Source organism: Streptomyces sp. F001 (assembly GCF_004187715.1).
Classification (GTDB): Bacteria; Actinomycetota; Actinomycetes; order Streptomycetales; family Streptomycetaceae; genus Streptomyces; species Streptomyces flavusporus.
This window is the reverse complement of record NZ_QZWF01000002.1, coordinates 562568-620238: the sequence shown is the minus strand read 5'-3', so window position 1 is coordinate 620238 and position 57671 is coordinate 562568. Positions and strand designations below refer to the sequence as shown.

General features: G+C 70.4%; 44 protein-coding genes and 3 pseudogenes (1 of these 47 cut by a window edge). 26 read left to right on the top strand and 21 right to left on the bottom strand.

The features are described from left to right. Positions 1-112: 112 nt before the first annotated feature. The 3 genes and pseudogenes from StrepF001_RS10455 to StrepF001_RS10445 all read left to right on the top strand — a co-directional run bounded on the left by StrepF001_RS10455 (position 113) and on the right by StrepF001_RS10445 (position 4796). The gene (locus StrepF001_RS10455; RefSeq protein ID WP_276322816.1) at positions 113-1009 is read left to right on the top strand and encodes a DMT family transporter; all 897 of its coding nucleotides are present in this window, start codon (positions 113-115) and stop codon (positions 1007-1009) included. A 222-nt stretch (positions 1010-1231) separates the two neighbouring features. Next, positions 1232-2782 carry a VWA domain-containing protein gene (locus StrepF001_RS10450; RefSeq protein WP_129798416.1) on the top strand — a complete coding sequence of 517 codons (1551 nt, stop codon included), beginning with the start codon at positions 1232-1234 and terminating at the stop codon, positions 2780-2782. A gap of 99 nt (positions 2783-2881) precedes the next feature. Continuing rightward, positions 2882-4796 (top strand): annotated as a pseudogene (locus StrepF001_RS10445) (AMP-dependent synthetase/ligase). 25 nt (positions 4797-4821) lie between these two features. On the opposite strand, the gene menC reads toward StrepF001_RS10445, so the two are convergent. Both menC and StrepF001_RS10435 read right to left on the bottom strand, forming a co-directional pair. Continuing rightward, the gene (gene menC / locus StrepF001_RS10440) at positions 4822-5937 is read right to left on the bottom strand and encodes an o-succinylbenzoate synthase (protein WP_129798013.1); all 1116 of its coding nucleotides are present in this window, start codon (positions 5935-5937) and stop codon (positions 4822-4824) included. After that, positions 5934-6812, bottom strand: coding sequence for a chorismate synthase (locus StrepF001_RS10435; RefSeq protein WP_129798012.1), 879 nt, complete (start codon positions 6810-6812; stop codon positions 5934-5936). Before StrepF001_RS10435 ends, menC begins: the two co-directional genes overlap by 4 nt. Positions 6813-7869: 1057 nt before the next feature. On the opposite strand from StrepF001_RS10435, the gene StrepF001_RS47420 reads away from it, so the two are divergent. Beyond that, the gene (locus StrepF001_RS47420) at positions 7870-8547 is read left to right on the top strand and encodes a helix-turn-helix domain-containing protein (protein ID WP_240797365.1); all 678 of its coding nucleotides are present in this window, start codon (positions 7870-7872) and stop codon (positions 8545-8547) included. Between the two features lie 11 nt (positions 8548-8558). Here StrepF001_RS47420 and dapE read toward each other — a convergent pair whose 3' ends face one another. The 5 genes from dapE to StrepF001_RS10405 all read right to left on the bottom strand — a co-directional run bounded on the left by dapE (position 8559) and on the right by StrepF001_RS10405 (position 15412). Next, the gene (dapE, locus tag StrepF001_RS10425) at positions 8559-9701 is read right to left on the bottom strand and encodes a succinyl-diaminopimelate desuccinylase (protein ID WP_240797364.1); all 1143 of its coding nucleotides are present in this window, start codon (positions 9699-9701) and stop codon (positions 8559-8561) included. Between the two features lie 133 nt (positions 9702-9834). Next, the gene (locus StrepF001_RS10420; RefSeq protein WP_129798011.1) at positions 9835-10614 is read right to left on the bottom strand and encodes an SDR family oxidoreductase; all 780 of its coding nucleotides are present in this window, start codon (positions 10612-10614) and stop codon (positions 9835-9837) included. 39 nt (positions 10615-10653) lie between these two features. Further along, positions 10654-12546, bottom strand: a complete 1893-nt coding sequence (nhaA, locus tag StrepF001_RS10415) for a Na+/H+ antiporter NhaA (protein WP_129798010.1) — start codon at positions 12544-12546, stop codon at positions 10654-10656. A 490-nt stretch (positions 12547-13036) separates the two neighbouring features. Then, a complete protein-coding gene (locus StrepF001_RS10410; RefSeq protein WP_129798009.1) occupies positions 13037-14434 on the bottom strand; it encodes an MFS transporter in 1398 nt (465 codons plus the stop codon). 384 nt (positions 14435-14818) lie between these two features. After that, on the bottom strand, positions 14819-15412 hold the full coding sequence (locus tag StrepF001_RS10405; protein ID WP_129798008.1) for an NAD(P)H-dependent oxidoreductase: 594 nt from the start codon (positions 15410-15412) through the stop codon (positions 14819-14821). A 112-nt stretch (positions 15413-15524) separates the two neighbouring features. Between StrepF001_RS10405 and StrepF001_RS10400 the strand changes: the two genes are divergently transcribed. Next, complete coding sequence (locus tag StrepF001_RS10400; RefSeq protein ID WP_129798007.1) at positions 15525-16361, top strand: helix-turn-helix transcriptional regulator; 837 nt, start codon at positions 15525-15527, stop codon at positions 16359-16361. Positions 16362-17039: 678 nt separating this feature from the next. Here the strand turns inward: StrepF001_RS10400 and StrepF001_RS10395 are convergent. After that, positions 17040-17447, bottom strand: coding sequence for a hypothetical protein (locus StrepF001_RS10395; RefSeq protein WP_129798006.1), 408 nt, complete (start codon positions 17445-17447; stop codon positions 17040-17042). A 274-nt stretch (positions 17448-17721) separates the two neighbouring features. Next, positions 17722-18192 (bottom strand): MarR family transcriptional regulator, encoded by a 471-nt coding sequence (locus StrepF001_RS10390; protein WP_129798414.1) that lies wholly within the window; start codon positions 18190-18192, stop codon positions 17722-17724. A gap of 144 nt (positions 18193-18336) precedes the next feature. Between StrepF001_RS10390 and StrepF001_RS10385 the strand changes: the two genes are divergently transcribed. After that, on the top strand, positions 18337-19422 hold the full coding sequence (locus StrepF001_RS10385; RefSeq protein ID WP_240797363.1) for a LuxR family transcriptional regulator: 1086 nt from the start codon (positions 18337-18339) through the stop codon (positions 19420-19422). Positions 19423-19497: 75 nt separating this feature from the next. Here StrepF001_RS10385 and StrepF001_RS10380 read toward each other — a convergent pair whose 3' ends face one another. Together StrepF001_RS10380 and StrepF001_RS10375 are read right to left on the bottom strand one after the other, a co-directional pair. Next, entirely contained in the window at positions 19498-23271 is a 3774-nt protein-coding gene (locus StrepF001_RS10380; RefSeq protein WP_129798005.1) for a S8 family serine peptidase, read from the bottom strand. A gap of 132 nt (positions 23272-23403) precedes the next feature. Then, positions 23404-23664 carry a CGNR zinc finger domain-containing protein gene (locus tag StrepF001_RS10375; protein ID WP_129798004.1) on the bottom strand — a complete coding sequence of 87 codons (261 nt, stop codon included), beginning with the start codon at positions 23662-23664 and terminating at the stop codon, positions 23404-23406. Between the two features lie 374 nt (positions 23665-24038). Between StrepF001_RS10375 and StrepF001_RS10370 the strand changes: the two genes are divergently transcribed. Next, a complete protein-coding gene (locus StrepF001_RS10370) occupies positions 24039-24401 on the top strand; it encodes a hypothetical protein (protein ID WP_240797362.1) in 363 nt (120 codons plus the stop codon). A 123-nt stretch (positions 24402-24524) separates the two neighbouring features. Here the strand turns inward: StrepF001_RS10370 and StrepF001_RS10365 are convergent, their stop codons facing one another. After that, on the bottom strand, positions 24525-25160 hold the full coding sequence (locus StrepF001_RS10365; protein WP_129798003.1) for a TetR/AcrR family transcriptional regulator: 636 nt from the start codon (positions 25158-25160) through the stop codon (positions 24525-24527). A 137-nt stretch (positions 25161-25297) separates the two neighbouring features. On the opposite strand from StrepF001_RS10365, the gene StrepF001_RS10360 reads away from it, so the two are divergent. The 4 genes and pseudogenes from StrepF001_RS10360 to StrepF001_RS10345 all read left to right on the top strand — a co-directional run. Further along, positions 25298-26443 (top strand): VOC family protein, encoded by a 1146-nt coding sequence (locus tag StrepF001_RS10360; RefSeq protein ID WP_129798002.1) that lies wholly within the window; start codon positions 25298-25300, stop codon positions 26441-26443. Further along, complete coding sequence (locus tag StrepF001_RS10355; RefSeq protein ID WP_240797361.1) at positions 26440-27414, top strand: fumarylacetoacetate hydrolase family protein; 975 nt, start codon at positions 26440-26442, stop codon at positions 27412-27414. The genes StrepF001_RS10360 and StrepF001_RS10355 overlap by 4 nt, the downstream gene beginning before the upstream one ends. Continuing rightward, a complete protein-coding gene (locus StrepF001_RS10350; RefSeq protein WP_129798001.1) occupies positions 27411-29033 on the top strand; it encodes a bifunctional 3-(3-hydroxy-phenyl)propionate/3-hydroxycinnamic acid hydroxylase in 1623 nt (540 codons plus the stop codon). Before StrepF001_RS10355 ends, StrepF001_RS10350 begins: the two co-directional genes overlap by 4 nt. A gap of 21 nt (positions 29034-29054) precedes the next feature. Then, positions 29055-30065 (top strand): annotated as a pseudogene (locus tag StrepF001_RS10345) (AMP-binding protein); the annotation flags it as partial. A 304-nt stretch (positions 30066-30369) separates the two neighbouring features. On the opposite strand, the gene StrepF001_RS10340 reads toward StrepF001_RS10345, so the two are convergent. The 4 genes from StrepF001_RS10340 to StrepF001_RS10325 are packed head-to-tail and all read right to left on the bottom strand — an operon-like array spanning position 30370 to position 35498. Beyond that, positions 30370-32295, bottom strand: coding sequence for a glycogen debranching N-terminal domain-containing protein (locus tag StrepF001_RS10340; protein WP_129798000.1), 1926 nt, complete (start codon positions 32293-32295; stop codon positions 30370-30372). Further along, the gene (locus StrepF001_RS10335; protein ID WP_165396215.1) at positions 32292-33644 is read right to left on the bottom strand and encodes a trehalase family glycosidase; all 1353 of its coding nucleotides are present in this window, start codon (positions 33642-33644) and stop codon (positions 32292-32294) included. The genes StrepF001_RS10340 and StrepF001_RS10335 overlap by 4 nt, the downstream gene beginning before the upstream one ends. Beyond that, on the bottom strand, positions 33641-34441 hold the full coding sequence (locus tag StrepF001_RS10330) for a sugar phosphate isomerase/epimerase family protein (protein ID WP_129797998.1): 801 nt from the start codon (positions 34439-34441) through the stop codon (positions 33641-33643). The genes StrepF001_RS10335 and StrepF001_RS10330 overlap by 4 nt, the downstream gene beginning before the upstream one ends. Before the next feature lie 10 nt (positions 34442-34451). Then, entirely contained in the window at positions 34452-35498 is a 1047-nt protein-coding gene (locus StrepF001_RS10325; protein ID WP_129797997.1) for a zinc-binding alcohol dehydrogenase, read from the bottom strand. A gap of 138 nt (positions 35499-35636) precedes the next feature. Between StrepF001_RS10325 and StrepF001_RS10320 the strand changes: the two genes are divergently transcribed. From StrepF001_RS10320 to StrepF001_RS10300, 5 genes are read left to right on the top strand one after another with little or no spacing between them, the layout of a single operon-like run. Further along, positions 35637-37040, top strand: coding sequence for an extracellular solute-binding protein (locus StrepF001_RS10320; RefSeq protein WP_129797996.1), 1404 nt, complete (start codon positions 35637-35639; stop codon positions 37038-37040). A 31-nt stretch (positions 37041-37071) separates the two neighbouring features. Further along, on the top strand, positions 37072-38091 hold the full coding sequence (locus tag StrepF001_RS10315) for a sugar ABC transporter permease (protein ID WP_129797995.1): 1020 nt from the start codon (positions 37072-37074) through the stop codon (positions 38089-38091). Continuing rightward, positions 38088-38972 (top strand): carbohydrate ABC transporter permease, encoded by an 885-nt coding sequence (locus tag StrepF001_RS10310; protein WP_129797994.1) that lies wholly within the window; start codon positions 38088-38090, stop codon positions 38970-38972. Before StrepF001_RS10315 ends, StrepF001_RS10310 begins: the two co-directional genes overlap by 4 nt. A gap of 4 nt (positions 38973-38976) precedes the next feature. After that, positions 38977-40191 carry an ROK family protein gene (locus StrepF001_RS10305; RefSeq protein ID WP_129797993.1) on the top strand — a complete coding sequence of 405 codons (1215 nt, stop codon included), beginning with the start codon at positions 38977-38979 and terminating at the stop codon, positions 40189-40191. A gap of 33 nt (positions 40192-40224) precedes the next feature. Further along, the gene (locus tag StrepF001_RS10300; protein WP_165396214.1) at positions 40225-41121 is read left to right on the top strand and encodes a Gfo/Idh/MocA family oxidoreductase; all 897 of its coding nucleotides are present in this window, start codon (positions 40225-40227) and stop codon (positions 41119-41121) included. 24 nt (positions 41122-41145) lie between these two features. Here the strand turns inward: StrepF001_RS10300 and StrepF001_RS10295 are convergent, their stop codons facing one another. Beyond that, a complete protein-coding gene (locus tag StrepF001_RS10295; RefSeq protein ID WP_129797992.1) occupies positions 41146-41883 on the bottom strand; it encodes a flavodoxin family protein in 738 nt (245 codons plus the stop codon). Between the two features lie 269 nt (positions 41884-42152). On the opposite strand from StrepF001_RS10295, the gene StrepF001_RS10290 reads away from it, so the two are divergent. The 6 genes from StrepF001_RS10290 (at position 42153) to StrepF001_RS10270 (ending at position 47469) form a co-directional block, all read left to right on the top strand. After that, positions 42153-42761, top strand: a complete 609-nt coding sequence (locus tag StrepF001_RS10290) for a hypothetical protein (RefSeq protein WP_129797991.1) — start codon at positions 42153-42155, stop codon at positions 42759-42761. A 108-nt stretch (positions 42762-42869) separates the two neighbouring features. Next, positions 42870-43094 carry a ferredoxin gene (locus StrepF001_RS10285; protein WP_129797990.1) on the top strand — a complete coding sequence of 75 codons (225 nt, stop codon included), beginning with the start codon at positions 42870-42872 and terminating at the stop codon, positions 43092-43094. After that, on the top strand, positions 43084-44475 hold the full coding sequence (locus tag StrepF001_RS10280; RefSeq protein WP_129797989.1) for an FAD-dependent oxidoreductase: 1392 nt from the start codon (positions 43084-43086) through the stop codon (positions 44473-44475). The genes StrepF001_RS10285 and StrepF001_RS10280 overlap by 11 nt, the downstream gene beginning before the upstream one ends. Positions 44476-44509: 34 nt before the next feature. Continuing rightward, on the top strand, positions 44510-45724 hold the full coding sequence (locus StrepF001_RS10275) for a cytochrome P450 (RefSeq protein ID WP_129797988.1): 1215 nt from the start codon (positions 44510-44512) through the stop codon (positions 45722-45724). 243 nt (positions 45725-45967) lie between these two features. Continuing rightward, positions 45968-46135: a hypothetical protein gene (locus StrepF001_RS46310; protein ID WP_206306805.1), complete on the top strand. Its 168-nt coding sequence runs from the start codon at positions 45968-45970 to the stop codon at positions 46133-46135. Further along, a complete protein-coding gene (locus StrepF001_RS10270; protein WP_129797987.1) occupies positions 46135-47469 on the top strand; it encodes a GAF domain-containing SpoIIE family protein phosphatase in 1335 nt (444 codons plus the stop codon). The genes StrepF001_RS46310 and StrepF001_RS10270 overlap by 1 nt, the downstream gene beginning before the upstream one ends. A gap of 25 nt (positions 47470-47494) precedes the next feature. Here the strand turns inward: StrepF001_RS10270 and StrepF001_RS10265 are convergent. Then, positions 47495-48412, bottom strand: a pseudogene (locus StrepF001_RS10265) (hypothetical protein); the annotation flags it as partial. Between the two features lie 281 nt (positions 48413-48693). Between StrepF001_RS10265 and StrepF001_RS10260 the strand changes: the two are divergent. After that, positions 48694-49710 (top strand): MASE1 domain-containing protein, encoded by a 1017-nt coding sequence (locus tag StrepF001_RS10260; RefSeq protein ID WP_129797986.1) that lies wholly within the window; start codon positions 48694-48696, stop codon positions 49708-49710. A gap of 13 nt (positions 49711-49723) precedes the next feature. Here the strand turns inward: StrepF001_RS10260 and StrepF001_RS10255 are convergent, their stop codons facing one another. Together StrepF001_RS10255 and StrepF001_RS10250 are read right to left on the bottom strand one after the other, a co-directional pair. Then, positions 49724-50806, bottom strand: coding sequence for a substrate-binding domain-containing protein (locus StrepF001_RS10255; RefSeq protein WP_129797985.1), 1083 nt, complete (start codon positions 50804-50806; stop codon positions 49724-49726). Beyond that, on the bottom strand, positions 50803-53235 hold the full coding sequence (locus StrepF001_RS10250; RefSeq protein WP_346656913.1) for a SpoIIE family protein phosphatase: 2433 nt from the start codon (positions 53233-53235) through the stop codon (positions 50803-50805). Before StrepF001_RS10250 ends, StrepF001_RS10255 begins: the two co-directional genes overlap by 4 nt. 674 nt (positions 53236-53909) lie before the next feature. Here StrepF001_RS10250 and StrepF001_RS10245 point away from each other — a divergent pair. The 3 genes from StrepF001_RS10245 to StrepF001_RS10235 are packed head-to-tail and all read left to right on the top strand — an operon-like array spanning position 53910 to position 57089. Further along, the gene (locus StrepF001_RS10245) at positions 53910-54992 is read left to right on the top strand and encodes a substrate-binding domain-containing protein (protein ID WP_129797983.1); all 1083 of its coding nucleotides are present in this window, start codon (positions 53910-53912) and stop codon (positions 54990-54992) included. A 37-nt stretch (positions 54993-55029) separates the two neighbouring features. Continuing rightward, on the top strand, positions 55030-55812 hold the full coding sequence (locus StrepF001_RS10240; protein WP_129797982.1) for an ATP-binding cassette domain-containing protein: 783 nt from the start codon (positions 55030-55032) through the stop codon (positions 55810-55812). A gap of 14 nt (positions 55813-55826) precedes the next feature. Beyond that, complete coding sequence (locus StrepF001_RS10235) at positions 55827-57089, top strand: sugar ABC transporter permease (protein WP_129797981.1); 1263 nt, start codon at positions 55827-55829, stop codon at positions 57087-57089. 339 nt (positions 57090-57428) lie between these two features. Here the strand turns inward: StrepF001_RS10235 and StrepF001_RS10230 are convergent, their stop codons facing one another. Beyond that, positions 57429-57671: the final stretch of a DUF4360 domain-containing protein gene (locus StrepF001_RS10230; RefSeq protein WP_129797980.1), read on the bottom strand. It continues 408 nt past the right edge of the window; only the last 243 of its 651 coding nucleotides appear in the window; its start codon lies off the right edge, out of view — the gene reads right to left on this strand; the stop codon is at positions 57429-57431.

Below are 57671 nucleotides of genomic sequence, written 5' to 3'. Positions count from 1 at the left end.
AACGGTCCGCAGCCCCGGACGCTCCGATCGCGCTCGTGACCGCATCGAGGCGACCATGGCAGGAGAAGGCACAGCCGACGTCACAGGCCCGCCGATCCGGGAGGTGGCCACGCTGCACACCCTGCTCCCCATCGTCTTCGCGCTCTGCGCGGCCTTCAGCAACGCCGTCGCGACGGTGCTGCAGCGCAAGGCGGCGCTCACCGTGCCGCGCTCCCAAGGGTTCCGGGCCGGGCTGATGCTCGATCTGCTGCGGCGGCCCGTCTGGCTGTCCGGCATCCTCGCGGTGATCGCCGCCGGTGTCTGCCAGGCGCTGGCGCTGGCGACCGGGCCGCTGACGATCGTGCAGCCGCTGTTCGTGCTGGAGCTGCCGCTCACCCTCATCGTCGCCTCGTTCCTGATGCACCGGCATCTGCCGGGCACGGGCTGGCTGGCCGTGACGGTGGTGGTGGCCGGGCTGGCGGTCGCGCTCGCCGCCGCGTCCCCCACCGGCAATCGCACCCATGTGGCGCTGGACCGCTGGATTCCCGCCCTCGCCGTGTGCATGGGGACGGTCGTCGCTCTCGCTCTCGCGGCCCTCCGGCGCCCGGAGGGCCGCGCCCGGGCCGCCTGTCTGGGGGCCGCGACAGCAATCAGTTACGCGGTGACCGCGGCGCTGATGAAGGCCTCCACGCACATCCTCGACGAGCAAGGGCTCCTGGGCTTCTTCTCCGCCTGGCAGACCTACGCATTCGCCGCCACCGGCGTGTGCGCGCTGTTCCTCCTGGAGAATGCGATGCAGGCCGGTCCACTGGTCGCCTCGCAGCCCGCCCTCACCCTCGGGGACGCGATGGTGAGCCTCGCACTCGGCATCACCCTGTACGAGGAGGAGATCCGCTCCGGGTGGTGGCTGCTGCCCCAGCTGTTCGGTGTCGCGCTGATCGCTGCGGGAGTCCTCGCACTGTCACGGATTCCACTCACCCAGTCACTGGTGGCGCCGGACGAGGAGCGCCGGACCGCGGAGGCTCCCTGACGACGTCCCAGGTGGTACGGGCGCGGGAGGGCGGCGGCGAGTACGGCAACCGGCGGTCGGTGCATCGGGCCCGTGCCCCGGCGTACGACGGGCCGCCTCCGTGGCCGCTTCGAGACGCATCTGCAACACCCCGTGTCGCACGTTCCGGTGCCCTGTGCCGTCACAGTCACAGAAGGCCACGTCAACAGACGTCGACGTCAACGGACCGAGGGGGCACGGATGATGGAGTGGTACGAGCGCCACCGGACACGGCGGCTGCGCGGCACGCTGCTCGCGCTCACGGCGGCGGGCGGCCTGCTGCTCACCGGCTGCGGCGCGAGCGACACCGGCGACAAGAGCCGCACCTCGGACGCGAGCGAGCACAACTCCGGCTTCCCGCCCCACTGCCCGCCCCGACCGCAGCCAGGGGACCGGCGAGCAGCAGGACGACACCGACTCCCGCGAGGTCGCCCCCCCGACCACCTCTCCACCTTCGCCCTCGACGTGGACACCGCCTCCTACGGATACGCCCGCCGCGCCCTCGCCGAGGGCAGACTGCCCGACCCGTCGACGATTCGCCCCGAGGAGTTCGTCAACAGCTTCCGCCAGGATTACGAACGCCCCGACGGCGACGGCTTCACGGTCACCGTCGACGGCGCCCGCACCGACGAGGAGAACTGGTCCCTGATCCGCGTGGGCCTCGCCACGCGCCATGCCGAACAGGCCGGTGAACGCCCGCCCGCCGCCCTGACGTTCGTCATCGACATCTCGGGCTCCATGGCCGAACCGGGCCGCCTCGACCTCGCCCGGCAGTCCCTGTCCGTGATGACGGACCGGCTGCGCGACGACGACTCGGTCGCGATCGTCACCTTCAGCGACGAGGCCGAGACCGTGCTCCCCATGACGCGTCTGGACGGCCGTCGCGGCGAGATCCACGAGGTCATCGACAGTCTGGAGCCCGCCGAGTCCACCAACCTCGGCGCGGGCGTCGAGACCGGATACGCCACCGCGGTCGAGGGTCTGCGCGAGGGCGCCACCAACCGGGTCGTCCTGGTCTCCGACGCGCTCGCCAACACCGGCGACACCGACCCGGACGCGATCCTGGAGCGGATTGCCACGGAACGCCGCGAGCACGGCATCACCCTGTTCGGCGTCGGCGTCGGCAGCGACTACGGCGACGCCCTGATGGAACGCCTCGCCGACCGGGGAGACGGCCACACGGTCTATGTCTCGAACACCGAGGACGCCCGGGAGGTGTTCTGCGAACAGCTCCCGCAGAACATCGAACTGACGGCCCGTGAAGCCAAGGCCCAGGTCGCTTTCGACCCCGCGACGGTCACCGAGTTCCGCCTCGTCGGCTACGACAACCGCCATGTCGCCGACGACGACTTCCGCGACGACCGCGTCGACGGTGGCGAAGTCGGCCCCGGCCACACCGTCACCGCCCTGTACGCGGTGCGCACCGAGCCCGGCGCCGACGGCCACCTCGCCACCGCCACCGTCCGCTGGCTCGACCCCGACACCCGCGCCCCGCACGAGGAGTCCGGCGGCCTGGAGGCCGGCGACCTCGACGACTCCGTATGGAGCGCCGGCCGGGGCCTCCAGGTCACGGCCACGGCCGCCTACTTCGCCGACGCTCTCCGCCGCTCCTCCGACCATGGCTACGGCTCTCTGCCCGGCGCCCCGTATCTCGACGAACTCTCGGAGCGGGCACACACGTTGGCGTACAGGACGGAGGACGAGGACGTGCAGCAGCTGGCCGACGCGATAGAGACGGCGAGTCGTATGGGGTGAACGGACCCACCCGTTGACCTTCCCTTACGCGCGAGTAAGTTGACTCTGGAGTAAGCACGGGCGACAGCACGCCATTCTCAACCGCGACCGGGAGCCGTCATGGGCGTACGCAGTGATCTGAAGCGGGCGAAGCAGCGCACCGACCTGGCGACCCGCACGAGGACCGAGATCATCAGGGACAAGCACGGGGTCGTATGCGAGGTCCGTGCGGCGCCCCTCGCGCCGAGGGCGGCGACCGGCAGCACCGCCGACATCCCGTTCACCAACGCCGCCCAGGCCCCCGACACCGTGGTCCTGCGCCGCAAGCAGCACGGGGCCTGGCAGCCCGTGACCGCGGCGGCCTTCGCCCGTGAGGTCACCGCCGTGGCCAAGGGGTTGATCGCCGCCGGTCTCGAACCGGGCGGGCGCGTCGCGGTGATGTCCCGCACCCGCTACGAGTGGACAGTCCTGGACTTCGCGATCTGGGCCGCCGGCGGCCAGACCGTCCCGGTCTACGCCACCTCCTCCGCCGAACAGGTGGAGTGGATCATCCGCGACTCGGGCACCCGCTTCGTCATCACGGAGACCGCCGAGAACGCCATGACCGTCAGGGCCGGCACGGCAGGTCACCCCCAGCCGCCACGCATCTGGCAACTGGACGCGGCCGGCCTCGACGACCTCACCGCTCTCGGCCAGGACGTCCCCGACGAGGAGGTCACCAAGCGCCGTACGGCCCTGACCCCCGACACCCCCGCGACCGTCTGCTACACCTCGGGCACCACCGGCCGGCCGAAGGGCTGCGTCCTCACCCACGCCAACCTGCATGCCGAGGCCGCCAACACAGTCGAGCTGCTGCACCCCATGTTCCGGGATCTCACCGGTCGGACCGCCTCCACCCTGCTCTTCCTCCCGCTCGCCCACATCCTCGGCCGCACCCTCCAGATCGCCTGCCTGATGGCCCGCATCGAGATCGGCCACTGCCCGAGCATCAAGCCCGACGACCTCCGCCCGGCGTTCAAGGAGTTCCGCCCGACCTTCCTGGTCGGCGTCCCCTACCTCTTCGAGAAGATCCACGACACCGGCCGCGCCACCGCGGAGAAGCTCGGCCGCGGCGCCTCCTTCGACCGTGCACACCGGATCGCAGTGCGCTTCGGCGAGGCGTACCTCGAGAAGTTCCTCGACAAGGGCAAGGGCCCCGGCCCCGGCCTGTACGCCGCCTGGGCCCTGTACGACCTGCTGGTCTACCGCCGCATCCGCAAGGAACTCGGCGGCCGCATGCGCTACGCCATCAGCGGCGGCTCCCCGCTCGACCGCGACCTCAACCTGTTCTTCCACGCTGCCGGAATCATGGTCTACGAGGGCTACGGCCTGACCGAGACCACCGCCGCCGCCACCATCGTCCCGCCCCTCGGACCCCGCCCCGGCACGGTGGCCTCCCCGTCCCCGGCACCGCCGTCCGCATCGCCGACGACGGCGAGGTCCTCGTCAAGGGCGGCATCGTCTTCGGCTCGTACCTCGGCAACCCGGCCGCCACGGACGCGGTCCTGACCGACGGCTGGTTCGCCACCGGCGACCTCGGTGCCCTCGACGAGGACGGTTACCTCACCATCACCGGCCGCAAGAAGGACATCATCGTCACCTCCGGCGGCAAGAACGTCTCCCCCGCCGTCCTGGAGGACCGCCTGCGCAGCCGCCCGCCCGTCGCGTCGTCGGCGACAACCGCCCCTTCGTCGCCGCCATCGTCACCCTCGACCCCGAGGCCGTCACCCACTGGCTCGTGGTCCGCAAACTGCCCGCCGACACGCCGATGTCCGAGATCGTCCGCGACCCGCGGATGCGCGCCGACGTCCAGAAGGCCGTCGACCACGCCAACCAGGCCGTCTCACGCGCCGAGTCGATCCGCGCCTTCACCCTGGTCGAGGGCGAGTTCACCGAGGACAACGGGCTGCTGACCCCGTCCATGAAAGTGAAACGCCAGGCGGCGATGGCCGCATACGCGCAGCAGATCGAGGCGCTGTACGCAGCGGGGCGCTGACGCCCCGGGCGGGGTGGCCGTGCGGTCACCGCCGTCTGGCGTACACCTCCCGGGTCGCCGTCGTGAACCGGGCCAGGGCGTCCGGCAGCGGGTCGATGCCGATGCCCGGGGCGGTGGGTACGGACAGGTGGCCGTCCTGGAGGACGAACGGTTCGGTGATGTCCTCGGCGAAGTACCGGCTGGAGGCGGAGGTGTCGCCGGGGAGGGTGAAGCCCGGGAGGGCGGCGAGCGCCAGGTTGGGGGCGCGGCCGATGCCCGTCTCCAGCATTCCGCCGCACCACACCGGCACGCCGTTGGCGGCGGCCACGTCGTGGATGCGACGGGCTTCCGGATAGCCGCCGACGCGGGCCGGTTTGACGTTGACGACCCGGCAGGCGTCCATCGCGAGCGCGGACGCCGCGTCGCGCGCGGAGTGGATCGACTCGTCGAGACAGACCGGGGTGGCCAGACGCTTCTGCAGCTGGGCGTGGGCGTGGAGGTTGTTCTCCTCCAGCGGCTCCTCGATCAGCAGCAGCCCGAAGTCGTCGAGCTTGCGGAGATGTTCGGCGTCGGCGAGCGTGTAGGCGGTGTTGGCGTCGACCTGGAGCGGGAGTCGGTCGCCGAAGCGTTCGCGTACGGCGCGCACCGGCTCGACGTCCCAGCCCGGCTCGATCTTCAGCTTGATGCGGAGGTAGCCCTCGGCGAGGTACCGCTCGACGTCGTCGAGCAGTTCGGGTACGGAGTTCTTGATGCCGACCGAGACCCCGGCGGGCACCCGTTCGTGGACCGAGCCGAGAAAGGTCGCGAATGACATCCCGTAGGCGCGCAGTTCGGCGTCCAGGAGGGCGGTTTCCAGGGCGGCCTTGGCCAGTTCGTGGCCCTTCACGGAGGCCATGGCGGGGGCGACGGCCGCGGCCGTCGGCTCGGGCAGGGCGGCGACGCGCGGCAGCAGAAAGTCCCGGATGACGATCTCGGCGCCGGCGACGAACTCCGAGCAGTACAGCGGCTCCGGGTCGGCAGCGAACTCCGACCAGCCCTCGGCCTCGTCGGTCACCACGTGCAGCAGGAAGGTGTCCTTGCTGGTCATCGTCCCGAAGGAGGTGCGGAACGGGGTGACGAGCGGGATGGCGACGTGGAGCAGTTCGACGCGTTCGAGCTTCATGCCTGCTCCTCGGGGGACGGGCGGGTCAGCAGGTACCAGCCGTCGTGGGACATGGCCGTCGCGCGCAGGCCCTCGGCGTACGCCTCGGTGAAGACCTCGCGCACGGCGTGCCGCCAGTCGAGCGCGAGCGCCGGGTCGGCGGCACGCAGCGCGACGATGTCCTCGGGGACGCGGCACCACAGCCTGTCCGCGTCGCGCAGAGCAAGCGGGTCGCCGTCCGGTGCCCGGCGAACGACGTCGGCGGCGGAGCGGCCGTCGGCGAGGTCGTCCGTCCGGGTGGTCGCTGTCACCAGGTCCCACACGACGGTGAGCCGGTCGCTTTCGTCGCCGTTGTTCACGCCGTCGCTCATCGGCCCGTAGAAGTCGACCAGGTACTCGCTGCCGACGGCGCCCAGCTTGACCAGGTTGAAGCGGGCGTTGCGGCTGACCAGCGGGTCGAAGGTCCAGCGCATGGTGGTGGCGCCCCGCTCCAGCGCCCACCGCCGCTGCGCCTGCTTGACCGCGAAGCCGACGCCCCGGCCGGAGGCGGTCGCCGCCGCCACGAACGAGTACACGTCCCGCTCGGCGGGTGGCCCGAACACGGCCACCGCCGCCCCTGCGAGCCGTTCGCCCGACGGCCCGGTGGAGTACGCGGCGTGCACCGCGCCTCCGGAGTGCACCAGGCTGTGCAGCACCTCCGAGGGGTAGGGCGGGGTGGCGCGCGGCATCTGCCACACATCGGCGAAGAAATCAGCCACGGCATGGATACCGGCCACGTCGTGCACGGTACGGACCGTGACTCCGGCGGCACGGGCGGCGTCCTCGGCGAGGGCGCCCGCGTTCGGTGTTCCGGCCGCTGCCCCGGACCCGGCGGCGGAGATCGTCACAGGTGTCATGCCTTGAGTCTCCAGGGCCACAGCCCGGCGGCCATTGTCGTCAGGCACAATGAGTTCCTGCCACCCTGTTGCGATCGGCCAAGGACCCCAGTGGTCACCGTCCCGTAAAAACGCCCATCGTCACCATGTGACCGTCCTCCATCGGAGAGCCCGCCCCGCCCATGGACGCCTGCACCCTCGAGGAACTCCTCGACATCCTCGGTGAGCCCATGCTCCGTGTGCTCACCGCCCCGGCGGGCCTCACCGCACCCGTCTGCGAGGTCCTGCTGTACGACGCCGGGGCCCCGTTCCCGCGCAGCGCGCCCGGTGCCCTGCTGCTGACGGTCGGGGCGCGAGCGGGCGAGGTCGGGACGCTGGCGCGCGATGCCGCGGCGGCCGGGATGGCCGGACTCGTCGTACGGGCCGGCGACGGGCAGCCCGACGCGGTGGCGGCGGCGAAGGCCCACGGCCTCGCGCTGCTCGCCGTCGACGAGGACGCCGCCTGGCATCACATCCATCTGCTGCTGGCCTCCGCGATCGGCTCCCGGCCCGGCCCGGCGGGCAGCGGCGCCGCCTTCGGCGACCTGTTCGCGCTCGCCAACGCGGTGGCCGCGGCCGTAGGGGGCGCGACCGTCGTCGAGGACGCCCGCCAGCGGATCCTGGCCTACTCCACCGTCACCGGGCAGGTCGTCGACGAGGCCCGGCGGCAGGGCATTCTGGGCCGCCAGGTGCCGAGCAGCCCCGAGAACACCGAGCAGTACCGCCTCCTGTTCGCCGCCCCCGGACCCGTACGCCTCGCCGCACTCGACGGCGACGAGCTGCCGCGGCTCGCCGTCGCGATCCGCGCGGGCGGCGAGACGCTGGGGTCGGTGTGGGTCGTCGACGACGGGCACCTCGGCCCCGATGCTGAGGACGCCCTCAGGCAGGGCGCGTCCACGGCCGCCCTGCTCCTGCTGCGGGCCCGGGCGAGCGAGGAACTGTCCCGGCATCTGACGAGCGACTTGCTGCGCCGCCTCCTCGACGGCACCGCCGCGCCGCGCACCGCCTCGGCCTCGCCGCCGGCACCCCGGTCCGTGTCGTGGCCTTCGCCCTCGACGGCACGGTGTCCGCGCCCGACGGGGAACAGACCGCGCTGCGGCTGCTCGACCTGGTACGGCTCCAGTGCGAGGCGCGATACGGGCGGCACGCGTGCGTGCTGGTGGACGGGAGTGTGTACGCGCTGCTGCCGGTGACCGGTGAACACGGTGGGAAGCGGCACAAGCGGCTCGCCGAGGACGTCGTGCGGCGTGCGAGCCGGGCGCTGCGGGTGCCGGTGCGGTCCGGGCTGGGCGACATCGTCCCGGACCTGGCGGCCGTGCGCGGCTCACGGGACGACGCCGACCTCGTCCTGCGGGCGCTCGGACCGGGCGAGGACGTCGCTGCCGTGACCGAGATACGCGCGCGTGTCACCCTGCTCCGACTGCGTGAACTCATAGGCGAGCAGCGGGGGTTGACGGCGGGTGCCTGGCGGGAGGTCCTGGCGTACGACGCCGAGCACGGCACCGACTACGCCAGGACCCTGGTGTGCTGGCTGGACGCCGGATGCGACATGGCGCGGGCGGCGAAGCTGCTCGCCGTGCACCCCAACACCTGCCGGTACCGCCTCAGGCAGGCACAGCAGCACCTCGGTATCGACCTGGCCGACCCGGACGAGCGGTTGGTGCTGTGGCTGCAGCTGCGCACCCTCGCCGGACTGCGGGGCGCGGACCGGGCCTGACCTGCGGGCCCTCAGCCGCTCAGCCAGGCCGCGAGCCGGGCCTCGCACTCGCGCAGCTGACCGACGGGCACGTACTCCCCTGCGGTGTGCGCGAGGGTCGGGTCACCGGGTCCGTAGTTGAGCGCGGGCGTGCCGAGCGCGGCGAAGCGGGCGACGTCGGTCCAGCCCAGCTTGGGGCGGGGGGTCGCGCCGAGGAACTCGACGAGCGAGGCGACCGGGCCCTGGCCGAGCCCCGGCAGGGCGCCCGGCACGACCTCGGTGACCTCGACCTCGTACTCGGGAAAGAGGCCGCGCAGATACGCCTCGGCCTGCCCCGCCGAACGGCTCGGTGCAAAGCGCAGGTTGACCGTGATCACGCAGGTGTCGGGGACGACGTTCTCGGCCACCCCTGCGCGGACGGCGACCGCGTTCAGCCCCTCGCGGTACTCCAGGCCGTCGATGACGATCCGCTCTGCGGTGTGGTCGTCGAGACGCTGGAGCACGGCGGCCGCCCGGTGCGCGGCGTTGACGCCCGTCCAGGAACGGGCAGTGTGCGCCCGCTCGCCGCGCACCGTGATGTCCGCGTTCAGGACGCCCTGGCAGCCCGCCTCGACGCCCGCGTCGGACGGCTCCATGAGGATCGCGAGGTCCGCCTCGAGCAGATCGGGGCGTTCGGCGGCGATACGGTTCAGGCCGTTGCGGTCGCCGGAGACCTCCTCGCACTCGTAGAAGACGTAACTGACGTCGCGTACCGGTGCGGTGAGGGTGGCCGCGAGGCGCAGGGCGACGGCGACGCCACCCTTCATGTCGCACGCCCCGAGCCCGTGGAGCAGCTCTCCGTCCAGCCGGGACGGCAGGTTCCCGGCGGCCGGGACGGTGTCCAGATGGCCGGCGATGACCACCCGCTCGGCGCGGCCCGAGTCGGTGCGGGCCACGACGGAGTTGCCGATGCGTTCGACCGTCAGATGCGCGCAGGTGCGCAGGGCGGACTCCACGGCGTCGGCGAGGTCGGCCTCGTCGCCGCTCTCGGACGGGATGTCCACCAGGGCACGGGCGAGGTCCACCAGGTCGGCGGTCGGGTTCAGCGAGGTCGCGACGTCCCGCCGCCGCGTCAGCCTGCTCGCCGCCCCGACCTCACCCGCCGGTCTCCGCGGGCTCGTCCGTACCGTGTCCATGCGTCCACTCCTCTCACCGCTCCCCCTCCGGCCTTGATGATGCGGAACGGGAGGTGGGGAGGGGTGTGCGTGTCGGCCAAGGTGGTGCGGGGGGCTTTGGCTTTCCGGCCAATGCCAGGTCGTGATCGTGGTCTCAGTGCACCGAGAAGCCGCCGTCCACGAAGAGGGAGTGCCCGGTGACGTACGCCGACGCCGGGCTCGCCAGGAAGACCGCCGCGCCCGCGAAGTCCTCGGCCAGACCGTTGCGGCCGACCAGTGTGCGGGCGGCGAGGGCGGAGGCCTTCTCCGGGTCGGAGGACAGCCGCTGGTTCAGGGGCGTCATGACGAAGCCCGGCACCAGGGTGTTGCAGGTCACGCCGTGCGGCGACCACGCCTCGGCCTGCGAACGGGCCAGCGACTCCAGACCGCCCTTCGACACGCCGTACGCCCCGCTCTGCACGAAGGCGCGGTGCGCCTGCTGCGAAGTGATGTGGATGATCCGCCCGTAGCCGCGCTCGGCCATGCCAGGGCCGAAGCGCTGCCCGAGCAGGAAGGGCGCCTCCAGGTTCACGGCCATGGTGACATCCCATGTGTCGTCGCCGAGCTCGCCCATGGGGGGTCGCAGGTTGAGGCCGGCGGAGTTGACGAGGATGTCCGGCTCACCGAACGGCTCGACGGCCTTCTCCGCCGCCTCCCGCACGCCCTCCCGGGTGCTCAGGTCGCCGCTCACCCACGCGGCCCGGCAGCCGTCCGCGGTCAGCTCGTCCACGGTGGCGGCGAGCTGTTCCTCCTTGCGCGCCACGACCACCACGGTCGCGCCCGCCCGGGCCAGCGCACCGGCGATGGCGCGGCCGATCCCGGAGCTGCCGCCGGTCACCACGGCGATGCGTCCGTCCAGTGAGAACAGCTCCGAGAGGTATCCCTGCGTCGTCATGCTGGGCACCCTAAAACAGCTCCTTGGTCCCCAGGCAGATCACCGCGTCCTCTCTGCGACAACGACAGCGTGTGCACGTGCCGCCCGTACGGCCGCGGACAGGCCGGCGATGTCGTAGGCGCCGTGGTGCCTGCGTCCGTTGACGAAGAAGGTGGGAGTTCCCGCGACGCTGCTGAGTTCCGCCGATTCCACGTCCTCAGCGACCCGCGACGCACCCGCGCGGGACCGCATGTCCCGCTCGAAGCGCACCACGTCCAGTCCGACGTCGGCCGCGTATCCTCGCAGGTCGTCGAACCGGAGCGCGCCCTGGTGGCTGATCAGCAGGTCGTGCATGTCCCAGAACCGGCCCTGCAGACCGGCCGCTTCGGCGGCCTCGGCGGCGAGCTGGGCGTGCACGTGGACATCGGTGAGCGGCAGGTGCCGCCACACGTAGCGCACGTCCCCGAAGTCGCCGAGCAGCTCGCGGATGACCGGTTCCGCCTGCCCGCAGTGGGGACACTCGTAGTCTCCGTACTCCACCAGAGTCACCGGGGCGTGGCGAGGCCCTCGCACGTGGTCCCGGTCGGGGTCCACGGGCACGGCGAGATCGACGATCGTGTCCGCCTTTCCCACCAGCGCCCGTAGTTGCGTCCCTCGTGGCAGCAAGCCGATGGCGCCCGTGACGAGCCTGCTGAGTACGAAGGAACAGAGCACGGCACTCAGAATGCCGATCTTGGCGTCGTCCAGCCGGGTGCCGTCGAAGGCGAGGGTCGCGATGAGCAGGGAGACCGTGAACCCGACTCCGGCCAGGGTCCCGCCCGCGACCAGGGCTCCCCAGCCGACCGAAAGCCGGATCCTCCCCCGGCCCAGCAGAGTCGCCAGTCCCGCCGCGCCCACGATGCCGATCGGTTTACCCAGGACGTATCCGAGCAGGATGCCGAGCGTGACAGGTGAGGTGAAGGCCCGCGCGAGCTGGTCGCCGCTGATCGGAATGCCTGCGTTGGCCAGGGCGAAGAGCGGTACGACGACATAGCTCGTCCAGGGGTGGAACATGCGCTGCAGCCGGTCGTTCGGCGAGATGGCCGTGGCGATCCCCTCACGTACCAACCGCTCCATTTCGGGGGTGGGCTGCTCGCGGAAGAGCCGGAACAGTCCGGTCGCGTGTTCCAGGTCGGAGCGCGACGCGGGGTAGGCGTACGTCAGCAGCCCCATGGCGAGTCCGATGACCACCGGGTCCACACCGGACTCGAGCAGCGCGCCCCAGGCGACGAGCGCCAGCAGCGCGTACACGATGCCTCGGCGCAGTCGGAACCGCCGGAACGCCAGGATCACGGCGAAGACGCCGACCGCGAGCAGAAGCGGCGGCACAATGATGCGATCGCTGTAGGCGACGGCGATCACGCCCAGGGCCAGGAAGTCGTCGACCACCGTGAGGGTGAGGATGAAGACCCGCAGTCCCTGCGGCATACGGCGTCCGACCACAGCCAGCATCCCCAGGGCGAAGGCCGTGTCGGTGGACATGGCGGCGCCCCAGCCCTGCATCGTGCCATGGTCCGCGTTGATCGCGAGGTAGAGGGCGATCGGTACGAGCATGCCGCTGACTCCCGCCGCCACCGGCAGCGCGAGCCGCTTGCGGTCGCGCAGTTCGCCCATGTCGAACTCGCGGCGCGCCTCCAGACCGACGACGAAGAAGAACAGCGCCATCAGCCCGCTGTTCACCCATTCCCTCAGTTCGAGGGAGATCCCGTACGCGCCGAGCTCCACGGACAGATGGGTCTGCCAGAACGACTCGTACCCTGCAGGCGCCATATTGGCCCAGACCAGCGCGGCACATGCTGCCGCCACCAGCACGGCGGCGCTTCCCGTCTCCGTCCGCAGAAAGTCGCGCAGCGGTGAGGGCGAGTCGCTGCTGCACGCAGTCTGCCCTGCGTATTCGCCGGCAGGCAAGGACATTACTCGAACGCTCATTCGATGAGGGGTACGGAGGACTTGTGGAACTGCGACGAACCGCCGACGCGCGACGTTGTCGCGCACTGCCTCTACCGGTCCGCCCGGGTGACCCACGCCTGAGCCAAGCCTCCCTCATCCACGGTGTCACATCCAGGAGGCGACGTCGGTGGTCGCGTCGAGGCATGCGCTTTTGCCGAGCGCGCGGGCCAGGTCCGCCGGTACTGGGCCGCCTCAAGGTGTCGGCACCAGGCCAGGAGACGGTGACGGTCGCGGTGGGCACGGCCCCCTCAGGACGGGACGCGACCAGCCCTCGCCGGTCAGCCGGTCGTAGCTCGACCGCGACCTCCAGGCGCGAGGCGAACTCCTCCGCTCCGGGCCGGCCCCGCCCAGCAGCTTGGGGCGTCGTCCCTGGCGGGCACCGGCTACCAGCGGATCGTGCGCCGAGGCATTACCGGTTCGGTGCGGTTGGACGGGCAGGAGGGCCGACGCCTGATCAGGTCAGCGCACCCTTTCGCGGGACGCAGTACGCCGCGAGGGCGGCCGCGACCAGATAGGCGGCCGCGCCGATGGCCAGGCTGGTGCGCAAGCCGGTGACGAAGTCCGCAGTGGCGGCCAATAGTGAACCCCCCAGTGCGACGCCGGCGGCACTGCCAACCTGGCGAGTGGTGTTGAACACGGCGGAAGCGGTACCGGAGTACCCCTCAGGCGCGGCCGACATCACGGTCGCGGTCGTACCGGTGAGGGCGAAGGACGTACCGAAGCCGGCCGCCATCATCGGTGCCACCAGCAGCAGGTAGTCCGGATGGGAGCCAACGGCGGCCCAGCCGGCCAGGCCGGCCGCTCCCAGCAGCATCCCGCTGAACACCAGCGGACGGTGCCCGGTGCGGCGTGCGATGCGTCCGGACAGCACCGAGGCGAACATCGTCATGGCGACCGCCGGGAAGAGGGCAATCCCTGTGCGCAGCGCGCTGAGGCCGCGATAGTGCTGGAAGTAGAGGCTCGCGGTGAAGATCATGCCGTAGAAGGCGAAGTTGAACAGCAGACCGATGACCGCTGCACCGCTCAAAGTGCGGGAGCGCAGCAGCCACAAAGGCAGCACGGGTGCGCGGGCCAGGTGCTCGCGCAGTACGAACGCGGCGGCTGCCACTACGCACAGTCCGGCCCCGGCGAGGATCACAGGGTGCGACCAGCCCAGCCGGCCGGCCTCGTTGAGGACGGCAGTCAGCAGAGCGACGGTCGCGACGATGGCGCACTGGGCCGGCCAGTCCACCCAACGGTCGAAGCGCCGGGGCGAGGGCGACACATGCTGCAGCGTCAGCAGCAGGCAGGCGCATCCGACGGGAAGGTTGATGAAGAACACCCAGCGCCAGCCCACGGTGGTGACGAGCAGGCCGCCGAGAAGCGGTCCGGCGGAGGCTGCGATGCCGGCCATGGAACCCCACAACCCGAAGGCGCGGGCGCGCTCGGCGGGTGAGGCGTACTCCTGTTGGAGCAGAGCGAGGGAGCCGGGCACGATCAATGCGGCACCGAGCCCTTCCACGATCCTGGTGACCACCAGAAACACCGTGTTCTGGGCGAGCCCGCAGCCCGCCGATGCCACGGTAAAGACGACAATTCCAGTGCAGAAGATACGGCGGTTGCCAAGCCGGTCCCCGAGCGTCCCGCCGGTGAGGAGGAAACCAGCGAGAGAGAGGGTGTACCCGTCCGTGATCCACTGAATACCGGTGAGTGAAGCCGACAGGTCCCGCCCCACCGCAGGAACGGCAACATTGATGATGGTCACATCGAGGATGACCATGAAATAGCCCGTGCAGACCGCCAGAAGCGGGGCCGGGGGCAACCGTGTGGCCCCACCGGGTCGACCGTTCTCCGGAGGGCCGACGCGCACCATGACCACACGATATTGCGGGGACGAACCGGATCACGGCTTTTGGGGTGTTCCTCCGGCGCGTCGGGCCCCGCACCGACGAGCCCGGGTCGGCAGCCCGGCATGCCGCGACGCGAAGGAACTTTGCGTGAGCGCTGCGCGCCGTCACACTCCCGTACCGTCCCGACCGTCGCGGGGTGCCCGCAGGATGCACACATGACAGACACGATGATGCGCGCCGACCCGAGCGTGTCATGAAAGGCACGATGTGCGGCGCGCAGTCGGGGCGCGTCGCTCCCGACGGGGCACGGGGCGGTCAAGGTGATCCACCCCGTGCAGGCCCAGGAATCCGGAGTTTTGTGCGCGGCTTGGTCGCGAAGTGCTGTTGTCCGCTCCGGTACCTGTCGCTCAAGCCGGGTAGGGAGCGGCGTTGCGGGCCGACCGGAGTGCGGTGGCCCACCAGTCCAGCTGGTCGAGCATCGTCTTGGCGTACCCGGGAGCCTCAGGGTCGAGGGGACGGCCGTCCTGCCACGCCGTGAAGTAGTTCGGGAAGGCGAGATGATCGCGAATCGTCACCGTGTGCAACTCGGTCAGCACGTTCTCCAGGTGCAGCACCGCGTGCCGGCCGCCTGCTGCACCGCCGTAGCTGACGAAGGCGACGGGCTTGGCGGTCCACTGGGTGAAGTGCCAGTCGATGGCCGCCTTCAACGACGCGGGATAGCTGTGGTTGTACTCCGGCGTGACCACGATGAACGCATCAGCGCCCTCGAGAGCCGACGTCAGTGCCGCCATCCCGGCCGGACGGGGGTAACCGTCGCCTGCATACTTCGGCGATGCCGCAGGCAGCGCCAGCGGGATGTCGATCTCGGCCAGATCGACGACGTCCACATCGAAACCACCGTGCATGCCGGCCTGTTCGGCGACCCACGAGGCCACAACCGGTCCGAACCGTCCTTCCCGGACGCTTCCGACAATGATCAACAGCTTGGGCTTGTTCTCCATGCCCACCACGATCAGGCCGCACCGTGGCTGCAACCAGACCGCGCTCAGGCTGGCCCCCACAGGGCCAGTCTGAGCAGGCCGCGATCAGCAGCCGGCCCCGTATGCTCCAGGCATGGGTACGCCGTTGGGGGACTTCATCCGGGCCAAGCGGGACAGCATCCAGCCGCGATCGCTGGGACTGCCGGATCGCGGCCGCCGCCGGTCACCGGGGCTACGGCGCTCAGATCTCGCCGCGCGGGCCGGCATCAGCGTCGAATACCTGACCCGCCTGGAACAGGGCCGTGACCGCAATCCGTCGGTGGCGGTAGTGAACGCCCTTGCCGATGCTCTCAGCCTCGACCCCTCGGAGCGCAACCACCTGCGCTATCTCGCGAAGATCACTGGCGGGGAATGTACCGCGCACACCCGGCCGGCACCACCGCGCCGCGACGTGCGCCCCTCGGTCCTGGAGACACTCCGCCTCCTCGAACCGGGGATCGCCATGGTGACCAACCGGCTGGGCGACGTCCTCGCCCACACCAGCGGCTACGAGGCGGTGACGAGCGGAACCGGACTTCTCGACTCCGACACCCCGAATTTCACCCGCTACGTCTTCACCGACCCCCGCGCCCGGACGTTCTTCGCCGACTGGGACGACGTCGCGGACGAGCAGGCCTTCGACCTGTGGCTTGCACCATCGGTCGAGAACTCCGAGTGGTTCACCACAGAACTCGCGCCCATCGCCGGCCCCGACTTCACGCGCCGACTGAACCGTCACGAGGTTCCGCGACGTGGAGCTCTCCGCCTCAACCACCCCTCCGGCTGCGAACTCCAACTGCTCCGCGAGACGCTCGAACTCTCCTCTGACGCCCAACAACTGATCGTCTTCCTCCCCGCAGACGACAGGACGGCCCAGGCAGTCGACCAACTCCGCCGCCGGCCCCAAGGCCGGCTCCGGGCCGTCTCGTAACGCCCCGGGGAGGCCGGACAGGCCGTTGTCCGGCGCGGAGCACCTCGAGTCCCGGTCAACCGGAAGAGCCGGCCGAGGCAGCCCGTCGCCGATGGGGGGCGGCATCCGTCCGTGTATCGCTCGGTCACCCACATGACCGATGGATGCCGCCCCACGGCGGGACGCGAGTTGCCTCCCCAGGCGCCTCACGTCCGCTGGTTCGCCGCCGGTGCCGTCCCTTGCCCGGCGGCGTCCTGCAACCCGGCCGCTCATGCTCAGGCCGCAGGCGTTTGCGGGTGCAGCGACTCCCGGCCCAGAGGGCTCGCAGGAGCCGCCGCCCAGAATGTGGGCCGCAGGTCAGTGCCCGCCGCGGCCGGCCGTGGCCCGAAACGGGCCAGTCATCGTCGTGTCAGCGCTGCACCGGCCTCGGTGCGGCGATGGCGGCCCGGCCCGGGCAGATCCAGGGCGCGGCCATGCTCGACTGCGCGCTGTCCACGGTGTCGGCCTGAACCAGGTCCGCTGGTCGGCCAGAGGCGCCGAAACACAGTGATGAGCGGGGCGGTTTGCTGCATGGTGTTCTCCGGTGGGGCGTTGGCACGGAGTGCCGGATGGTGCGGTCACGAGGGTGAAGCGTCTGAGCCGATGTGAGTCCGGCGCGATCGAGCCCCGGGCCGAGTCGGACGGGCCCGGCCGGCTCGCTCAGCTGCCGGAACGGCTCGAGGCGGCGTAGCTGTACCAGAGCTGGTCGAAGTACCAGCGGTCGAAGCCGTATGCGCGCTCGCCCGCCGGGGTGAGGACGATCCACCGTCCGTCCACCCGCTGGTAGGCGTGGCGGCCGTCGTAGCGCAGTTGGCGTCCGTCGTCACTGGAGCGCCAGTACAGGTAATCCCGGTGATCCCGCTCGCTGCGCCAGTCAGGACGCCCGTCCGTGCGCGGCCGGTCGCGGTCACTGTGGTCGGTCGCGACGCGGGTGACGGCGCCGGTGTGGCTGTGCCGGTCGGCGGGGAGGGTGGATGCCACGGCGGGGTTCCCGACGGCGATGAGTGCGCTGCCGGCGACCGTGAGAGTGGCGGCTGCGGTCGCGAGTCGGTGCGTGAACTGCTTCATGGTGGTGCCTCCTTGCATTGCCCGCTGATCGAACGGACGCGAATGGTTCGACGCGATGCGCCGTGCGGCGGTGGCCGCTGTACGACTGATCGCCGCCATGCGTTGACACTAGCAAATCATTGAAGGTCATCAACGATTGTGGAGGTGTGACCGTCGACTCATTCGCACGATGGAGGTGGGGCGGGTGCGCCAAACACAGAACACCCCAGGAACCGCACTGGTTCCCGGGGTGTGTGATCGACGCCGACCCCGCCGTCTCGTGGCGGCCGGTGGATCAGCGCTCGGTGCAGGGAATGTCACCCTTGGAGGTCCTGACCCGGCTCAGCAGGTCCCGCAGAGTTCCGAGCTCCTCGGCGGTGAGATCCGCGAACAGCTCCCGTTCCACCTTCTCGATGGCTTCCTGGGCCTTGGCCAGGACGCGGCTGCCTTCTTCGGTGATCACGACGATGTGACGGCGCCGGTCGGCCGGGTCGCGACGGCGTTCGACGAACTGCGTGGACTCCAGGTCGTTGAGGATGCCGCACAGAACACTCGGGTCCACCTCGAGAGCCCCTGCGACGCCCTGCTGGCTCATGTTGCCCGACCTGCCGAGCAGGATCAGCGTCACACCCTGGCGGGGCGTCAGTCCGCACAGCGCAAAGGCGTGCTCCATCCGGCTGTTGGCGATGGCACCGTGCCGGGCCAGCAAGAAGCCGAGCCGGTCGAGGGGGTCGGTTTCCAGGGTGTCGGCCAGTTCCGCGTTCATGATCACACAACCATCGTATCAAAGCGGCAACGGTCACAAGCAGTGAAGGATTGATGAGTCTAAATGATTGGGAACCTTCGATGGAAGCCAGTGGTCGACCTTCCGTACGGCCTCGGCGTAGAGTCCGTCGTTGCCGCTGAAGTGGTGCGACAGCAGTTCGCTCGCCACTGCGCGGAATGCGGCGATCTCCTCGATGGTGACTTCGGCAAGGGGCTGGGGAGGAAGTACATGCTGGAGGCGGTGGGGCTGTCGGTCGCCGAGACGGATGTGTACCGTGCGCTCGTCGTCGCCGTCACGGCGTCGGCGGGAGAGGTGTCCACGACGACGGGTCTCGACACCCGGACCGCCGAGCGGTTGCTCCTCGCGCTGGAGGAGAAGGGGCTGGCCCGCGGGGTGGAGGGGGTCTCGGGGCGGTTCGCCGCCAACCCGCCCGACGTGGCCCTGCTGCCGCGGCTCGAACGCCGCGCCGACGAGCTCGGCAAGGCCCGCTCGGCCGTGTCCGAACTGATGGAGACCTATCGGCGCAACGCCTGGATCCGCGACGCGGGTGAGGTGGTGGAGTTCATCACCGGGGCCGGGGCGTTGCGCCAGCGGCTGCAGCAGGTTCAGGACAGCGCCCGGGAAGAGCTGCTGTGGTTCTGCCGGGCGCAGTACGTCGCCATGCCGTCCGGCACGAACCAGGCCGAGTTCGACGCCCTGGCGCGCGGCGTCGGCTACCGGGTCCTGTACGAGCAGGCCTTCTTCGACGACGCCGGCGGAATGGAGAACATCGTCAGGGCGGTGCGGGCCGGCGAGACCGCGCGTGCGGTGCCGGCGTTGCCGCTGCGGATGGCGATCGCCGACCGTTGCCTGGCGATCTGCCCGTTGGCACCGGCCGGTCCGGCGGGTGACCCGCGTGAGGTGACGGCGGTCGTCGTGCGGGGCAGCAGTCTGCTGGAAGCACTTGTCGCGCTGTTCGAGCGCTACTGGGAGATCGGGGCTCCGCTGCGGGTGACTCCGGAGGGCCGGATCGGCGCTCACGTGCTGGAATCCGATGCCGACTCGCTGACGGCCGACGACCAGCGCCTGCTCTCCCTGATGGTCGCGGGCCTCACGGACGAGTCGATCGCCGGGCAGATGGGCGTCAGCAGACGCACCGTCCAGCGCCGCATCCAGCATCTGATGACCATCGCCGGTGTCGCGACCCGCATGCAGCTCGGCTGGCAGGCCGCGCGCCGCAACTGGGTCTGAGCCGGGAGGCATCCGGAGAACAGCGGTGCGGCCGACGGACATCGCCGGCCGCACCACCTCTGAGCGGTGGGCCTTTCAGCCCTGCTGCAGGTAGGCCCGTGTCACGGTCTGCCGCACACTGTTGCCGGCGGTGTCCTTGGCGGTGACCCGCAGCGTCACGTACGCGTCGCCGCGCACCCCGGACGGCCGTGTGACGGTCGCCTCGTACGCGTTTGCCCCTCTGTCACGCAGCGAGGCGCGGCTCCAGGTCCGGCCGTCGTCGTACGACGCCTCGACCCGCATCACCACACCCTTCGGTGCGGCCAGCCCGTCCTGGGCGCGGACCGCCAGCCGAACGGCATGCGTACGGCCGGACTTGACCTCGTTGCGTTCGTCCACCGGAACGTCGTAGTCGACCTGGAGCAGCGGGAGCAGCTTCGCCTCGCCGCCGGCCGCGGACCGGAACGACCAGGACGTCTCGGTCTCGGTGCCGTACGCCCACTCCTGCGACGTCCGGCTGGTCGACAGGTCCAGCCGGTAGTCGGCCGCCCCGGCGGGCACCTCGAAGTCCGTCCAGGCGCTGCCCGCCTCGGCGATCTCCTTGCCGTCGCGGAAAAGGACCGCCTTCGCCGTGTCGCCCTGCTGGGAGGCGCCGGCGCCCTTGCCGACGCCGCCACCGTCGCCCGAATTCTCGAGCTTGCGTGACCAGTGCCCGGACGTCGAGTCGGTGAACTCCGGTATGCGCAGGGCGAGGACGTTCCCGTCGCGGACGGAGGCGAGACCGGCGCCGTGCGGGATCGACGGACGCACGACCGATTCGTTCCAGGTCTCCCGCAGCTGCTCACCGGCACGGTAGGTGCGCGGGGCGCTGCGCATCCCGACCATCAGTTCGCGGTCCTGACTGACCGTCTCATGGTGCACCTTGTGCTCCCAGGCGGTGTCCCCCGCCGAGACGTACTCGGTGCGTTCGAAGCCCGTCGGGACGAACCGGGAGTACTGGAGCCAGGCGAAGTCCTGGTACGGACGGCGGGCGAACCGCTGCTCGGACGCCCACGGCGTACCGCCGTTGTCGGCGTACGTCGTGCGGATGACGGCGCTGTTGTCCTCCGTGACGGTGTGCACGACCTTGTCGGGGATGCGCTGCGAGGAGACCTGCATGACGTCGTACAGGTACGGGCTGCGGGCCGTGCCCGTGAAGTGCACCTGCGTCCTGCGGTCCTTGATGCGGGCCAGCAGCTTGGCGCCCGCGTCGGCGCCGATCCTGACAGTGGGCAGCGCCCAGCGGTCGCCGGCGGGCTCCCAACGGGTCCACGGCTGGTTGCTGAAGTGGACGAGTGCCACGGCCGCGACGCCGGCCTCGGCGGCCTTCGTCAGCGTGTCCGGCTCGTAGATGTTGTCGCGGTTGGTCAGGACGGCGAGCTTGCCGCGGGCGCGGTCGAAGCGGGGCGCGCCGACGTCGCCCGCGTCGACGGCGGTGAGGCGGAGTCCCCGCTCGTCGAAGAGGGGCGAGGACGGCATGTAGTAGGCCCGCAGGTCTACGTCCGAACCGGGCACGCGTGCCTGGAGCATGGGCGCGACGAGCTGCCAGCGTGAGGCGAACTCGAAGGTGCCGTCGGTCACTTCGGCCGTGGGACTGACCATGATCCGGTCGACGCTGTCGAAGTACATGACGCCCTGCGTCAGGGCGCTGCCGTCGATCTCACGGTGCGTCTGGTAGCTGATGATGTTTCGCTGCTCTGCCGGACGGGGGGTGCGTATCTCCACCTTCGTGGTCTTGCGAGGGTCCAGCGTGACCGTCATGTCCTTGGTCACCTTCACCTCGGGCAGGATCACCTGGCGCAGCTCCGAGCCGTCCGAGGCGATGGACGGCAGGTCGACCTGGTAGGTGCCCTCCTCGACCTCGGCGATGGCCCGCTCCCGGTCGACGTATCCGACGAACCCGTCGGTCCCCCAGATCGTTGCCAGCACCGGGACGCGCTTGCCCTCATCGTCGAAGGTGTTCACCGTCAGCCGGTGCACAGGGCCCTTCACCACCATGCTCAGCGTGGTGTGGACTTTCACCTTGCCGTCGGAGGAAGTGGCGGTCGCGTAGCCGTAGTAGGCGCCTCGCGTGACGCGGGAGGGGTCCACCGCCAGGGGCACCTCGACAGTCGTCCCGGCCGCCACCCGCAGTGACTCGCTGCCGGGGCGCACCGCGCCCTCGGCGGCCTCGCGGCCCGCGGTGGTGGCCAGCCGGACGTCCAGCGCGAGCGTCAGGTCCTCATCGGAGTGGTTGGTGTAGCGGACCTTCGTCGAGCGGGTGCTGCCGTGACCGGTCTCGTACGTGCCGAGAGCGACGGTGCCGGTGGCGGTCAGCGGTCCCAGCACGGCGGCGGCGACGTCGACGCGGCCACCGCCCTGTTCGGTGACCTTCTGGCCGACGACCGTGCGGGAGGTGCTCACCAGCGCGTCCTTCAGCCGCTCCGGGCCCCAGTCCGGGTGCCGCTGGGCGAGGAGGGCCGCGGCGCCCGCGACATGCGGGGTGGCCATCGACGTACCGGACGCCGCTACGTAGTGCTCGTCGACCGGGTGACCCATCGTCGTGCCGGCCGCACGTGCCGCCACGATGTCGACTCCGGGCGCGGTCACATCCGGCTTGACGGCGGCCTTGTCCCCGACGAGCGGGCCCCGGCTGGAGAACGAGGCGAGAGAGTCGGCGCGGTCGACCGCGCCGACGGTGAGGGCCGCGTACGCGGCGCCGGGCGAGCCGACGGTGCTCTGCCCCAGCTCACCGGCGTTGCCGGCCGCCACCACGAAGAGCGCACCGGTGCTCTCGGTCAGCGCGTTCAGGGCCAGGCTCATCGGGTCCTGGCCGTCGCTGGCGCCCTCCGAGCCAAGGCTCATGTTGACCACCTTGGCCCCCTGGGCCGCCGCCCACTCCATACCGGCGACGACCTGGGACTCGCTGCCGAAGCCGTTGTCGCCGAGAACCTTGCCGATCAGCAGGTCGGCGGCCGGCGCCACGCCCTTGCGCGTGCCGCCGGACGCGGCGCCGCTGCCGGCGACGGTCGAGGCCACGTGGGTGCCGTGGCCGAAGGCGTCGCCGGTGCCGGAGCTGTCGGAGAAGTTCTCCGCCTTGGCGATACGGCCGGCCAGGTCGGGATGGGACGCGTCGGCGCCCGTGTCCAGGACGGCGACCTTCACGGACTCGCCCCGCAGCCCGGCCTCCCATGCAGCGGGCGTGCCGATCTGGGCGGTGCTGCGGTCCAGGGAGGGGCGGACACGGCTGTCCAGCCACACCTTGGGCGTTGCCTGGGCGCGGGCGCCGTCTTCCGAACCGCCGGAAGCCAGGTGCTTCCAGAACGTGCCGAGGTCGTTCTCGGCGACCCGGAGCGACAGCGCTCCGATGCTGTCGAGCCGGTGCGCGGGTGCGCCCTCGTCGGCGAGACGGGTGAGCCGGCTCATGGTGCCGTCCGCCACGTCCTTGCCCTGCTCCACGATCAGCGGCAGCGCGTCGGTGTGCGCCACGTCGTACTGCTGGGAGACGAGCGCGGTCACATCGAACAGCTCGCGGTCCAGCCGCCCGGTGGCGACCAGGTCCGAGGCGTCCGACGGAATGACCGACAGATGCCCGTCCTGCTCGATGGTGCGGAACAGCACTCCCCGCCGCCCGGTGCCGGGCTCGACGGACGCTGTGCTCCTGCCCGCGGCATCCGTGGTGACCGTCACCCGGTCACCGGTGATCAGCCGCACGGTCGCGGTCTTCCCCATGGCGGCAGCTCCGGACGGCGCCGCATCCGTGGCGCCGGTCCGTGCCGATACCGGCAGCACGGCGCCGGCGCTCAGTGCGAGCCCCAAGGCCGCCGCCACCAGTAGGCGGGTTCTTTTCATTCGGTCCAAGCCCTTCCACTCAGCGCGAAAAGGTGTTCACGCGCTGGACAGAATCCGGTCAGCGAGGGAGAGCTGTCACTCAATTCGCGTGGCAGGGATGGGCCTTGTCCCAATGGCGACACGGGCGCCACATCACGGCAATCCAGCCGGAAGTTGCGAACGCCTCTCGGCGGGGAAGCGTTCGGGTCCGAGGTGGCGCTGACGGGCGCGGCAGTTGCGGAGGTTGGCCGCGTTGCCGCACACGCGGACGTTGTGCCGGACACCGCCGTTGTTGCGGGATCGGTCGTAGAAGGCTGCCTCGCAGCGGGGGTTGCGGCAGATCTTCAGGCGGCGCAGGGTGTCGGTGCATTGCTCCGACGGTGCCTGCGAGGTGGCGTCGGCCGGTTTACGCATCTGCTGACGCAAATCCTGGCGGAAGTCGCGTAGTTCTGCAGGTCTCCCTCCTCGAGGAGGGAGATTCTGGCCTGCTCACTCGGTGCGGTGCCGCTGGGGGGACACGGACATCGGGCGGCCTTCCGTGGCTTCCTGCTTCATCGCGCGCTGCGCCGCGACGGCCCTGTTCGCCCAAGGCCGGCCCATACGCAGGCCAGCTGGGTCGTCCCGGCGTATGCGAACTGCTTGTGCGACTGCCGTAGCCCTCAGGGCGTCCTCGGAGGACGGCAGCACGTGAGTGGCGGAGCGGCCCACCATCTCCCTGGCCGAGTACCCGACAAGCTGCTGAGCGGCCTGCGTCGACCACCGTCCCCGCCGCGTCGAGCATGGCGATCGTGGCGTCGAGTATCTCGCTGGGGGCACCGGCTCCGCGGCGCCGTTGCACCGGCGTTCCGGCGGTCCGCGAGCAGGCCGCCTCCGTGCTCGGCATGGGCGGCTCCCTGATTCTGGTGGGCATCACACCCGAGCCGCTCACCATCACCGAGGACCTGACCTTCACCTACATGCAGAAGCAGGTGCGCGGCCACTACGGCGCCACCCCGGAGGGCGTCGTCGAGCTGGTGCAGCCGGCCTCCAGCGGCCGCCTCGACCTGGCCCCCTCCATCACCGACCACATCCCGCTCGCTGACGCCGCCGACGCGGTCCACCGACTGGAGAACAAGGTCGGCGACCCGATCCGTCTGGTCCTCGTCCCCTGACGACTGCTGAGAGATCGCCCAGAAGCCACCTCGGGCAGGGGTGAGTGGGCGCCGGTGCTTGAGGGAGCACCGGCGCCCACGGTTTTCCGGGTATCCGTCGGCCCGGCGCGCGCCGACCCAGGGTCAGGCGAGGTCGGGCAGGGCGCGCCGGGTGACCTCGTGGGCCTCGTCCGGGGGGACGCCGAGCATGCGCAGGACCATCTCGGCCAGGTCGGAGGCGGTCTCGTCGCCATCCACGTCGGGGCGGGCGAGCCGCAGCGCCACGAGGGACATCAGCGTGCCGCCCACGGCGGACAGGGCGGTGACCGCGTTGGCGCAGGTGAAGCGGCCCGAGGCGATGCCGATCTCCAGGTCGCGCAGGGCTCGCGGGGCGAGGCCGCGGTCGGAGTGGATGTAGGCCAGACCGCGGTCACGCAGGATGCGAAGGAGTTCCGGGTGGGAGTCGGCCATCCGGGCGGTGAGCCGGAAGCCCGCCGCGACGAGTTCGGCCGGGTCGTCGATCCCGTGTACGCGCTCGTCGATGACCTGCCCGAACTCCTCCAGGGCGTCCGTCACCGCGGCGTCGAACAGCTCCGTCTTGGACTCGAAGTGGTTGTAGAAGGAGCCGAAACCCACGTCCGCGCGTTCGGCGATCGCCTGGATGCTGGCGCTGGTGTCCCCGGTCTCCGCGAGGATCTGCCGGGCCGCGCGGACGAGCGCCTGACGGGTCTCGGCGCGGCGCCGTTCGAAGCGGTTCTTGGGCGGGGCTGACGTCGGCATACGGCGAGCGTAACAACCGTCGCGATGAGCTCGCCATCTCTGATGAGATCATCAATTGTTTGCGATCCAGCTATTGACGATGAGTGACAGCAAAGTTGATGATTTCATCATTGCGGCAGTGTTGCTTGGAGGACACCATGTCCCAGACCCCCGTCGACAAGGCTGATTCCCAGACACCCCACCAAGGCCTCCACAGCGAGCAGGGGGCCCTTCGCGGCGAGCATCCCGGGCGAGCCCGGAATCCCGTGATCAAGGTGGCGGACCTGGCCTGGCTGGAGTTCGAGAAGCCGGACCTGGACCGGGCCGAGGTGTTCGCGCGTGACTTCGGGTTCGCGACCGCCGCCCGCACCGAGGAGGCGCTGTGGCTGCGCGGCACCTTCGCGGGCACACCCTCCATGGTCATCCGGCGCGGGCGTGCGTCCCGGTTCATCGGGCCGGCCTTCCGCGCGGCCGAGCGGGCCGATGTGGACCGGCTGGCCCGCGTCGTGGGACATACCGTCCGGGACATCGACGTGCCGGGCGGCGGGCAGTCGGTCAGCATGCTCGACCCCTCGGGCCTTCCGGTCCGGGTCGTGCACTGCGCCGAACAGCTGCCCGCCCTGCCCGAGCAGGAGCCGCTGATCCTCAACACCGGCACCGGACACCGCCGTACCAACGCCACCCAGCGTCCGCCCCGCGAGCCGTCCCGTATCCAGCGCCTCGGTCATGTGGTGCTGGAGACGCGGGCGTTCGCCCGGACCCTGAACTGGTACCTGGACACCCTTGGGCTGATCGTGTCCGACTTCCTGTTCCTGGACGGGCAGCGCGATCGCGGGCCGACCATGGCGTTCATCCGCTGCGACCAGGGGAGCGTGGCGGTCGATCACCACACGCTGGCCCTGCACCTGGGTCCGGGCAACGGCTACGTCCACTCCGCCTACCAGGTCACCGACCTCGACGCGATCGCCGCCGGCGGGGAGTACCTGGCCGAGCGCGGCTACCAGCGCAGCTGGGGGATCGGCCGGCACGTCCAGGGCAGCCAGCTCTTCGACTACTGGCGCGATCCCGACCGCTTCATGCTGGAGCACTTCGCCGACGGTGACCTGTTCTCCTGCGACCTCGAACCCGGCTGGGCGCCGATGTCGGCGAGCGGCCTGGCCCAGTGGGGGCCGCCGGTCACCCGCGACTTCCTGGGCGCCAACCCGTCCCCCGCCAAGCTGCGCGAGGTCATGACGGCCCTGCGCGGCGACAACGAACTCGACCCCGCACGCCTGCTGGGCCTGATGAAAGCGATGACCTCATGAGCACCAACGTGCTGCGCACGCCTGGGGGCACCTCCCGCTCGAGCGAAGCCGAGAGTGGGGGAGGCTGGTGGGTCGTCCGGGACGACCGTGCCGTCCGTGTCGACACCAAGGCCGTCACCACCGCCGAGCTGCTGGCCGACCGGGCCGCGATCCAGGAGGCCGCCGCCTCCGGCGAGAGCGGCACGCCCGTCGCCGGCCTGGTGGCGCTGCCCCCGGTCACCACCCCGTGCCGGGTGGTCGCCCAGATGGTCAACTACCGCAGTCACGCCAAGGATTCGGGGTTCACCGGCGACATCCCGCCCACGTTCTTCCGCAAGGCGTCCGGCTCGGTCAGCGGCCCGCACGAGACGATCGTCCGCCCGGCGCACGTGAAGTTCCTCGACTACGAGGTCGAACTCGGCCTCGTCATGGGCGCGACCCTGCCCGTCGGCACGGTCGTGGAGGAGCGGGACCTGCCGCGCTACGTCGCCGGGCTGGTCCTGACCAACGACGTCAGCGCCCGCGACGTCCAGCTGACCAAGACCCAGTTCTACGAGAGCAAGTCCTACCCGACCTTCACCCCGACCGGGCCCTACCTGGCCCTGCTGGAGCCCGAGGACTTCACCCACCTGATCAACCTGCGGCTGCGGCTGAACGTCAACGGCGTACCGCGCCAGGACCGCACGCTCGCCGACATGATCGTACGGCCCGCGCAGGCGCTCACCCTGCTCGCCCGCTTCCAGACCCTCGACCCGGGTGACCTGCTGCTGACCGGCACGCCCGGCGGCACGGCCCTGAAGGCCCCGCCCAAGCCGGTCGCGAAGATCGGTGCGCTGCTCCCGCCCGCAGTGAGGTGGAAGGCGTTCTTCAACAGTCAGGCCAGGAACCCGCGTTACCTGCACAACGGTGACGTCATCACCGCCACGATCGCCACCCCGGACGGGCGGATCGACCTCGGCGAGCAGCGCACCCCCGTGGCGGACGCCACGTGAGGGCGGTGTCGCGGGTACCGGTGGTGATCATCGGTGCCGGGCCGGTGGGCATCACGGCCGCCCTCCTGCTCGCCCGGCGCGGCGTGCCCAGCCTCGTCCTGGAACGCCACCGGGACGTCTACCCGCTGCCGCGCGCCGTTGTGGTGGACGACGAGGTCCGCCGGATCCTGCAGAGCGTCGGTGTCCACGAGGAGTTCGCCGCCCTCGCCCGCCCGGCGCGCGGGCTGCGGCTGCTGGACGCCCGGCACCGTGTGATCGCCGAATTCGCGCGGTCCCTGGAGGGACACCACGGCTTTCCGCAGACCAGCATGTTCGACCAGCCCGAGCTGGAGCGCCTGCTGCGCGACGCCCTGGCACGCCGCCCGGAGTGCGAGCTGCGGGGCGGGGTGGAGGTCGTGTCCGTCACCCAGCCCACTGACGGTACGGGACCCGTCCGGGTCACCCTCCGGGGCGACAGCAGCAACGAGGAGGAGCACGTGTGGGCCGATGCCGTCCTCGGCTGCGACGGCGCGGGCAGCCTCACCCGCGACGCCATCGGCGCCGTCTGGGAGGACCTGCACTTCGAGGAGAGCTGGCGGGTCATCGACGTCCGCACCAGCCGCCGGGTGCGCACCTGGGAGGGCGCCGAGCAGATCTGCTGTCCCCACCAGCCGGCGACGTTCATGCGGATCGGCGAGGACCGCTACCGCTGGGAGTTCCGGCTGGCCGACGGCGAGAAGCTGGACGGCCCGGCAGGGTGGGAGCGCCTGCGCGAGCTGGTCGCCCCCTGGGTCGACCTGCCGTCCGCCGCTACGCCGGGCGACGACTTCGAGGTGATCCGACAGGCGCAGTACACCTTCCGGGCCCGCCTCGCCGACCGGTGGCGCCAAGGTCGTGTCTTCCTGCTGGGCGACGCCGCCCACCTCACCCCGCCCTTCGTCGGGCAGGGTCTGTGCGCGGGCCTGCGCGACGCCCACAACCTGACCTGGAAACTCGCCCGTGTTCTCCAGCAGGGCGCACACGACGGGCTGCTGGACACCTACGAGCGCGAGCGCAAGCCGCACGCCCGTCACGTGATCCGCATCGCGGTCGCCGTCGGCTGGGCCATGACCGGCGGACAGGACCGCGCCGCGGCGATCCGCCGGGCCCTCGTGGGCGCAGCCTGCCGCATCCCCGGCGTGACCGCCGCGGTGAGCCGCGACCTCAGCCCCGCCCTGACCGCCGGCCCGCTGGTACGGCGCCGCCCCCGGCTGGCCGGCCGCGCACTCGCCGGCACCTTCTGCCCGCAGCCCTGGGTACTGCGCGACGGCAGGCGGGTGCGCCTCGACGACGTTCTCGGCGACTCCTTCACCGTCCTGACCGCCGTCCCGCCCAGCGCGCGGACGACCGCCATGGCCACGGCACTGGGCGCACCCACGATCCGCATCGACGACCTGGACGACGACGGCACCCTGGCCGCCTGGCTGGCAGCCGGCCGGGCGGACGCCGCCCTGCTGCGCCCCGACCGCGTCGTCCTCGACACCGTCCCGGCCGGCACCGGCGACTTCACGGACACCGCCGCCTGGGCTCCCCTGCTGCACACGGCCCACCGCCCCGACGACGCCCGGCCCATCCCCCCGCCGAGGAGCACCACACCATGACCATTTCGCATCCCACGCCGTATCCGGAACCCCTTCTTCACTCCCGACCCGCACACGGCCGCCCATAGCCGCATGGCGGACTTCGCCCGTCGGCAGCTGCGCGCCCAGGTCGCCTCCGTCGCTGCCACTCTGCGCGACCTGGGCGTCGGCAGGGGTGACCGGGTGGTCGGCTATCTGCCCAACACCCCCCACGCCGTCATCGCCTTCCTCGCCACCGCCAGCCTGGGCGCGGTGTGGTCGGTGTGCGGCCAGGACTACGCACCCAAGGCCGCCGCCGACCGCTTCGCCCAGCTCGAACCGACCGTGCTCATCACCGCGGACGGCTACCTCTTCAACGGCACCACGCACGACCGCCGCACTGCCTCCCGCGAACTGGCCTGTGCCCTGCCGTCCTTGAAGGGCACGGTGCTCGTGGACCACGTGGGCTTCGGGTGGTCCGAGGACGGGCACGCGGGGCTGGCGGTTCCCTGGGAGGACGCGGCCGGCCGCACCGAGTACCTCACCATCGCCCCGGTGCCGTTCGACCACCCGCTGTGGGTCGTCATCTCCTCCGGCACCACTGGCGTACCCAAGGGCATCGTGCACGGGCACGGCGGGGTTCTTCTCGAACACCTCAAGATCCTCGGCCTGCACTGCGACCTGGGCGTCGGGGACCGCCTGCTGTGGTACACCACCACGCACTGGATGATGTGGAACCCGGTCGTCTCCACCCTGCTGACCGGCGCCACCACCTGCACCTACGACGGCAGCCCGGCGCCGCTCGCCCGTCCGGACATCCTGTGGGAGCTGGCGGCCCGCCACAAGGTCACCGTCTTCGGCACCAGCCCCCAGTACCTGCCGGCCATGGCCAAGCCGGGCATCGAGCCCTCCGTGCACGACCTGTCGGCCGTCCGCATCGTCGGCTGTACCGGCTCGGCTCTGCCCGCCTCCGCGTACCCCTGGGTCCGCGACCACGTGGGCCCGGGCGTCCAGGTGGCCTCCACGAGCGGTGGCACGGACGTCGTCTCCGGCTTCGCCGGGCCTGACCTTCCTGCCTCGCGACCGCTACGAAGCCCTTGAATCCGTCTGCCGAGCCCAGGACACCGACGAGTGGAAGGACCGCTATACGATCCGAGCCGGGGCCGAACGCACGATCTCCCAGGCCGTGTGCGTCACCGGCCTCCACCGCGTCCCGCTACCGCAACCCGTCTCGGCCACGTCCTCGCCGCCACCGCGATCGGCATCATCCGCATCGACCGATGGCTGACCAGCACCCCTCGCGGGTCGCCCGGACTTCCCGCCTCGTCGGCCTGCCCCGCCGTGCGGGCCCGGATTTCCGTCGGTGTCCGATCTCCGATCAATCCGTCCGCAGCCCCAAGGCGGTGAGCAAGGCCAGCGGAGTCGCTGCCGCCCATGCCTGTGGCGAGCAGGCGTGCGGGTAGGGAACCGGGTTTGCGGAGCGTGAACGGTCGTAGCCGGCCAGGACCTCGGGCAGCCGGTATCCGTGCTGCGCTGCCGCCGCGATCAGCCCTTCCGCCACGGTGCGTACTTCGTCGTGCAGCCCGTTGCGGGCAAGGCCGAGGGCGATGACGGCGTTGTCGTGGGGCCAGGCGCTGCCTCGGTGATAGGAGAGCGGGTGGTAGGGCTTCTGTCCCGCTGCGAGGGTGCGGATGGCCCAGCCCGAGAAGAAGTCCGGCTGCAGCAGTCGTCGGCCGACACGTCGGGCGTGCTGCTCGTCGAGGATGCCCGACCAGAGCAGATGCCCGGCGTCCGAGGCCAGCGCGTCCACCTGCCGGCCGTCGCCGTCGAGGGCCAGGGCGGGGAAGTCGGCCTCGGCCATCCAGAAGTCCTCGGTGAACCGTGATCGCAAGTCGGTGGCGTATCGGCGCAACTGCTCGGCGTAGGGCTCGTCGTGCCAGACCTCCTGTGCCAGGTGGGCGGTGCGCAGGAGCGCGTCGTAGGCGTAACCCTGTGCCTCCGAGACGGCGATGGGGCCCTTTGCCTGGGTTCCGTCGCTGAAGCAGACGGCGCCCGCCGAGTCCTTCCAGTTCTGGTTGACCAACCCGTTGGGGTCGGGCGTGTAGACGAGGTATCCGTGCTTGGTCAGTCCGCCGTCGTCGAGCATCCAGTCGACTGCCGACCGGGCGTGCTGTTCGAGCCGGACGGCGAGGGCGGGGTCCTGGGTCGTCTCGTAGTGGGCGTGCAGCAGGACGAGGAAGAGAGGTGTGGCGTCGACCGCGCCGTAGTAGCGGCCGTAGGGAATCTGACGGAAGTGGGCGAGTTCGCCGTGCCGTATCTCGTGGACGATGCGTCCGGGTTGTTCACCGCTGAAGGCGTCGTGTCGCCGGCCCTGGGTTGCGGCGAGGGCGCTGAGAGTCCCGGCCGCTGCCGTCGGCCGGTACGGCAGGAGGAAGTAGGAGGTGAGCAGCGAATCCCGGCCGAAGAGGGTGAGGAACCAGGGGATGCCTGCTGCGGGCACGCTGACCTGTTCGCCGTCTGCGCCGGTTGCGGGGATGGTGAGCAGATCGAGGTCGGCCAGGCCCTGTTCGCATGCCTGTGCAAGGGTCTGGTCCGTGTCGGCGGGCAGTGGGGCGGCGTGAGTGGTGACGGCCGCGCCGGCGGCGGGATCGGGCGCTCCGTGCGGACGGGCCTCGACGCTCAGCCGGAGTTCGGCCTCGCCGTGCGGTGCGAGGGGCAGGGTCCACAGCATCCGGTGTGTGCTCCGGTCGGCGTCCGCTTCGTCGGCGCGCACGGCATCCGGTCGGGGGCTGCTGGTGACGGTGGTGCGTGAGTGCCAGTCCGCGCGCCGGTAGTCGAACTGCGCACCGTCCGCGGTGATGTGGGCCTGGTGGACGCTGTCCGGCTTCGGATAGTGGCGGTTGTCGGCCCGCAGCTCGAACAGATCGGCGAAATCGGCGTCCACGGTGACCTCGACCTGCGCGGTCACCGGATCGGGACGGTTGCTGACCAGGCGCAGGTGCTCGGTGAAGCCGCCTGCCATGACGGCCTGGCGACGAAAGACCGTGTAGGCGGGTGGTTCGTCGCGCGTGCCCGCCGGTGTGAGGACGCACTCTGCGGTGCCGTCCGGCTGTGCGACGGAGGGCACCAGGACGCCTGGGGTGTCGCCGTCGACGGTGAGTTGCCAGTGGCTGAGGTGCCGGGCGTCCCGTACGAAGAGTCCGTCCGGGGTGGCGCCGCGGGCACCGGTCACGCTGCCGTCGTTGTTCAGGATGGCGAAGGTGGCGTCCCGCACGAGTTGGACGCGGTGGGCGGCCCCGGTCATAGCGGTGGCTCCTTGTCGTCGGCGCACAGCAGATCGAGGGTGAGGGCGGCGGTCCAGGAGAAGTTGCGGGTGCCGCGGCCGGCGCCGGTGGTCGGGTCGACGTACTCGGCGAACTGTGAGTTGCCCGCCGTGGTGAGGATGGCGTCGCGGAGGCGGTCCGCCCGGGTGTCGCGGCCGTGGGCACGCAGACCGCGTTCGATCAGCCAGGCGGTGTTGAACCAGGCCGGGCCGCGCCAGTAGCGGGTGCTGTCGAAGGCGTGCCCGTCGAGGTCATAACTGGGAACCAGGGCTGTGGACTTGGTATGGAAGTGCGGTCCGTCCAGGGTCTGGATCAGCCGCTCGACAACGGGTTCCGGCAGGTCGGGGACGAGGAGGGGAATGAGTCCGGCCACGCTGAGTTCCGGGATCAGCCGGTCGTCCACCAGGTCACGTGCGAGGAACAGTCCCGTGTCCTCGTCCCACAGCCGCGCCACCAGGGTGCGGGTGAGGTCGGCGGCGCGTGCCGAGTGGAGTCCGGGGTCGGCGCCCACCTGGTCGGCGATCCGGGCGAGGGCCAGCTCGCTGACGATCAGAAGGGCGTTGAAGCAGGGGTCCTCGACGGCGAATTGGTGGGGAACGGCATCGTCGTAACCGGCGCTGCGGTAGTCGGCGGCCAGGTGGACATAGCGGCCGTAGTCGAGGTCGGTGGGCCGGTCGGCGGGGTGACCGTGGTTGAGGTCCGCACGGTGGAAGGTGTCGGGTGCGGCGGGGGTGATGCGGCTCAGAGGCCTGTCCCAGCAGGGGCTGTTGTCCATGCCCGGCTCCCACGGGTGTACGACCGCTGCCAGGCCGGCGCCTGCCAGGTCGCGCCGGGTCATCAGGTAGCGGTGCCAGGCGGCGAGCTGCGGGTAGAGACGGGTGAGGAACTCACGGCGCCGGGATTCCGCGGTGTCGGCCCGATGGACGAGCCAGGCTGCGAGGGCGTGGACGGGCGGCTGCACGATTCCCGACGTCTCGGCGGCCTCCGGTGCTCCGGCGTTCCGGCCCGCGCGCGAAGACTGCCAGAAATCGGGGCTGGGGAAGTAGGCGCCGTACGGCAGGTCGGGATTGAAGACGATGTGCGGGATACGGCCGTCCGCCCACTGGCCTGCCAGCAGCGCCTCGAGTTCACGCTGCGCGCGGCGCACGGACAGGTGCCGCAGACCGATGGCGATGAAGGCGGAGTCCCAGCTCCACTGGTGCGGGTAGAGCGTGCGGGAGGGGACGGTGGAGGTGCCGGTCCAGTTGGTGATGAGGACCCGCGCCGCACCGCGCCGCAGGGTCAGGTCTGCGGCGGCGGTGGGCACGGGCCGGTCCAGAACTTCCCTCACGCGCCGGACCTCTGCAGGAAGGCGGGGATGGAGCGGACGGCGTCGACGGGATCGCCGGTCAGCCGGCATTCCGCGGCCAGATAGCCGTCGTAGCCGATGGTGTGCAGGGCTCCCAGCCAGGCGGGCCAGTCGAGGTGTCCCGCGCCGGGCTGGAAGCGGTTGGAGTCCGACACCTGGGCGTGCCCGATGTAGTCGGCGTTCGCCAGGATCGAGGCAGCCGGGTCGCTCTCCTCGATGTTCATGTGGTAGCTGTCGATACCGATCTTGATGGAGTCGAGTCCAGTCTCGCGGATCAGGTCGGCGGCCTGCTCCAGGCGGTTGACCATGTGGTCCTCGTAGCGGTTGAGCGGCTCGAGGAAGAGGGTGACGCCTTCCTTGCGGGCGTGTTCGCCCAGTTCGGCCAGCCCGGAGAGCAGTACCTCGCGGTCCTGTTCCTCGGTGCGGGGCGGTTCGAAGGGGGGAAGGCGGCGCGAGAACATCCCGTAGGAGGCGGGTGTCTGGGCGCCCAGGCCACCGATCTCCGCGATCACGGTGAGCTGCGACTTCATCTGGGCGAGTGCGTCGCGGCGCAGTTCGTCGTCGAACGCGCCGAAGAAGTGCAGCATCTCCACGCACACGGTCGGCATGACCACGCCGTCCTTGAGTGCCTGCTTGAGCTCGGGCAGACGCGAGGCGAAGTGGAAGTCGCCCTTGGCCCTCAGTTCGATGGCGTCGTAGCCGGCGTTCTGGGCGAACTCCCACTTCTCCTGCAGGCTCTTGCCGGGCAGGAGTTGTTCTTGTGCGGCGGTCTTGAGCATCGGGGGCCTTTCAGAATTCCAGGACGACCTGGAGGGCGTCACCAGGGCGTTCGTCCAGCAGCAGGTAGGCATCGGCGGCGTCCGCAGCCGGTACGACATGGCTGACCAGCGACGCCACGTCGACCTGGCCTTCCGCCACCAGCCGCAGGAAGGTCTGCTGGAGACGCTCGACGCTCCAGCGGCCGGACAGCTGCGGGGGCACCCCGCCGATCTGCGAGCAGATGAGCTGGACGCGGTTGTGGTGGAACTCGTCGCCCAGGCGCAGGCCGATGCCGTCGCCCTGGTAGAAGCCGGACGCCACCACGCGGCCGCCGACGGCGACCGAGCGCAGTGCTTCGTGCAGGGCGGGGTAGGCGCCGCTGATCTCGATGGCGAGGTCGGCGCCCCTGCTCTCGGTGGCTTCGCGGATGCGCTCGGCGACGGAGTCGGACCGGGCGTTGAGGGTGCGGTGGGCGCCGTACTGCTTTGCCGTGTCGAGACGGCCGTCGAGGGCGTCGACGGCGGTGACGCGGCCGCCGTTGAGCTGGGCGAGCCGGGTGGTCAGCAGCCCGATGACGCCCTGGCCAAAAACTACGACGTCTTCGCCGACGTGGATGTCACCGGCGAGCACCGCGTTGTAGGCGATGGCTCCCACTCGGGCGAAGGCCCCGGCGAGGGGCTCCAGGCCGGTCGGCAGGGTATGGCCGATCATGCGTTCCGCGGGGACGATGCCCTCGCTGCGGTGTCCCCAGATGCCCCACACCAGGTCGCCGACGGCCGGCAGGCCGGCGGTACCCGTCAGCTCCGGCGACACCTCTGTGACTTCTCCCACCTCGGAGTAGCCCCAGCCGGCCACGGGGTAGGCGATGCCGGCCGAGCCCTCGCGGAACAGCCGTGCCTCGGCGTCCCAGGTACGCGTCAGGTAAGGGTTGGTGCCGCGGTAGGCGGTGAGCTCGGTGCCCGCCGAGATGCCCGAGTAGCGGGTGCGGATTCTCAGATGGCCGGGGGGGAGATCGGCTCTGACCTGCTCGGCTACCTCCACCTGGCGAGGGCCGGTGAATTGGACGACGCGTTCCACGGATGGCTCCGGAAGGGGGTGCGGGTTTCGGTTGCGTTTCGGTTGCGTCGACAATAGTCGCAACTTATGTCTTGTCAACAGACAAAACTGATGCTGAGATGCGTGCTCAGTAGACGTAAGTCGGAACGAGGACACGCAATGCGCACCAAGACCCTGCGGTCGAGGATGACCGCGGTCGGCGTCACCGCAGCCCTGGGTATCGGGCTGCTGGCGGGCTGTGCCAACGGCACCGGGCCCGGCACACCGGACCGGGAGATCACGGTCTGGTCCCAGGAGAACCTCCCTGACCGCGTCACCGCGACGCAGAAGGTCATCAACGGCTTCGAGAAGGAGACCGGCATCAAGGTCAACCTCGTCGGAGTCGACGAGGCCCAGATGCCCCAGCTCATCATGTCGGCCGCGGCCTCGGGCACGCTGCCCGACGTCATCGGCGCGGCCCCCATGGGCCAGGTCTGGCAGATGTACACCAACGGCCTGCTCAACACCGACATCCCCAAGGAGATCATCGGCGAACTGGGACGCGACACCTTCAACGCCAACGCGCTGGAGCTGACATCCGACGGCGGCACCAGCCTCGGGGTGCCCTCCGACGCCTGGCTCCAGCTGCTGGTCTACCGCAGGGACCAGTTCGACCGGAAGAACCTGGCGGCCCCCGACACCTACGCGCGGGCCCTGGCCGCCGCCGAGGCGCTCACCACCAAGAGCAACGACGGCATCTCGGCCGCCACCGACCCGAGCGACGCCTTCACCTCGCAGAGCTTCGAGAGCCTGGCCCTGGCCAACGACTGCCAGCTCGTCGACGACCGGCACGAGGTGGCACTGCAGTCGTCCCGGTGCGAGACCGCCTTCAGCACCTACGACCGGCTCGCCCGCGACTACGGCGCCCCGGGCACCCAGACCGTGGACTCCACCCGCGCCACCTATTTCGCGGGCCGGTCCTCCATGATCATCTGGTCCTCGTTCCTGCTCGACGAGCTCGCCGGCCTGCGCCAGGACGCCCTGCCCAGCTGCGCCGAGTGCAAGGACGAGCCGCAGTATCTGTCGGACAACAGCGGCATCGTCACCGCCCTGAAGGGCCCCGACGCCTCCGAGGCCGCACAGTTCGGCGAGATCACCTCGTGGGTGACGACGAAGACGGCCGAGACGGCCGCCTCCCGCGAGTTCATCGAGTACATGATGGGCACCGGCTACGAGTCCTGGTTCGGCCTGGCACCCGAGGGCAAGATCCCCGTCCGCACGGGCACGGCCGCCGAGCCCGACCGCTATCTGGAGGCCTGGCGCCACAGCGACATCGGCGTCGACACCCGTAAGCCATTCGACCAGGTGTTCCCCGCCAGCCTGCTCAACCAGCTCGCCGACGGCGTCAGCAACATGCGGCGCTGGGGCATCACCCAGGGCGAAGGAGCCCTCGTCGGCGCCACCAACGGCGAACTGCCCGTTCCCAAGGCCATCGGCGCCATGACCAGCGGACAGCTCTCCCCCGCCGAGGCGGCCCGCGAAGCCGACGACGAAGTCGCCGCCCTGAAGAAGTCCCTGCAGTAGCCGCCCGCATGCACGTCACAAAGGTCCCCTCATGACAACAGCCCCGCCCGGCGCACCGCAGCGCCGCGCAACCAGCCCCCGGTCCACGGACCGGCCCGCCCACCGGCGCGGCCGGCCGATGACCGCCAGCCGCCGCGCCAACCGCGCAGGCCTCGCGTTCGTCTCCCCCACCTTCCTCGTGGTCCTCGTGGTGGTCATCCTGCCCATCCTGTGGACCGTGCTGCTGGCGTTCCAGGACGCCAAGCTCGTCGACATCCAGGGCATGGGCCTGTTCGGCAACTGGTCCCTGGACAACTTCGCCCAGATCTTCGGCTCCGCCGGCTTCTGGTCCAGCCTGGGCACCACCCTGATCTACACCGCGGGCGCCACCGCGGGCTCCGTCGTCCTCGGACTCATCGCCGCACTCGCACTGCGCAAGCCCTTCCGCGGCCGCGGCCTGCTGCGTGCCGCGATGCTGCTGCCCTACGTCGCCCCCGTCGTCGCCGTGGCCTTCGTCTGGGAGGTCGCCCTCAGCCCGCAGTACGGCGTGGTCAACGACTGGGGCCGACGCCTGTTCGGCTGGGACGACCCCATCGCCTTCCTCTCCACCCGCGAGTACGAAGTCAGCCTGCTCGGCATGCACTTCGACATCCCGCTGGCCCTGCTGACCGTCATCGCCTTCGAGTGCTGGCGCTACTTCCCCTTCGCCTTCCTGTTCATCCTCGCCCGGCTCCAGGCGGTCCCCCACGGCCTCGAGGAGGCCGCCCTGGTGGACGGCGCCACCCACACCCAGCGCTTCCGGTACGTCCTGCTGCCCCAGCTGATGCCCGTCATCGCCCTGCTGTGCGTGCTGCGCTTCATCCTGACCTTCAACAAGTTCGACGACGTCTACCTGCTGACAGGAGGCGGCGCGGGCACCGACATCGCCGCCGTCCGGGTCTACGACTTCCTCACCGCCCGCTACGACGTGGGAGCGGCGGCCGCCCAGGCGCTCGTTCTGGCCGTCTCACTGATGATCCTGCTGGGCTTCTACTTCAAGTTCTTCGGCAACAAGGTCCAGGAGGAATCGTGACCCGCAAGGCCGCCCTGTCCCGGGCCCAGTTCGAGGAGAGGTTCTTCGGCGTCCTGCGGTGGTTCGTCATCGCGTTCCTCGCAGTGATCACCGTCCTCCCCTTCTACTACATGGTGTTGCTGTCGGTGAAGCCCATCGACGCCCTTCTGCTCGACCCGGGATCCCTGTGGGTCTCGGCGAAGGACTTCACCGTATCGACCTACCGCGACGTGCTGCGCTCCACCGACTCCGGCGGTCAGGGCTTCGTGAAGTTCCTGCTCAACTCCGCGCTGGTGTCCCTGGGGACGGTCCTGCTGACCCTGCTGGCCGCCGTGCCCGGCGCCTACGCCATCAGCCGGCTGAAGTTCTTCGGCCACCGCCAGGTCAGCGCGCTCTTCCTGGCCGTCTACATGTTCCCGGCGACCCTGCTGGCCGTCCCGCTGTTCGTCATCTTCGCCAAGATGGGACTGTCTTCCAGCCTGGTGGGACTCGCCATCGTCTACGTCGCCCAGACCGTGCCGGTGTCGATCTACATGCTGCGGAACTACCTGGTCACCATCCCCTACTCCATCGAGGAGGCGGCGGCCATCGACGGCTGCACCCGGCTCCAGACCGTCCGCAAGGTCATTCTGCCGCTGGCCCTGCCCTCCATCATGGCGACCGGCCTGTACGTCTTCATGATCGCCTGGAACGAGTTCCTGTTCGCGCTTCTCTTCCTGGCCGCCGAGCCCGGCAAGTGGACCGTCTCCCTGGGGCTGGCCCAGCTGTCCAACGGCATCGAAGTTCCCAAGACGATCCTGATGGCCGGTTCCGTGGTGCTGACGATCCCCGTGGTACTTCTGTTCTTCGCCGCCGAACGCCTGCTCACCGAGGGCCTGACCAGCGGCGCCGACAAGAGCTGAATCCATGGGGGAACACTTGATGACGCCGAACCAGGTCAGCGCGGGCGAACTGCTGCAACTGATCCGCAGTGGCCGCGCCAACACCCGCGCCGACCTGCAAAGCGCCACCGGGCTGTCCCGGTCGACCGTCGGCCAGCGCCTGGACCTGCTCAATCGCGCCGGGTGGCTGCGGCACACCACCGGCAACTCCACCGGCGGCCGCCCCTCCCACCGCATCGTTTTCGACCCGGGCCACGCCTCGGTCATCGCCGTCGATCTGGAGACCCGGCACGCCCGTGCCGCCGTCCTCGACCTCGCCGGCACCATCCTCGCCGAGCACACCGCGCCCCTGAACATCAACGAGGGCCCGGACCAGGTACTGGACCATCTCGCCACCTGGTTCCCGGACCTGATCGCCGCCGCCGGCATCGAGCCGACCCACGTCTGCGGCATCGGACTGTCCGTACCGGGCCCGGTCGACTGGGAGACCGGCCGGGTCGTCGAGCCGCCCATCATGCCCGGATGGCACCAGTACCCCATCCGGGAACGGCTCCAGAAGGCCTACGCCGACCACGTCGGGCCCAGCATGGAGGACGGCCCCGTACCCGTCTTCGTCGACAACGACGCCAACCTCATGGCACTCGCCGAGCACCAGGCCAACCACCCGGACTGCTCCGCCTTCGTCCTGGTCAAGGTCTCCACCGGCATCGGCGCCGGCGTCGTCGTCGGCAACGGCGTCTACCGCGGCGTCGACGGAGGCGCCGGCGACATCGGCCACATCCGTCTGCACGACCGGCCCGACGCCCTGTGCATGTGCGGCTCCTACGGCTGTCTGGCCGCCGTCGCGAGCGGCCGGGCGCTGGCCAGGGAACTGTCCGCCCTCGGCCTGGAAACCACCTCCGGGTCCGACGTCCGACGGCTGCTGACCGAGGGCCACCCCGACGCCATCCGGCTCGCCCGGGACGCCGGCCGGCGCGCCGGAGAAGTCCTCGTCACCGTCGTCACCCTCCTCAATCCCGGTGTCCTGATGCTCGCCGGTGACCTGTCCGGCGTGCCCTTCATGACCGGCGTGCGTGAACTGCTCTACCAGCGCGCGATGCCCCGCACCACCGCCAACCTGCAGATCGTCACCTCCCGCCTCGGCGACCACGCGGGCCTCATCGGCGCCGCGGCCATGGTCGTCGAAATCCTCTACTCCCCCGCCCGGGCCGAGGCTCGCCTCAACGCGCACATCGGCTGAGAGCGCCCGCCCCCCGCACAGACAGGACATCCCGTGACCGCCGCACCAGCAGCGTGGAATGACAGCCCGGTCCAGGTCGGACTCGTGGGCGCCGGACCGTGGGCCCGGGCCATGCATGCCCGTATGCTCGCCGCCGGCCCCGAAACGCGTCTCACCGCGGTCTGGGCGCGCCGCTTCGATGCCGCACGTGAGACAGCCGCGCCGTACGGAGCTCGTGCCGTGGCGAGTTTCGAGGAACTGCTCGACAACTGCGAGGCGGTCGCTCGCGTGCCGCTTCCGTCAGCCTGCGAAGCTCCGCCCGCACGTGCCGCCAAGGCGGGCAAGGCGCTGCTCCTGGAGAAGCCCCTCGGACCCGACCTGCCCTCGGCTCAGCGGCTCGCCGACGCGATCGACGAAGCCGGCGTGGTCTCCCAGCTCGTACTGACCAAGCGCTACCACCCCATCACGCGCGAGTTCATCAGTGCCGCCCGCCAGGTGGACGTCGCCGGAGCACGCTCCTGCTACCTGCACGGCGCATTCCTGGGCGGCGACTTCGCCACCACGTGGCGCCTCGAGCAGGGCGCGCTGCTCGATCTCGGCCCGCACCTCCTGGATCTCCTGGACGCCGCCGTCGGTCCCATCGCCCACGTCCGCGGCACCGGAGACCCTCGCCGGTGGATCGAACTCACCTGTGAACACACCAACGGCGCCGTCAGCCAGGCGTCGTTGTCCGGATCGGTCCGTCTCCCCCAGGTGATCACCCGGATCGAACTCTTCGGTCCGCACCCCGGACTCGTCTACGACACGGCCGAACTCGACCATGACGAATGCTGGCCCGTGCTGCGCCGCGAGTTCGCCACCGCCGTACGCACGGGCACCAGTACCGAACTCAGCGCCCGCCGCGGACTGCATCTGCAGCGCCTGATCGCACAAGCCACGCAGACCGATTAGGGCGATGCCGTCGCCGGGGTTCGCCTACCGGTGCTCGGGGTTTTCGTAGTCGCGGCGGCAGCCGGCGTCCCAGGCGGTGCGTTGGTTGCCGTAGGCGGGGATGCCGCCGAGGTCCTTCAGCGCCCGGGCCAGGTGCAGAAGGTTCCAGGTCATGAAGGTGGTGTTGCGATTGGTGAAGTCGTTCTGCGGGCCGCCCGAGCCGGGGTCGAGATAGGAGGGGCCGGGCCCCGCCTCGCCGATCCATCCGGCGTCCGCCTGGGGAGGGATCGTGTAGCCCAGGTGCTGCATGCTGTAGAGGACGTTCATGGCGCAGTGCTTGACGCCGTCCTCGTTCCCCGTGATCAGACAGCCGCCGACACGTCCGTAATACGCGTACTGGCCCCGGTCGTTGAGGAGGCTGGAACACGCATAGAGGCGCTCGATCACCTTCTTCATCACCGAGCTGTTGTCACCGAGCCAGATGGGGCCGGCCAGCACGAGGATGTCGGCCGCCATGACCTGCTCGTACAGCTGCGGCCACGCATCGGTCCGCCAGCCGTGCTCCGTCATGTCGGGCCAGACGCCGGTGGCGATGTCGTGATCGACGGCCCGCAGGACGTCGACCCGCACGCCCTGTGCGTCCATGATGGCGGTGCTGCGATCGATCAGTCCCTGGGTGTTGCTCGGCTCCGGTGACCGCTTGAGGGTGCAGTTGACTACCAGGGCACGTAGGTCGTCATAGCGGGCCGGCGGTACGTCGGCGACGGATGACGAAGCGGTCACATGGTCCTCCCGTAAAACCCCCACCACCGTGACGTTCACAGCGGCGCATCGGCTTCCATCCTCTGGCCCTGCCACGGCTGCCGCCACAGCAGTGCCTCCGAACGAACCCCTCGCTCAGCCGGCGGCCGCCCGCCTGGACCGTCTGCCGCGACCTCCTTATGGCCGCGCGGTAGTGGGTGGTGATCACGTCTCCCGAGCGGCCCCGGTGGCGCGAGTTCGTGGATTGCTGCTGTCTGTACGCAAGAAGTGCGGGCAGAAAGCGAGGGACCATGTGGCAGAAGCACGAGCGCCTCTGGACACCCCGGGCCGCCGGGATTGCCGGGGTCGTCTTCGCGGTCCTGATGGCCGCGGCGATCGTCCTGGTGCGCATCGCCCTACCCGGCGGGGCCGGCGGGGACGACATCGCCGTCGATGCCGGGCAGCGGAGCGCGGTGCAGACGGCGCTGGCGCTGCTCCCGTTCGCCGGGATCGCCTTCCTGTGGTTCATGGGAGCCCTGCGCGCTCAGGCCGGTGAGGGAGAGGACCGGTTCGTGTCCACCGTGTTCCTGGGCAGCGGACTGGTCTTCGTCGCCACCCTGTTCGGCAGTGCCGCGGCGGCAGGGAGTCAGCAGCACTCGCCGTTCGGCCGCCACTTCGCCTACGTCCTGCTGACCACGTACGCTCTGCGCATGGCGGCGGTGTTCATCTTCACGACCTCGACCATCGGCCGCCGCATCGGCGCCTTCCCTCGCCCCCTCGTCGTCTTCGGCTACCTCGCGGGCCTGACGCTGCTCGTGGCGGGAGCGGACCTGCCCTGGTCCGAACTCGTCTTCCCAGCCTGGGCGCTGATCGTCAGCCTGCACATGCTGGGGGGCCGGCGTCCCGCCGCCCCGGCCTGAGCCGGCCACAGCGCTCACTCCAACGGTCTCCTCCTCGTCGCCGCATCCCCTCCGGCCGCAGAGGATGGTCGCAGGGGGACCGGGCCGTTGGAGAGGACCTATCCCTTGGTGAGGCTTGCAGTCGACCTGAACCGCTGTCAGGGATACGCGCAGTGCGCGTTCCTCGCGCCCGAAGTCTTCGTCATGCACGGCGAGGAGGGGCTGCTGTACCACCCGGAGGCCGACGAGGCACAGCGCGAGAAACTGGCACAGGCCGCCGCAGCCTGCCCCGTCCAGGCCATCCTCGTCGATGCGGTGGACGCACCGGCCGAGGCGGTGTCCGGTGAACGGTGACGGATTCCTGGACAGGTTCAAACGCGAAGGCCGAATCGTCATCGTCGGCGCCTCGCTGGCCGGCCTGCGGGCTGCGGAGACCCTGCGCGAGAAGGGCTTCGCCGGTTCCCTGACGATGATCGGCGACGAGCCCTACGAGCCGTACGACCGACCCCCGCTGTCCAAGCAGGTGCTGCTGGGCATGGCCACCGCTGACCGCACCGCACTGCCCAGGCGCCGCGCCCTCGACGCGACCTGGCGGCTCGGCGTCCCGGCCACCGGCCTGGACATGGCCGCCAAGCGGGTGCGGCTGGCCGACGGCGACGAAGTGCCGTACGACCGGCTGCTGATCGCCACCGGTGTGCGGGCGCGACCGTGGCCGCGTGAGGACGAGGCCGCACTCGACGGCGTCTTCGTGCTGCGGACCCGCGACGACGGCGCCGCGCTCGCACGACGGCTCTCCGAGGGCCCCAAGCGGGTCTTCGTCATCGGCGCCGGATTCACCGGCTCGGAGATCGCCTCCGCCTGTCGCGAACGCGGTCTCCCCGTCACCGTCGCCGAGCGTGCCGCGGCGCCCCTGGTCGGCGCGCTCGGCGGGGTGGTCGGCTCGGTCGCCGCCGAGATCCAGCGCGAGCGCGGTGTGGACCTGCGGTGCGGGGTCATGGTGACCGCTCTGGAGGGCGACGCCTCAGGACGAGTGCGCGCCGCGCATCTGTCCGACGGCTCCACCGTCGAGACCGACGTCGTGATCGTCTCGCTCGGCGCCACCCGAAACACCGAATGGCTCGCCGGGTCCGGACTTGGGGCCGGCCCCCGCGGCATCGCCTGCGACGCCGGCTGCCGCGCCTTCGACATCCGCGGAATCGTGACCGACGACATCTTTGTCGCGGGCGACGTCGCCCGCTCCCCGCACCCCTTGTTCGGTTACCAGTTCCTTTCCCTCGAGCACTGGGGCAACGCCGTCTCCCAGGCCGAGATCGCGGCGCACAACATGCTCAGCGAGAGCGCCGACCGCCTCCCCCACATGTGGGTACCGGCGTTCTGGTCCTCACAGTTCGGCGTGAACATCAAGTCGGTCGGGGTGCCGTCGCTGGGAACGGAGATCATCATCTCGCAGGGCTCGCTCACGGATCACCGGTTCATCGGCGTCTACGGGTACCAGGGGCGCGTCATCGGCGCGGTCGCCTTCGACCAGGCCCGGTGGCTGTCGTTCTACCAGGAGCTGATCGAGACCACCGCGCCGTTCCCGCCGCCGTTCCCCACGGTCGACCGGCGTCCGGACGGACAGCGGCCGATGGACCCGGACTTCCCCGACCCGTCTGTCCCCACCCACGGCCCCACTGTGACCCTCAGCGGATACTCGCCGGCCGACCGCCGGATGACGTTCACCCCCGCGCACTGACCCGCACGGCCACGAGGACCCCGCCTGCTGCCAGATCCTGGACTACGCCAACCGCGCCGATCCGTACCCGCTCTACGAAGAGCTGCGGAAGACGCCGGTCCACCACGAAGACGACGGGCCTTACGTCGTCGGCACGTACTACGAGATCCGCAGCCTCCTGCACGACCCCCGCCTCAGCTCCGACGTCCGCAATCTGGCCTCGACCGCCCGCGACCCGCTGGCCGAGTCGGCCCAGGAGGAGGAGAGCGCCCTGCCGCCGAGCTTTATTCGGCTCGACCCGCCGGAACACGACCGGCTGCGACGCATGACGAACCGGCACTTCGGCCCGCCGCACTCCCCCCACCGGGTCGACGGGATGCGCGGAGAGCTGCACGACATCGTCGCCGGCCTGATCGACGGCATCGGCGACCCGGGCCGGATCGACCTGGTGGACCAGTTCTCGTACCCCTTCCCGGTGACGGTGATCTGCCGGCTGCTCGGCGTGCCGCGCGAAGACGAGGCGCGCTTCCACACCTGGGCGGACACCATCGCCGCGAGCCTGGACCCCGATCCGGACGCGGATCCCGCCGAGCGGGGCAAGGACTCGCACGACGCCCGTATGCAGCTGGGCATGTACCTGGCCGGCCTGATCGAGGAGCGCCGCAAGAGTCCCAGGGACGACATGCTCTCCGAGCTGGCGACAGCCAAGGGCCCGGACGGCACGATGACCACGATGGAACTGCTCAGCACCGCGGCACTGCTGCTGATCGCGGGGCACGAGACCACCGTCAACCTCGTCACCAACGGAATGCTGACCCTGCTGCGCAACCCCGACGTCCTGCGGCGGCTGCGTGCGGATCCGCGGCTCGCCGTGCCCATCGTCGAGGAGTTGCTGCGCTTCGAGCCGCCGGTGCAACTGCTGCCGCAGCGCACCACCCTCGCCGACATCGAGGTCCACGGCGTCACCATCCCCAAGGGCGCCTCCCTCTGGCTGGTTCTGGCGTCCGGCAACCGCGACCCCCAGCGCTTCGAGGACCCGGACCGCTTCGACCCGGACCGCCGGGACATCCAGCACCTCGGCTTCGGCAGCGGCATCCACATCTGCTTCGGCGCACCGCTCGCCCGGCTGGAGGCCCAGCTCGCCCTGTCGGAACTGGCCCGCAGGCTGGACAACCCACGTCTGCTGGAGGACCCGCCCCCGTACCGGCAGAACGCCGTACTGCGCGGGCCGCGGCATCTGCCCATCGCCTGCGACGGGATCCGTCCCTAGGGTCTCTTCCCCGGCGGCGTGCATGGCCGACCGGCGGCGCCGGCTTCGAAGGCCTTTCGCGCGAGGGCACTGCGACAGCTTCGTCCCCTCAGGTCGAGGACGGTCGGTGCACCATGGAATACGTGTCCACGCTCGGCCACGTCGACGCCGACCGCATCGTGTCGCTTGCGGAGCAATCGCCGTTGCCCTGTTCGGCCATGTCAATCTGTGCCTCGAGTGATCGGATCGTGTCAGGAGGACGGAATGTACCGCTCAAGTGAGGGGCTGTATGAGCGGACCGCGCCTGCCGAGTCCGGCGCCTCCTGCAATGCCACCGCAGTGGCCGCCGACGCCCCGTTCACCACGACCGGCACCGATCACCACGAGCCGGACGCGGGTGAGACAGAACATCAGGCCACCAGGCGCTTGTGATGGCAGGAGAGAAGGGAGGGAAACGATCGAGGCTGCCGCACCTCCCCGACCTGCATGTGCGGCTGCGTGCCGAGTTGGGACGGATCGACGAGGAACTGCGCTCCCTGCTCGCCGCGATGGACCGGCTGCAGGGCCTGCTGGATGCCGTGGTGGCCATCAGCCGGGAGGTGGAGCTGCCTGCGGTACTGCACCGTATCGTGACCACCGCCATGGACCTGGTCGGCGCCCGCTATGGGGCAATGGGCGTTCTGAACGAGTCCGGAGAGTGCGTGGAGCAGTTCATCGCTGCCGGCCTGTCCGAGCAGGAACGCGCTGATCTGGCCGGGACCGACTTTCCTCGTGGTCTGGGTGTTCTCGGGCATCTGATCCGCCACCCTGAGCCTCTGCGGGTCGACAACATCTCGGCCCATCCGTCCTCCGTCGGGTTCCCGCCCGGCCACCCGCACCTGCGCACCCTGCTCGGCGTCGCCATCAGCGTCCGCGGCGAGATCTACGGTGACCTCTACCTCTCCGAGCGGCTCGACGGACGGCCCTTCGACGCTCACGACGAGAACGTCGTCGTTGCCCTGGCCAGCGCCGCCGGCATCGCGATCGAGAACGTCCGCCTGTTCGAACAGGTTCGGCACGGAGCCGAGCAGTTCCAGCGGCTTCTGCTGCCGACGCTGCCCGACCTGCGGCCTTTCACCGCCGCCGCCGTCTATCGGCCCGCTGCCGAGCCCAGCCGACTCGGCGGGGACTGGTACGACGCCGTCCCGCTGCCCGAGAACGTTGTGGCCGTCGTCATCGGTGACGTGGTGGGTCACGATCTGCACGCCGCGGCCGCCATGGCCTCCACGCGTAACATGCTGCGCGCTCTGCTGTTCGACCGGGGCAATCCGCCGGGCGCGATCCTTGCCCAGCTCGACCGCACGCTGCAGGCCATCACACACAATCCCGTCACGACCACCACCCTGGCGCGCATCGAACCGGAGCGACCGGGTTGGCGACTCCACTGGAGCACCGCAGGGCACGTCCCACCGCTGCTGATCACCCCTGAGCGCGGAGCGGAATATCTCTTTGCCGAGCCCGGGCTGCCGCTCGGGGTCGACCCCGAGCAGCCCCGCCCCGACCACTCGCACTTCCTGCCCCAGGAGGCCACCGTGGTCTTCTTCACCGACGGGCTGATCGAACATCCCGACCATCCCATCGACGAGAGTCTGAACGAGCTCGCCCAGCTCGCCATCGGGTATGCCGCCCTGCCCCTGCAGGAGTTCGTTCAAGCACTGGCCGATCACCATCCCAGCGACGGTCACGACGACATGGCCGTGCTCGCCCTGCGCACCCCGCAAGCCTGAGCCCCGAGTCTGCCGACCGTTCCTGATCAGTGAGCAGGAGTGGGTCTTGGACCCATGCCTGGTCACTGCGGGGCATCCCGAACGGTGTTGGATGTCCTGGTCGCCCGCGTTCGCTCCGCGTCCGGCGACACGGATCGTGTCCGTGGTCCGGGAATGCGGGGGCGGGGTCCCTCCTGCCCCAGGGCACGCCGGTCGGCCTGGACGGTCCGATGCCTGTGCACATCGCTCTGGTGTGCACGGGACGGTGTCGTCCTCCCCCAGTGCCTCAAGGGCCTGGGAGGTACCCCCAGCCGGATCGGGTGCCCTTGGGCGCGTCGTCCGATCGCCACGGCAGCAGCGTCGTGGCGAGTGGTTCTACGGATGTTGCCGGTGAGGGGCTTGTGCCAGTGCTCGGCGCCCCAGCGGCTGGTGCAGGCGGGGTCGACCGCGATGACGGCGATGCCGCTGTGGTCGGCCATGGAGGTCAGGCGGGCACGGAGGCGGCCGGTGGGCATGCCGGAGATGAGCTGCCTGAACCGTTTTCGGCGGCCGTGCTTCTCGCGGGTCTTCTCCGCGGTGAAGTCGAGGTCTTCGACGGCGATCGCTGTGACACCGCAGGCCTTGGCCCAGTGCAGCAGCCTGGTGAGGACTGGATGCGGGCGAGCCGGCAACGGCGTGCCAGAGCTCACTGGTCATGGCTGGCCTTGGTGATCGCTCCCGCCCACCGCGAGGCCGAGGCGGGCGTCAACTCCCGCTTGCGCACCGCCCACGCCTCAGCGTCGTGCCCCAGACCATCCCTGCAGCGTGCCTTCAGATCCCGGGAGGCCAGCGTTCCCAGGTGCGCGCCCACCCGCCGCAGCACCTCCTCGTCGACAGGCGCGAGCTGCTTGAGCCGGGTACGGATCGCGACGCCGGAGGGCCCGGGCGCGACAAACGACGCCGCAAGCTCCCGCAGCCCGCCCACCCCCACACCCCCATCCCCATCCAGCCCGCCAAGACCCGGTCCCCCCAACGAGCGTCACCCGGAAAGGTCACCCATTCGACAGACGAACTCCCCTTCTCCTCCCGCAAGAGCAGCACCCAGCCCCCGGTCAGGAGCGTCAGCGCTCACTCATCCACACCAGAACACACTCCTGCTCACTCCCATCCCAGCAGTTCCCCACCCCATGGCTCAACGGTGCCGTGGAGGAGCCGGAGGATCCGGAGGATGATGGACTTCGGTGGTGGTGATGCGGAGGTCGCCCCATGACTGTCGCGCGGCATGAACAGCTCCGGCGCGGTGGCGTGACTGCCCTGGAGATCTGCGTCGTTGCCGGTTTGTATTACGGCTCGGCCAAACTGGGGCTGTTCCAGCAGCTGGTGCGCGGCCAGGTCACCCCTCTGTGGCCGCCGACCGGCGTCGCCCTGGCGGGCCTGCTCCTCCGCGGCCCGCGGATCTGGCCCGGCATCGCACTCGGCGCGTTCCTGGTCAACATCTCGCTCGGGCCGTCGATCCCGGCCGTGCTCGCGATCGTGGCGGGCAATACTCTCGCGCCCGTCGGCTCGTACATACTGCTCCGCCGTACGGGGTTCCGGATCGAAATGGACCGTTTGCGGGACGCGCTGGCACTGATCTTTCTCGGTGCGTTCACCGGGATGCTCATCAGCGCGACGACAGGCAGCGGGACCCTGTTCCTCGCCGGTGTGCTGAGCGCCGACGAGTTCTGGCCGACATGGTCGGTCTGGTGGACCGGCGACGCGATGGGTGTCCTGGTGGTCGCGCCGGTCCTGCTTGTTCTCCGCTCGGCACACTGGCCGAAGAACGTGCGGCCGTCCCGTTGGGTGGAGGGATTGCTGCTTGTGGTGGCCGCTGTCTGCGTCGGCTTCCTGGAGATCAGCAGCGTGCCGCTGCTCTTCCTAGGCTTCCCGTTGCTGATCTGGGCGGCCTTCCGCTTCCAGCTGGCCGGGGCCGCGCCGTGTGCACTGGCCGTGTCGACCTTTGCGATCATCGCCGCTGCCCGAGGATCGGGCCCGTTCGCCGATCACGACCTGCTCACCAACATGATCACCCTGCAGGCGTTCAACGGTTCTGCCTCACTGACCGCGCTGCTGCTCGGGGCCGCGGTCAGCGAGCGCAACCAGGCCCACAAGGAGATCGAGCGGGCCTGTGCGCAGCTCGCCGACCTGGTGACGGAGATCGCCGCCGGCCGCCGCCGGCCGACGCTCCCGGACGGCGGGGGCGGGAAGGAAAAGAAGGGCGGGAGAACCCCACGACCGGCGTGATCAGTGGGTCTTCCTACGGAACGAGCCCGGCCCGCTCACAGGCGGGCCGGATCTCCCGGGTGCAGATCTGGTCGATGGTGTACACGCCGTCCTCGACGAGTGTCTGCTTGATGTTCCCGACCGTCACGGCGCGCGGAGAGAGCAGGACGGACGGGATGTGCTTCATGGTGGGGCTGTCGGTCGTCGTCGTGGCGACTTCCCGGAGTCCCTCGCCGCGCCCCAGGGCGACGGCCATGGCGGCGGCGGCTGCGGCTTCCGCCCTGAAGGGTTTGTACACCGTCATGTACTGCTCGCCCTTGACGATGCGTTGCACGGCGGCGAGGTCGGCGTCCTGACCGGTGACGGGCGGAAGGTCCTTGACACCGGCCTTCTTGAGCGCGGAGATGACGCCCGCGGCTATCGTGTCGTTGGCCGCCAGGACGCCGCCGATGCGGTCCGGGCCCAGAGCGGCGACGGCTGCGGCCATGTTGGCGTGAGCGATGTCCGTGCTCCAGTCCACCGTGTCGTACGACCTGCCGATCTTGACCATGTCCTTGAGTACGGACAGCGCGCCCCGCCTGAACCACTCCGCATTGGGGCTGGTCGGATCACCGTTCATCATGACGACGCTCCCGCCGTCCGCCCTGCCGCCCATGGCCGTCAGAAGCGCCTCGCCCTGGAGCCTGCCGACCTGCCCGCCGTCGAAACTGACATAGCCCGAGATCGGGCCCTCGGCGAGCCGGTCATAGGCGATGACCTGGACGCCCGCCTCGTGCGCCTCCTGGATCGACGAGCGGAGCGCCCTGGTGTCGGCGGCATCGAGGATCATGACCCTGACCCCCTTGGTGATCATGGACATCATCTGTTGCCGCTGCCGTGTCGCGTCGTTCTCGGCGTTGGCGTACTCCATGGTGCAGCGGGGACACAGCTGCTTCAGCCGCTGCTCGATCAGCGGCTTGTCGGCGTGCTCCCAGCGGGGGACCGCTCGGCTCGGGAGCAGCAGGCCGACACTGAAACTGTCCGTGCCCGCCTCGCCCTGTCCTCCGCAGGCGGCCAGGGACATCGTCATGAGTCCCGCGACGAGCGCCGCGACGGCACGCCCCACACGGGTGCTCATGGCAGACCTCCTCGTTCCGTCGGGAGGCCGGAGTCCGAGGGAGCCGGCTCGTGCCGGGGCACAACGATCTCGCTCCACACCTGCTTGCCGCCGGCCACCGGCACCGAGCCGAAGGACTCCGACATCGCCTCGACGAGAAGCAGGCCTCGGCCGCCGGTCGACTCCCAGTCCACGATCACCGGCTTGGCGGGCGCACGGGGCGAGGCATCGCTCACGCTGACGCGCACCCGGTCCCCGCGGAGCATCAGGTCGAGGTGGACCGGACCGGCGGTGTGCACCAGGGCGTTGGTGACCAGTTCGGACACGACCAGCAGGACCACATCGGCTCCTTCGCCGACCTTCCACCGACGCAGTGTGCGCGCGGTGAAACGGCGGGCGTGCATCACCGCGTCGGGCAGCCGCCACACCGCCCAGCCGGCCCGTATCGGCCGAGTCTTCATGCCGTCGTAGCGCAGCAGCAACAGCGCCACGTCGTCCTCACGACGGCCGATGTCGCCGAGCAGTTCGTCGGCCATCCTCCCCGGATCCGCAGGATCGGCCGCACCGAGCGCGGTGCGCGTCCGCTCCAGACCCTCGTCCAGGGGCAGGTCAGCGGCCTCGACCAGGCCGTCGGTGACCAGGGCGAGCACCGTGCCGGGGGCCAGTGCGCAGGCGGTCATGGGGTACTCCGCCTCCGCGATGATGCCCAGCGGCGGCCCGCCCTCGACGTGCACCTCCTCGCTACGGCCGTCGGGATGGCGTATCAGCGGTGAGAGGTGCCCGGCCCGGACGAACAGGACGTTGCCTTCCTCCATGTCCAGTTCGGCATAGCAGCAGGTGGCGAACAGGTCGGTCTCCATGCCGACGAGCAGGCGGTTGGCATGGGAGACGACCACGTCGGGCGGGTGGCCCTCCACCGCGTAGGCCCGGACCGCGGTACGCATCTGGCCCATGATCGTCGCGGCTCCGGCGCTGTGACCTTGCACGTCACCGATGACCAGCGCCACGCGTTCCCCGGAGAGGTCGATGACGTCGTACCAGTCACCGCCCACCTGCAGCCCCCGCCTGGCGGGCAGATAGCGGGCCACGGCCGTCCCCCCGGGCAGCTGGGGGAGGCGCCGGGGCAGCAGACTGCGCTGCAGCATCGTCGCGAGTTCCTGCTCGGCGTCGTGCTCGTGCGCACGCTTGAGGGCCTGCCCGACGAGCGCCGCGGTGGCGGTCAGCAGGGACCGCTCCTCGGGGAGGAACTCGTGCGGCCGGTCCCAGCCGACCAGACACACGCCTGCGACCCGGCCCTTGGCCGGGAGCGGCAGGACGGCCAGACCTCCGGTGCCGATCCCTGCGAGTCCGGGTTCGAAGGCTGTCCCGGCGGGCCACAGATCCACGCGTCCGTCCCGCAGGGCCAACTGAAGGGTGGGCAGCGCGCTGACCGGTGCGTCGGGCCACTCCGAACGCCACTGGGGACGCCACATCTCCGGCCAGGCGGCGGGCTGCGGCGGGTCGAGCACGGTGACCATGAGCCGGTCGTCCTGCAAGTCGGCGAGCGCCACCCGGTCGGCACCCAGCGGCTCACGCAGCGCGGTGACCATCACTCCGCTGACGTCACGAACTGTTGCCGCATCGTCGAGTGCGGCAGTCAGCCACTGGATCCTGGACACGTCGTCGTCGCCCCGACGCTGGACCGAGGTCGCCGTCACCACGCCCAGCACCTGCTCCGGCCGGTCGTCCGTGCTCGCCACCACCCGGCTGCTCAGGCTCAGCCAGCGGATTTCACCCGTGGAGCAGCGGACCCGGAACTCCAGCTCCCGCCGAACGGACGGCTGGGTGGACGGCTCCAGGACCGACATCAGCGCGTGCATGTCCTCCGGGAGGGCATGCGCGAGCAGGGTCTCCGCCTTGCCGTCGAAGTCGTCCGGCGCGATGCCGACCAGCTCCAGCAGGGTCTCGTCCGCCTCGATCAGGCCCGTGTCCGGCACCAGGACGAAGGAGCCGACGCGCAGACTCCGCAGGGCGGGACTGAGCAGCGACGACGGCGTGGCGCGGTCGGTCCCGGCCTGGAGCACGCCGACGACGGCGTCGGCGTAGCGCTCCAGGAATCGCCGTTGCTCGGCATCGAAGCCGCCCGCGGAACTCCCCAGGACGACGAGGCAGCCCAGCCGCGTGCTCCCCGTCCGGAGCGGCAGCGCGCCGAGCGACGCCTCCGACGGCCGCGGTGTCGGCCCGCCTTCGGAGCAGGAGGCGAGTTCGGCGGAGTTCAGCCACACAGGCCGGTCGGTTCGGAAGGCGTGCGCCGCAGGTGAGTCACCGGACAGGGGCAAAGACTCCGGCAGCCGGTAACGGGAAGGGGCGCATCCGGCCGTTTCCACCAACCGCAGCTCTTCGCTCCCGGTACCGGGCACATAGACCGCTGCCAGCCCCGCTGCGGCGAACGTCAGGGCCCGATCGCTCATGGCGGCCGCCGGCTCCGGAGGCGGAGAACCTGTGCCCGCGGCGCCGGTCCCGGATGCCCGCAGCTCAGTGGCGCCGACCCGGGCAGAGCCGTCATGAGGCATGTCCGCCACCTACCTCCCGTCCGTGCCGCAGATGCCGACAAGCTCGGGGCAGTCACGCTCCAGAATCACATATGCGGATCAACCGGACATGTTGTCTTGACTGCCATCGTCGCAGGCCTGGCCGCCCGGGTCACCGGTCCCAGCCCGGCAGTACAGCCGGGTGTCCGGGGCGGCCTGCGCCGAGTATCGACGGCCGTTTCCCTGCGTTCGCAGATCACCGCGGCCGGTGTCACACTGACGACGTGGCCGTCTCGCCACTTCCACGCGGTGCGTCCCACGTACGCGTGGCATGACGAGGAGGCCGATGTCGTCATGCTCGAAGAGGTAGCCGCCGGTGCCGGGCCGGTCGGGCCGAGGCCCCACCCCGCCGGGGTGGCCGACGTCGCTTTGCGACCGCCCGGGCCGTTCCGCGCCGACGTGGCGCTCCGACCCGGCGAGGCCTGTCCCGTCGGGCCCTTCACCGTGCGGCCCGGCCGAGTTGCGGACGAAGCCTTGACGCCGCGATGCACACGCGTCGACGTCCTACGCGCGCGGCATGGCGCGGCACCGGGAACCCGTTGGAGGTCTCTCACATGAAGGCCTGGACACGGGACGCGGCCATCGCCCTGACCGCCGTCTCGGCGGCCCTTGCTCTTGCGGCATGCGGGCCGGGCGCCGGTGACGGCGACGCGAACGCGCCGACGATCGGTGTGCTGCTGCCGGACGCCGCCACTGCCCGCTGGGAGATGCACGACAGGCCCTTGATAGAGATGAAGATCAAGGAGTTGTGCGGCGACTGCACGGTCGAGTCCGCCAACGCCAAGAACGATGTGGCCACTCAGCAGCAACAGGTGGACGCCATGATCACCGAGGGCGTGGACGCGATGTTGCTCGTGGCTGTCGATGCCACCTCGCTGGGCTCGGCGGTCAGGAAGGCCGACGACGCGAACATCGCGGTGATCGCCTACGACCGCCTTGTGGAGGGCCCGATCTCGGGCTACGTCACCTTCGACGGTGAGGAGGTCGGCAGGCTCCAGGGCACGGCACTGCTGACAGCCATGGGCGACAGGGCGGACGGCGGCCAGATCGTCATGATGAACGGCGATTCCAGCGACCCCAACGCGATCTCGTTCAAGCAGGGCGCACTGTCCGTGCTCGACGAGAGGGTGAGGATCGGCAAGGCGTACGACACACACCAGTGGAGGACGGAGGCAGCGAACACGAACATGTCCGGCGCCATCTCCGCCCTCGGCGCCGAGAACATCGACGGGGTCTATGCCGCCAACGACAGCCTCGCCGCCGGCAGCATCTCCGCCCTCAAAAGCAACAAGGTCACCCCGCTGCCGCCCGTCACCGGGCAGGACGCCGAGCTCGGAGCGTTGCGGCATATCGTCAGCGGCGATCAGTACATGACCGTCTACAAGCCGTTCGCTCCCCAGGCTTCCGCCGGTGCAGCGATGGCCGTGGCCGCGGCCCGCGGTGAAAGTCTGGACCGAGTTGCCAAGGACACAGTGAGGACGAGCAGTGGGAAGACGGTTCCGGCCGTCATGCTCACGCCGGTATCCGTGACCGTCGACAACATCAAGGACACCGTGGTGAAGGACGGCGTGTACACCGTCCAGCAGATCTGCACCCCCCAACTCACGGACGCCTGCAACAAGGCCGGGCTGACCTGACGCGCCGGTTCCGACCTGGTCCGGGCTCCGGAAGGAGATGGTTTCCGTGCCGGCTCCCCCCTTGCTGGCACTGCACGGGGTGTGCAAGCGCTTCGGTGTCGTCGAGGTCCTCACGGACATCGAGCTGGAGATTCACGCCGGCCAGGTCGTCGCTCTCCTCGGCGACAACGGGGCCGGTAAGTCCACCCTGGTCAAAGTGATCTCCGGCGTCGCCCCGGCGGACAAGGGCGTGATCAAGTGGGAGGGCGGGACGGTCCACATCAGGCGCCCCCACGACGCCCGGGACCTCGGCATCGCCACCGTCTACCAGGACCTGGCGCTGTGCGGGAACCTCGACGTCGTCGGCAATGTGTTCCTCGGACGGGAGATCCGCAGGTTCGGATTCCTCGACGAGATGGAGATGGAGCGCCGCACCAGGCGTCTGTTGGAACGCCTGACCAAGAACGTCCCCGATCTGCGCGCCCCCGTCGTCTCACTGTCCAGCGGCCAACGCCAGACGGTCGCCATCGCTCGCTCACTCCTCGGCGGCCCACGCGTTCTCCTCCTGGACGAACCCACGGCAGCTCTGGGATTCGAGCAGACCACCGAGGTGCTGGACCTCGTCGACCACCTGCGGGACAGCGGCGTGGGAGTACTGCTCATCAGCCACAGCATGGGCGATGTCAAAGCTCTCGCGGACCGAGCAGCCGTATTGCGGCTCGGTCGCAACAACGGCTTCTTCGACGTGAACACCGCGTCCCAGGAACAGATCATCTCCTCCATCACCGGTGCCACCGAGAACGTGCCCCGCCGGCCGGCCACCCGGGACGCGGTGTGGTGAAAGGACTGCGCACCATGGCGGACAACACGCGGGCCGCCCCCGCCGCACCCACCGCCGAGGCCCCGCCTCCGCACGCCGGGCGGGCCGTCGCCCGTGCTGTGGAGGGCTGGGTGGCCGTCCTCCGGCGCAAACTGAGCGCCGGTGAACTGGGCTCGCTCCCCGTCGTCCTGGTTCTTGCCGCAGTCTGGATCGTCTTCCAGTCCCTCAACCAGAACTTCCTCTCGCCCCGGAACCTGTCCAATCTCAGCGTGGACATCGTGGGTACGGGTCTGATCGCGGTCGGTATCGTCTTCGTGCTGCTGCTCGGTCAGCTCGACCTGTCGGTCGGCTCGATCAGCGGCCTCGCGGCGGCTGTCTTCGCCGTTCTGAACGTGAACAACGGTGTGCCGGAATGGCTCGCCCTCATCCTCGCGGTGCTGGCAGGTACCGCGGCGGGCACCGTCCAGGGCTTCTCCTTCGCCAGGACCCGGGTGCCGGCCTTCGTCGTCACACTCGCGGGGCTGCTCACCTGGAACGGCCTCATGCTCTACATCCTCGGGACCAGCGGCACCGTCAACCTCGACGAGAACGGGCTCGTCGCCAAGCTGACCAGCTACTACTTCACCAACGACGCCGCCGCCTACGCGGCGGCGGCGGTCGGCGCGGGCCTTGTCTTCCTCGTGCCCTACCAGGACATGCGCCGCCGCAAGGCCGTCGGTATGCCGCACCGTTCACTGCGGGGAATCGCGGTGCGCACGGGAGCAATGGCTGTGATCGCGTTCGCCGCCGCGTATCTGCTCAACCAGTTCCAGGGTCTGCCGCTCGCCCTGCTGGTCTTCCTCGTGGTGGTGGCCGGTCTCGACATCGTTCTCCGCCACACGCACTACGGGCGGCAGGTCTACGCACTCGGCGGCGGCGTCGAGGCGGCCCGCCGCGCCAGCCTCAGGGTGATGCGGGTGCAGACGGCCGTGCTCGCGGTCTCGGGCACCATGGCCGCGATCGGCGGCTTGTTCCTGGCCTCCCGCATCACCTCGGTGAGCCAGAGCTCAGGTTCGAGTGTCCTGCTGCTCAATGCCATCGCAGCCGCCGTCATCGGTGGCACCAGCCTGTTCGGAGGACGCGGCACGACCTGGTCCGCGGTGCTTGGCATGCTGGTCATCCAGTCGATCGCCTCGGGCATGGCGATCACGGACATCCACACTGCCGTCCAGTTCATGATCACGGGCGGAGTGCTCTTTGCCGCGGTCGTCTTCGACGCCCTGTCACGACGCTCGCAGGAAGCGCATGGGCGGGCCTGATCCGTCCGGTCCCCGGCACACGCTTCGCACATCAGGGCCGCGGCCCCTCCCCCGACCGCCGAAACAGCCCCGGCCCTTGCACAGATGCAGGAGCCGGGGTCGTCAGTCGAGCGTTGGGCAGGCCTTGCACCTGCATCTTCCCGCGGGGAGCGGGACGTCTTGCCTTGGACCACCAACGCATGGCCCGCCGCTCGAAGTTCTGCGGCGCGTCCGGGATCCACGCTAGTGCGGGCGTGCCCGCAGCGCGCGGTGATGCCGCCGATCGGGTGAGGCAGGCAGTCGGGGGGCCTGGGATCGAGCCCCGGTGGGCGGCGCTTGCCGCCCACCGGGGAGGCGGCATCAGGAGTTGGGGCACTCCTTCCACGCCAGGTGATACACGGTGCTGATGTCCCCGTCGGTCGAGTCCATCGTCATGAAGCTGCTCCTGGCGGGGTCGGAGGTGCCGGCGCTGACCCGCAGCTCGGTGTTGATGTTGAAGTTGCGCTGCACACCGCACGGCGCCCAGACCAGCTGGGCCCAGTCGGTGGTGTCGGTGGCCTGCCAGTTGTCGCTGTAGGGGCCGCTGAAGGGGTGGTTCTTGAA

Excerpts from the sequence above, each read along its gene's own strand:
- StrepF001_RS10290 (WP_129797991.1), top strand. The coding sequence starts at position 42,153 with ATGTGGCAGAAGCACGAGCGCCTCTGGACACCCCGGGCCGCCGGGATT.
- StrepF001_RS10235 (WP_129797981.1), top strand. The coding sequence starts at position 55,827 with ATGGCGGACAACACGCGGGCCGCCCCCGCCGCACCCACCGCCGAGGCC.
- StrepF001_RS10380 (WP_129798005.1), bottom strand. The coding sequence starts at position 23,271 with ATGAAAAGAACCCGCCTACTGGTGGCGGCGGCCTTGGGGCTCGCACTG.
- nhaA (WP_129798010.1), bottom strand. The coding sequence starts at position 12,546 with ATGTCCTTGCCTGCCGGCGAATACGCAGGGCAGACTGCGTGCAGCAGC.
- StrepF001_RS10365 (WP_129798003.1), bottom strand. The coding sequence starts at position 25,160 with ATGCCGACGTCAGCCCCGCCCAAGAACCGCTTCGAACGGCGCCGCGCC.
- StrepF001_RS10410 (WP_129798009.1), bottom strand. The coding sequence starts at position 14,434 with ATGGTGCGCGTCGGCCCTCCGGAGAACGGTCGACCCGGTGGGGCCACA.
- StrepF001_RS10340 (WP_129798000.1), bottom strand. The coding sequence starts at position 32,295 with ATGACCGGGGCCGCCCACCGCGTCCAACTCGTGCGGGACGCCACCTTC.
- StrepF001_RS10305 (WP_129797993.1), top strand. The coding sequence starts at position 38,977 with ATGGGGGAACACTTGATGACGCCGAACCAGGTCAGCGCGGGCGAACTG.
- StrepF001_RS10260 (WP_129797986.1), top strand. The coding sequence starts at position 48,694 with ATGACTGTCGCGCGGCATGAACAGCTCCGGCGCGGTGGCGTGACTGCC.
- dapE (WP_240797364.1), bottom strand. The coding sequence starts at position 9,701 with ATGGACACGGTACGGACGAGCCCGCGGAGACCGGCGGGTGAGGTCGGG.
- menC (WP_129798013.1), bottom strand. The coding sequence starts at position 5,937 with ATGAAGCTCGAACGCGTCGAACTGCTCCACGTCGCCATCCCGCTCGTC.
- StrepF001_RS10250 (WP_346656913.1), bottom strand. The coding sequence starts at position 53,235 with ATGAGCGATCGGGCCCTGACGTTCGCCGCAGCGGGGCTGGCAGCGGTC.
- StrepF001_RS10330 (WP_129797998.1), bottom strand. The coding sequence starts at position 34,441 with ATGCTCAAGACCGCCGCACAAGAACAACTCCTGCCCGGCAAGAGCCTG.
- StrepF001_RS10270 (WP_129797987.1), top strand. The coding sequence starts at position 46,135 with ATGGCAGGAGAGAAGGGAGGGAAACGATCGAGGCTGCCGCACCTCCCC.
- StrepF001_RS10240 (WP_129797982.1), top strand. The coding sequence starts at position 55,030 with ATGGTTTCCGTGCCGGCTCCCCCCTTGCTGGCACTGCACGGGGTGTGC.
- StrepF001_RS10375 (WP_129798004.1), bottom strand. The coding sequence starts at position 23,664 with ATGCGTAAACCGGCCGACGCCACCTCGCAGGCACCGTCGGAGCAATGC.
- StrepF001_RS10435 (WP_129798012.1), bottom strand. The coding sequence starts at position 6,812 with ATGACACCTGTGACGATCTCCGCCGCCGGGTCCGGGGCAGCGGCCGGA.
- StrepF001_RS46310 (WP_206306805.1), top strand. The coding sequence starts at position 45,968 with ATGTACCGCTCAAGTGAGGGGCTGTATGAGCGGACCGCGCCTGCCGAG.
- StrepF001_RS10395 (WP_129798006.1), bottom strand. The coding sequence starts at position 17,447 with ATGAAGCAGTTCACGCACCGACTCGCGACCGCAGCCGCCACTCTCACG.
- StrepF001_RS10245 (WP_129797983.1), top strand. The coding sequence starts at position 53,910 with ATGAAGGCCTGGACACGGGACGCGGCCATCGCCCTGACCGCCGTCTCG.
- StrepF001_RS10255 (WP_129797985.1), bottom strand. The coding sequence starts at position 50,806 with ATGAGCACCCGTGTGGGGCGTGCCGTCGCGGCGCTCGTCGCGGGACTC.
- StrepF001_RS10400 (WP_129798007.1), top strand. The coding sequence starts at position 15,525 with ATGGGTACGCCGTTGGGGGACTTCATCCGGGCCAAGCGGGACAGCATC.
- StrepF001_RS10320 (WP_129797996.1), top strand. The coding sequence starts at position 35,637 with ATGCGCACCAAGACCCTGCGGTCGAGGATGACCGCGGTCGGCGTCACC.
- StrepF001_RS10420 (WP_129798011.1), bottom strand. The coding sequence starts at position 10,614 with ATGACGACGCAGGGATACCTCTCGGAGCTGTTCTCACTGGACGGACGC.
- StrepF001_RS10360 (WP_129798002.1), top strand. The coding sequence starts at position 25,298 with ATGTCCCAGACCCCCGTCGACAAGGCTGATTCCCAGACACCCCACCAA.
- StrepF001_RS10390 (WP_129798414.1), bottom strand. The coding sequence starts at position 18,192 with ATGAACGCGGAACTGGCCGACACCCTGGAAACCGACCCCCTCGACCGG.
- StrepF001_RS10450 (WP_129798416.1), top strand. The coding sequence starts at position 1,232 with ATGGAGTGGTACGAGCGCCACCGGACACGGCGGCTGCGCGGCACGCTG.
- StrepF001_RS10355 (WP_240797361.1), top strand. The coding sequence starts at position 26,440 with ATGAGCACCAACGTGCTGCGCACGCCTGGGGGCACCTCCCGCTCGAGC.
- StrepF001_RS10315 (WP_129797995.1), top strand. The coding sequence starts at position 37,072 with ATGACAACAGCCCCGCCCGGCGCACCGCAGCGCCGCGCAACCAGCCCC.
- StrepF001_RS10405 (WP_129798008.1), bottom strand. The coding sequence starts at position 15,412 with ATGGAGAACAAGCCCAAGCTGTTGATCATTGTCGGAAGCGTCCGGGAA.